The 57,671-nt window shown below is 35.8% G+C and carries 50 protein-coding genes, 1 other RNA gene and 3 pseudogenes (1 of these 54 running past the window's edge); 35 read left to right on the top strand and 19 right to left on the bottom strand.

Translation table 11 applies throughout. From position 1 onward, the window contains the following. From BAR153v2_RS00250 to BAR153v2_RS00235, 4 genes are all read right to left on the bottom strand, one after another. Nucleotides 1-1,252, bottom strand: the 5' portion of a protein-coding gene (locus BAR153v2_RS00250) for an ABC transporter ATP-binding protein (protein WP_078679804.1). Its footprint begins 359 nt before the window's first position; 1,252 of the gene's 1,611 nt are visible here — the first part of the coding sequence; it begins with the start codon at nucleotides 1,250-1,252; its stop codon lies beyond the left edge, outside the window. Beyond that, on the bottom strand, nucleotides 1,252-2,391 hold the full coding sequence (locus BAR153v2_RS00245; protein ID WP_078679803.1) for an ABC transporter permease: 1,140 nt from the start codon (nucleotides 2,389-2,391) through the stop codon (nucleotides 1,252-1,254). The genes BAR153v2_RS00250 and BAR153v2_RS00245 overlap by 1 nt, the downstream gene beginning before the upstream one ends. Then, nucleotides 2,391-3,512, bottom strand: coding sequence for a microcin C ABC transporter permease YejB (locus BAR153v2_RS00240; protein ID WP_078679802.1), 1,122 nt, complete (start codon nucleotides 3,510-3,512; stop codon nucleotides 2,391-2,393). The genes BAR153v2_RS00245 and BAR153v2_RS00240 overlap by 1 nt, the downstream gene beginning before the upstream one ends. Before the next feature lie 124 nt (nucleotides 3,513-3,636). Continuing rightward, nucleotides 3,637-4,179: a cytochrome c family protein gene (locus BAR153v2_RS00235; protein ID WP_078679801.1), complete on the bottom strand. Its 543-nt coding sequence runs from the start codon at nucleotides 4,177-4,179 to the stop codon at nucleotides 3,637-3,639. Nucleotides 4,180-4,290: 111 nt separating this feature from the next. Here BAR153v2_RS00235 and BAR153v2_RS00230 point away from each other — a divergent pair, with 111 nt between their 5' ends. From BAR153v2_RS00230 to recR, 6 genes are all read left to right on the top strand, one after another. Further along, the gene (locus tag BAR153v2_RS00230; RefSeq protein WP_078679800.1) at nucleotides 4,291-5,022 is read left to right on the top strand and encodes a 3-deoxy-manno-octulosonate cytidylyltransferase; all 732 of its coding nucleotides are present in this window, start codon (nucleotides 4,291-4,293) and stop codon (nucleotides 5,020-5,022) included. 676 nt (nucleotides 5,023-5,698) lie between these two features. Next, nucleotides 5,699-5,796, top strand: an RNA gene (gene ffs, locus BAR153v2_RS00225) — signal recognition particle sRNA small type. Between the two features lie 73 nt (nucleotides 5,797-5,869). Further along, nucleotides 5,870-6,274 carry a hypothetical protein gene (locus BAR153v2_RS00220; RefSeq protein ID WP_078679799.1) on the top strand — a complete coding sequence of 135 codons (405 nt, stop codon included), beginning with the start codon at nucleotides 5,870-5,872 and terminating at the stop codon, nucleotides 6,272-6,274. 477 nt (nucleotides 6,275-6,751) lie between these two features. Continuing rightward, the gene (locus tag BAR153v2_RS00215) at nucleotides 6,752-8,641 is read left to right on the top strand and encodes a DNA polymerase III subunit gamma/tau (RefSeq protein ID WP_078680905.1); all 1,890 of its coding nucleotides are present in this window, start codon (nucleotides 6,752-6,754) and stop codon (nucleotides 8,639-8,641) included. Between the two features lie 14 nt (nucleotides 8,642-8,655). Next, a complete protein-coding gene (locus BAR153v2_RS07355) occupies nucleotides 8,656-8,982 on the top strand; it encodes a YbaB/EbfC family nucleoid-associated protein (protein WP_198934308.1) in 327 nt (108 codons plus the stop codon). 33 nt (nucleotides 8,983-9,015) lie between these two features. Continuing rightward, nucleotides 9,016-9,621: a recombination mediator RecR gene (gene recR, locus BAR153v2_RS07350; protein ID WP_198934307.1), complete on the top strand. Its 606-nt coding sequence runs from the start codon at nucleotides 9,016-9,018 to the stop codon at nucleotides 9,619-9,621. Nucleotides 9,622-9,683: 62 nt separating this feature from the next. Here recR and BAR153v2_RS07420 read toward each other — a convergent pair whose 3' ends face one another. Further along, nucleotides 9,684-9,977, bottom strand: coding sequence for a hypothetical protein (locus BAR153v2_RS07420; RefSeq protein WP_244548600.1), 294 nt, complete (start codon nucleotides 9,975-9,977; stop codon nucleotides 9,684-9,686). Between BAR153v2_RS07420 and BAR153v2_RS07415 the strand changes: the two genes are divergently transcribed. From BAR153v2_RS07415 to truB, 18 genes and pseudogenes are all read left to right on the top strand, one after another. Further along, on the top strand, nucleotides 9,977-10,366 hold the full coding sequence (locus BAR153v2_RS07415) for a putative sulfate exporter family transporter (RefSeq protein WP_339373812.1): 390 nt from the start codon (nucleotides 9,977-9,979) through the stop codon (nucleotides 10,364-10,366). The two genes, BAR153v2_RS07420 and BAR153v2_RS07415, sit on opposite strands and share 1 nt — an antisense overlap. Nucleotides 10,367-10,505: 139 nt before the next feature. Continuing rightward, a complete protein-coding gene (locus tag BAR153v2_RS07615) occupies nucleotides 10,506-10,634 on the top strand; it encodes a hypothetical protein (protein WP_256385933.1) in 129 nt (42 codons plus the stop codon). A 337-nt stretch (nucleotides 10,635-10,971) separates the two neighbouring features. After that, a pseudogene (gene tsaB, locus BAR153v2_RS00200) lies at nucleotides 10,972-11,654 on the top strand (tRNA (adenosine(37)-N6)-threonylcarbamoyltransferase complex dimerization subunit type 1 TsaB). Next, nucleotides 11,654-12,136 (top strand): ribosomal protein S18-alanine N-acetyltransferase, encoded by a 483-nt coding sequence (gene rimI / locus BAR153v2_RS00195; protein ID WP_078679798.1) that lies wholly within the window; start codon nucleotides 11,654-11,656, stop codon nucleotides 12,134-12,136. The pseudogene tsaB and the gene rimI overlap by 1 nt, the downstream one beginning before the upstream one ends. A 40-nt stretch (nucleotides 12,137-12,176) precedes the next feature. Beyond that, entirely contained in the window at nucleotides 12,177-13,559 is a 1,383-nt protein-coding gene (gene miaB, locus BAR153v2_RS00190; protein ID WP_078679797.1) for a tRNA (N6-isopentenyl adenosine(37)-C2)-methylthiotransferase MiaB, read from the top strand. Between the two features lie 113 nt (nucleotides 13,560-13,672). After that, complete coding sequence (locus tag BAR153v2_RS00185; RefSeq protein WP_078679796.1) at nucleotides 13,673-14,797, top strand: PhoH family protein; 1,125 nt, start codon at nucleotides 13,673-13,675, stop codon at nucleotides 14,795-14,797. Further along, entirely contained in the window at nucleotides 14,794-15,270 is a 477-nt protein-coding gene (ybeY, locus tag BAR153v2_RS00180) for an rRNA maturation RNase YbeY (protein WP_078679795.1), read from the top strand. Before BAR153v2_RS00185 ends, ybeY begins: the two co-directional genes overlap by 4 nt. Before the next feature lie 101 nt (nucleotides 15,271-15,371). Beyond that, nucleotides 15,372-16,394 carry a hemolysin family protein gene (locus BAR153v2_RS00175; RefSeq protein ID WP_078679794.1) on the top strand — a complete coding sequence of 341 codons (1,023 nt, stop codon included), beginning with the start codon at nucleotides 15,372-15,374 and terminating at the stop codon, nucleotides 16,392-16,394. Further along, nucleotides 16,395-17,990, top strand: a complete 1,596-nt coding sequence (gene lnt, locus BAR153v2_RS00170) for an apolipoprotein N-acyltransferase (RefSeq protein ID WP_078679793.1) — start codon at nucleotides 16,395-16,397, stop codon at nucleotides 17,988-17,990. Nucleotides 17,991-18,134: 144 nt separating this feature from the next. Beyond that, nucleotides 18,135-18,548 carry a helix-turn-helix domain-containing protein gene (locus BAR153v2_RS00165; RefSeq protein ID WP_078679792.1) on the top strand — a complete coding sequence of 138 codons (414 nt, stop codon included), beginning with the start codon at nucleotides 18,135-18,137 and terminating at the stop codon, nucleotides 18,546-18,548. Nucleotides 18,549-18,663: 115 nt separating this feature from the next. After that, entirely contained in the window at nucleotides 18,664-19,932 is a 1,269-nt protein-coding gene (metK, locus tag BAR153v2_RS00160; RefSeq protein ID WP_078679791.1) for a methionine adenosyltransferase, read from the top strand. After that, on the top strand, nucleotides 19,929-20,630 hold the full coding sequence (locus tag BAR153v2_RS00155) for a tRNA (guanine(46)-N(7))-methyltransferase TrmB (protein ID WP_078679790.1): 702 nt from the start codon (nucleotides 19,929-19,931) through the stop codon (nucleotides 20,628-20,630). Before metK ends, BAR153v2_RS00155 begins: the two co-directional genes overlap by 4 nt. A 145-nt stretch (nucleotides 20,631-20,775) precedes the next feature. After that, nucleotides 20,776-21,401, top strand: a pseudogene (gene rimP, locus BAR153v2_RS00150) (ribosome maturation factor RimP). Between the two features lie 47 nt (nucleotides 21,402-21,448). Next, entirely contained in the window at nucleotides 21,449-23,062 is a 1,614-nt protein-coding gene (gene nusA / locus BAR153v2_RS00145; RefSeq protein WP_078679789.1) for a transcription termination factor NusA, read from the top strand. Then, on the top strand, nucleotides 23,063-23,695 hold the full coding sequence (locus tag BAR153v2_RS00140; RefSeq protein WP_078679788.1) for an RNA-binding protein: 633 nt from the start codon (nucleotides 23,063-23,065) through the stop codon (nucleotides 23,693-23,695). Beyond that, on the top strand, nucleotides 23,695-26,232 hold the full coding sequence (infB, locus tag BAR153v2_RS00135; RefSeq protein WP_078679787.1) for a translation initiation factor IF-2: 2,538 nt from the start codon (nucleotides 23,695-23,697) through the stop codon (nucleotides 26,230-26,232). Before BAR153v2_RS00140 ends, infB begins: the two co-directional genes overlap by 1 nt. Nucleotides 26,233-26,355: 123 nt before the next feature. Next, a complete protein-coding gene (gene rbfA, locus BAR153v2_RS00130) occupies nucleotides 26,356-26,772 on the top strand; it encodes a 30S ribosome-binding factor RbfA (protein WP_078679786.1) in 417 nt (138 codons plus the stop codon). Beyond that, nucleotides 26,769-27,728, top strand: a complete 960-nt coding sequence (gene truB / locus BAR153v2_RS00125) for a tRNA pseudouridine(55) synthase TruB (protein ID WP_078679785.1) — start codon at nucleotides 26,769-26,771, stop codon at nucleotides 27,726-27,728. Before rbfA ends, truB begins: the two co-directional genes overlap by 4 nt. Before the next feature lie 104 nt (nucleotides 27,729-27,832). On the opposite strand, the gene BAR153v2_RS00120 is transcribed toward truB, so the two are convergent. After that, the gene (locus BAR153v2_RS00120) at nucleotides 27,833-29,455 is read right to left on the bottom strand and encodes an MFS transporter (RefSeq protein ID WP_078679784.1); all 1,623 of its coding nucleotides are present in this window, start codon (nucleotides 29,453-29,455) and stop codon (nucleotides 27,833-27,835) included. A 307-nt stretch (nucleotides 29,456-29,762) separates the two neighbouring features. Here BAR153v2_RS00120 and rpsO point away from each other — a divergent pair, with 307 nt between their 5' ends. The 3 genes from rpsO (at nucleotide 29,763) to BAR153v2_RS00105 (ending at nucleotide 33,532) form a co-directional block, all read left to right on the top strand. Then, nucleotides 29,763-30,032, top strand: coding sequence for a 30S ribosomal protein S15 (gene rpsO / locus BAR153v2_RS00115; RefSeq protein WP_078679783.1), 270 nt, complete (start codon nucleotides 29,763-29,765; stop codon nucleotides 30,030-30,032). Nucleotides 30,033-30,259: 227 nt separating this feature from the next. Beyond that, complete coding sequence (gene pnp, locus BAR153v2_RS00110) at nucleotides 30,260-32,461, top strand: polyribonucleotide nucleotidyltransferase (RefSeq protein WP_078679782.1); 2,202 nt, start codon at nucleotides 30,260-30,262, stop codon at nucleotides 32,459-32,461. 72 nt (nucleotides 32,462-32,533) lie between these two features. After that, nucleotides 32,534-33,532 (top strand): class I SAM-dependent methyltransferase, encoded by a 999-nt coding sequence (locus tag BAR153v2_RS00105; protein ID WP_078679781.1) that lies wholly within the window; start codon nucleotides 32,534-32,536, stop codon nucleotides 33,530-33,532. A gap of 20 nt (nucleotides 33,533-33,552) precedes the next feature. Here BAR153v2_RS00105 and hslU read toward each other — a convergent pair whose 3' ends face one another. Both hslU and hslV read right to left on the bottom strand, forming a co-directional pair. Then, entirely contained in the window at nucleotides 33,553-34,860 is a 1,308-nt protein-coding gene (hslU, locus tag BAR153v2_RS00100) for an ATP-dependent protease ATPase subunit HslU (protein ID WP_078679780.1), read from the bottom strand. Further along, entirely contained in the window at nucleotides 34,861-35,442 is a 582-nt protein-coding gene (hslV, locus tag BAR153v2_RS00095) for an ATP-dependent protease subunit HslV (protein ID WP_078679779.1), read from the bottom strand. 202 nt (nucleotides 35,443-35,644) lie between these two features. Between hslV and BAR153v2_RS00090 the strand changes: the two are divergent. The 4 genes and pseudogenes from BAR153v2_RS00090 to BAR153v2_RS00075 all read left to right on the top strand — a co-directional run bounded on the left by BAR153v2_RS00090 (nucleotide 35,645) and on the right by BAR153v2_RS00075 (nucleotide 40,060). After that, nucleotides 35,645-36,633: pseudogene (locus tag BAR153v2_RS00090) on the top strand (asparaginase). Nucleotides 36,634-36,739: 106 nt separating this feature from the next. After that, the gene (coaA, locus tag BAR153v2_RS00085) at nucleotides 36,740-37,738 is read left to right on the top strand and encodes a type I pantothenate kinase (protein ID WP_078679778.1); all 999 of its coding nucleotides are present in this window, start codon (nucleotides 36,740-36,742) and stop codon (nucleotides 37,736-37,738) included. Nucleotides 37,739-37,751: 13 nt separating this feature from the next. Beyond that, complete coding sequence (locus tag BAR153v2_RS00080) at nucleotides 37,752-39,119, top strand: M17 family metallopeptidase (protein ID WP_078679777.1); 1,368 nt, start codon at nucleotides 37,752-37,754, stop codon at nucleotides 39,117-39,119. A gap of 83 nt (nucleotides 39,120-39,202) precedes the next feature. Further along, nucleotides 39,203-40,060 carry an NlpC/P60 family protein gene (locus BAR153v2_RS00075; RefSeq protein WP_078679776.1) on the top strand — a complete coding sequence of 286 codons (858 nt, stop codon included), beginning with the start codon at nucleotides 39,203-39,205 and terminating at the stop codon, nucleotides 40,058-40,060. Between the two features lie 503 nt (nucleotides 40,061-40,563). Here BAR153v2_RS00075 and BAR153v2_RS00070 read toward each other — a convergent pair. Next, nucleotides 40,564-43,425, bottom strand: a complete 2,862-nt coding sequence (locus tag BAR153v2_RS00070) for an autotransporter outer membrane beta-barrel domain-containing protein (RefSeq protein WP_143245196.1) — start codon at nucleotides 43,423-43,425, stop codon at nucleotides 40,564-40,566. A 516-nt stretch (nucleotides 43,426-43,941) separates the two neighbouring features. On the opposite strand from BAR153v2_RS00070, the gene BAR153v2_RS00065 reads away from it, so the two are divergent. Beyond that, on the top strand, nucleotides 43,942-44,499 hold the full coding sequence (locus BAR153v2_RS00065) for an SH3 domain-containing protein (RefSeq protein WP_078679775.1): 558 nt from the start codon (nucleotides 43,942-43,944) through the stop codon (nucleotides 44,497-44,499). Between the two features lie 60 nt (nucleotides 44,500-44,559). On the opposite strand, the gene irr is transcribed toward BAR153v2_RS00065, so the two are convergent. Then, nucleotides 44,560-45,060, bottom strand: coding sequence for a Fur family transcriptional regulator Irr (gene irr / locus BAR153v2_RS00060; protein WP_305764463.1), 501 nt, complete (start codon nucleotides 45,058-45,060; stop codon nucleotides 44,560-44,562). Nucleotides 45,061-45,275: 215 nt separating this feature from the next. On the opposite strand from irr, the gene fabA reads away from it, so the two are divergent. The 3 genes from fabA to fabI are packed head-to-tail and all read left to right on the top strand — an operon-like array spanning nucleotide 45,276 to nucleotide 47,952. Next, the gene (gene fabA, locus BAR153v2_RS00055; protein ID WP_078680903.1) at nucleotides 45,276-45,785 is read left to right on the top strand and encodes a 3-hydroxyacyl-[acyl-carrier-protein] dehydratase FabA; all 510 of its coding nucleotides are present in this window, start codon (nucleotides 45,276-45,278) and stop codon (nucleotides 45,783-45,785) included. 58 nt (nucleotides 45,786-45,843) lie between these two features. Beyond that, a complete protein-coding gene (fabB, locus tag BAR153v2_RS00050) occupies nucleotides 45,844-47,064 on the top strand; it encodes a beta-ketoacyl-ACP synthase I (protein ID WP_078679773.1) in 1,221 nt (406 codons plus the stop codon). Nucleotides 47,065-47,112: 48 nt separating this feature from the next. Beyond that, on the top strand, nucleotides 47,113-47,952 hold the full coding sequence (fabI, locus tag BAR153v2_RS00045) for an enoyl-ACP reductase FabI (protein ID WP_078679772.1): 840 nt from the start codon (nucleotides 47,113-47,115) through the stop codon (nucleotides 47,950-47,952). A 239-nt stretch (nucleotides 47,953-48,191) separates the two neighbouring features. Here the strand turns inward: fabI and cyoD are convergent, their stop codons facing one another. The 9 genes from cyoD to dnaA form a co-directional block, all read right to left on the bottom strand. Further along, nucleotides 48,192-48,599: a cytochrome o ubiquinol oxidase subunit IV gene (cyoD, locus tag BAR153v2_RS00040; RefSeq protein WP_078679771.1), complete on the bottom strand. Its 408-nt coding sequence runs from the start codon at nucleotides 48,597-48,599 to the stop codon at nucleotides 48,192-48,194. Continuing rightward, entirely contained in the window at nucleotides 48,599-49,270 is a 672-nt protein-coding gene (locus BAR153v2_RS00035) for a cytochrome (ubi)quinol oxidase subunit III (protein WP_078679770.1), read from the bottom strand. Before BAR153v2_RS00035 ends, cyoD begins: the two co-directional genes overlap by 1 nt. Continuing rightward, nucleotides 49,267-51,285 (bottom strand): cytochrome o ubiquinol oxidase subunit I, encoded by a 2,019-nt coding sequence (gene cyoB / locus BAR153v2_RS00030; RefSeq protein ID WP_078679769.1) that lies wholly within the window; start codon nucleotides 51,283-51,285, stop codon nucleotides 49,267-49,269. Before cyoB ends, BAR153v2_RS00035 begins: the two co-directional genes overlap by 4 nt. A 71-nt stretch (nucleotides 51,286-51,356) precedes the next feature. Continuing rightward, complete coding sequence (cyoA, locus tag BAR153v2_RS00025; RefSeq protein WP_078679768.1) at nucleotides 51,357-52,334, bottom strand: ubiquinol oxidase subunit II; 978 nt, start codon at nucleotides 52,332-52,334, stop codon at nucleotides 51,357-51,359. 164 nt (nucleotides 52,335-52,498) lie between these two features. Continuing rightward, nucleotides 52,499-52,609 carry a hypothetical protein gene (locus BAR153v2_RS07410; RefSeq protein WP_305764462.1) on the bottom strand — a complete coding sequence of 37 codons (111 nt, stop codon included), beginning with the start codon at nucleotides 52,607-52,609 and terminating at the stop codon, nucleotides 52,499-52,501. A gap of 203 nt (nucleotides 52,610-52,812) precedes the next feature. Continuing rightward, nucleotides 52,813-52,923 (bottom strand): type II 3-dehydroquinate dehydratase, encoded by a 111-nt coding sequence (locus BAR153v2_RS07665; RefSeq protein WP_339373797.1) that lies wholly within the window; start codon nucleotides 52,921-52,923, stop codon nucleotides 52,813-52,815. 43 nt (nucleotides 52,924-52,966) lie between these two features. Further along, nucleotides 52,967-54,109, bottom strand: a complete 1,143-nt coding sequence (gene recF / locus BAR153v2_RS00015) for a DNA replication/repair protein RecF (RefSeq protein WP_078679767.1) — start codon at nucleotides 54,107-54,109, stop codon at nucleotides 52,967-52,969. Between the two features lie 12 nt (nucleotides 54,110-54,121). Then, a complete protein-coding gene (dnaN, locus tag BAR153v2_RS00010; protein ID WP_078679766.1) occupies nucleotides 54,122-55,243 on the bottom strand; it encodes a DNA polymerase III subunit beta in 1,122 nt (373 codons plus the stop codon). A gap of 197 nt (nucleotides 55,244-55,440) precedes the next feature. Continuing rightward, nucleotides 55,441-57,006: a chromosomal replication initiator protein DnaA gene (dnaA, locus tag BAR153v2_RS00005; protein WP_078679765.1), complete on the bottom strand. Its 1,566-nt coding sequence runs from the start codon at nucleotides 57,004-57,006 to the stop codon at nucleotides 55,441-55,443. Nucleotides 57,007-57,671: the final 665 nt, after the last annotated feature.

Genomic DNA, 57,671 nt, shown 5'->3' with positions numbered 1-57,671 from the left:
GAGTCGTAGGATCGAGATCAACTTCACACAAAACTTCAATTACACGATCATTACACTCAGAATAAGAAAGCTTAGGTTCATGAATTGATAATCCCTCAGCAATAATTTCACTGATAGACATACGTGGAGAAAGTGAACTAAAAGGGTCTTGAAAAACAATTTGGATATGATGACGCAAAGAACGCATCTGCTTAAAATTAAAATTGCTTATATCAACACCATCAAAAATGATTTGACCTTTAGAAGAAAGCATTCGTGTCAATGCGAATCCTAATGTTGTTTTTCCTGATCCCGATTCTCCTACAACACCAAGCGTTTGGCCAGAACGAATTATAACATCAATATCCTGAACAGCTTTTACATAATCAACCGTTCGTCGAAACAATCCTTTTTTTATTGGAAACCAAACTCGTATTTTTTGACCTTGCATCAAAACAGGTGCGTTATCATCAGCTTGAAGAGAATGATTTTTAGGCTCTGCCGCTAATAATTGCTTGGTATAAGGATGTTGAGGATTTTTAAAAATTTGGTTTGTTGAACCACTTTCAACAATTTTTCCTTCCTTCATAACATAGACACGATCTGCAATACGACGCACAATAGCCAAATTATGCGTAATAAAAAGCATTGACATTTTGTGATGTTTTTTAAGCTGTATTAATAACTCAAGAATTTGTGCTTGAACAGTTATATCAAGTGCAGTTGTTGGCTCATCAGCAATCAATAATTTTGGATTATTCGCAAGTGCCATTGCAATCATTACACGTTGTCGTTGACCACCTGATAATTGATGAGGAAATGAACCTAAACGTTTTTGTGGTTCACAAATACCTACTTTTTTCAGTAAATCAATAATATGCATGCGCAACAATTTATCAGAAATAACTGCATGCATCTTAAGGACTTCACCTATTTGACGTTCTACAGTATGTAAAGGATTAAGAGAGATCATCGGCTCTTGAAAAATCATGGCAATATCTTTGCCACGAATTTTACGCAGGTCTTCTTCTTTCAACTTCATTAAGTCTTTATTATTAAAGAGAATTTCACCCGATTGATCAAGCCTTTTTAAAAAAGACAATAATTGCAAAATAGATAGTGCTGTTATTGATTTTCCTGAACCTGATTCTCCAACAAAAGCGACTGTTTCTCCTTCCTGAATATCAAAAGAAATCTGTTTAAGAATATATTTTTTTGTCTCTGCCTGACGAAATATAACCGAAAGATCACGTACTGAAAGCAATTTTGTCATTATTGTATTTTTCTCGGATCAAAAGCATCGCGAGCTGCTTCGCCAATAAATGCTAGCAATGACAATATCACAGCAATAACAATAAAACCTGTAATACCAATCCAAGGAGCATTTAAATTAGAAGTAGCTTGCCGCATCACTTCTCCTAGAGAAGCATAACCAGGAGGAAGACCAAAGCCTAAATAATCAAGCGATGTTAATAGTGAAATCCCTGATGTCAACAAAAACGGCAAATAAGTTAAAACAGCAACCATAGCATTAGGCAATAAATGACGCATCATAATGATCCTATTAGGAACACCTAGTGCACGTGCAGCACTAATATAGGTAAAATTTCTTGCTCGCAAAAATTCTGCACGTACCACACCAACCAATACTACCCATTGAAAAAGCAACATAACACCTAATAGCATCCAAAAGCCCTGCGCTAAAACTGCAGCCATAATAATCACTAAATAAAGTGATGGTACAGAAGACCATATTTCAATCAAACGCTGACAAATTAAATCGATCCAACCACCAAAATAACCCTGAACTGCACCAACTATGATACCGATAATTGCAGAAACAGCTGTTAAAAGAATACTAAAAGTTATTGATATACGAAAACCATATAAAACCCGCGCAAAAACATCACGTGTCAACTCATCCGTTCCAAGCCAATTCCAATGATTAATGCTATATTCTAGATGAGCATTTCCCTGTGCATAACCAACACGACGCTCTTCTTTATTTTGGAGCCAAGAAGGAGGAGATAATGCTAAGGCTTTGTTCCCCATTATCGTATTATAGGAATAACGAACCGGTGGCCAAAATGCCCAACCATGTTGTGCTATTTCATTTTGAATTAAAGGATCACGAAAATCTGCCTTAGCTAAATTGCCACCAAATTTTTCATCAGGATAATCAAAAAAAATAGGGAAAAGAAGCTCTTTTTTATAAGACACAATAATCGGACGATCATTAGCAATAAATTCTGCTGCAAAAGAACAAATACATAAAAATAAAAAAAGCCACAACGACCACCAACCACGACGATTCTGTTTGAAATTATGCCAACGCCGCATATTTAATGGAGAAAAGAAAGCCCACCGTTTCAATTTATCATCATACAATCTATTGCCTCTTTCCTTTTCCATTATAAATCCTTTTTATCAAAGTCAATACGTGGATCCACCATCATATAAACAACATCAGAAATAAGGTTTATAATAAGACCAATTAACGAAAAAATATAAAGAGAAGCAAATACAACAGCATAATCGCGATTAACAATAGATGTATAACTTAAAAGTCCTATACCATTTAATGAATAGAGCATTTCAATTAATAAAGATCCACTAAAAAATGCTCCCATAAAAGTCGCAGGGAAACAAGCTATGACAGCTAAAATCGCATTACGAAATACGTGGACATAAAGAACTGAATGCTCACTTAAGCCTTTAGCACGAGCTGTAATAACATATTGCTGACGAATTTCTTCCAGAAAACAGTTTTTTGTCAACAATGTCGTTGTCGCAAAAGAAGAAATGACCATCGCTGTCAATGGCAAAACCAAATGATGTAAATAGTCCAATATCTTTGTTCCAAAAGATAATGAATCAAAATTATCAGAAGTTAAATGGTTCAATGGAAACCAATCAAAAAATGATCCCCCAGCAAAAAAAACCATTAAAAAAATTCCAAAAAGAAAACTTGGAATTGCATAGCCAATAACAATAACAGTACTCGTCCATGCATCAAAAAAAGATCCTTCCCTGAGCGCTTTACGGATTCCCAATGGGATAGAAATAGCGTAAGAAATTAATAAATGCCAAAAACCAAGAGAAAGAGACACAGGTAATGCATCTTTAATAAGGTCAATAACTAAACGCCCCTGTATATAAGACTCTCCAAAATCAAAACGCATATAACGACTAAGCATTGTTAAATAACGTTCCAAAGGAGGCTTATCAAAACCAAATTGTTTTTCAAGTTTGGCAATAAATTCTGGGTCCAGTCCCTGTGCACCACGATATTGAGAAGACCCAGACGACAATAGTCTAACATGAATATTATCAGCAATAACATCAGAAGATAAATTAAAATCTCCACTACCAGCTATGCGTCCTATAGCGTCCCCCCCTGTTCCCTGTAATTGAGCAATAATATTTTCAATAGGCCCACCTGGAGTGAATTGAACAATGATAAATGTCATTGTTAAAATACCAATAAGTGTCGGTATAATTAGAAGAAAACGCCGTATAATATAGGCTGCCATTTATTTGTTTTTCCCTTTCAATAACGACATATAATATCATTTGAATGACGCATCAATAATAATTTTGAAAATTCAAAAAACAAAATTACAAATAAAATTTAGTCATATATTTTTAAAATATAAACTAATCTTGCTCATCATCCTCTGGTAGAGGAATAGAATAATCAGATAAACTACGCAAATAAAGCAAAAGATCAGCACGATCTTGATCATTTTTAATCCCACGAAAAGACATAATTGTTCCTGGAAATGCTTGACGTGGTGATTGAATATAACGATCCAAAGTAAAAAAATCCCATTTTTTATCAGAATTCGCACGCAACACTTTTGAATAAGAAAAATTTTTTACACTTGCTAAAGGACGGTCAACAATCTCCCAGAGTGACGGACCAACACGATTAGATCCACCACGTTTAGAAGTATGGCAGATTGCACACTGATGAAAAATCTTCCGTCCGTTCTCAAGATTACCTTGTTTAAGAAGATCACTCAACAATAAAGATTTACCAGACATACTTTGTGTTTCTTTAAATGTGTCATTATCGGTTTTATAAGAATGTTGAACCGAATCATCATAAATCATATCGCTGATAGTGAAAACGCCCACTAAAATAATCAACAAAAATAAACACGCACAAATTAAATAAACGAAGGTTGATCGATTCATAAAATTTAAACTTTCATATTTTTATATTATTTTCAGTATAGTTCTTTGCAGTTCCTTCCCTTATTAAGGTATAAGATTATAAATTAAGTACACATGCTTTGGAACTCTACAATGTCTCTTCAACCACTCATTCTCATTCCCGCCCGCATGGGTTCAACGCGTCTACCAGGTAAAGCCTTAGCTGATATTGCTGGGAAACCCATGATCATTCATGTTGCTGAACGAGCAAAAGAAACTGGATTAGAGCGTATTATTGTTGCAACAGATCATGACAAAATTGCTCAAACTGTCACAGCTTATGGCTATGAATGTATCATAACCTGTACAAATCATCAATCGGGATCTGATCGTATTTATGAGGCCTTAACTAAAGTTGATCCTGCACAGCGCTATAATGTCATTGTGAATGTACAAGGTGACTTGCCAACAATAACGCCGAATGCCATCGTAAGTGCCTTACGGCCCTTAGAAAATAATTTAACTGATATCGCAACATTAGGAACAAAACTTATTGAAGACAATGAAAAAATAAACCCCAATATTGTTAAAATCATTGGCACACCAATTGCTAAAAATCGACTTCGCGCCCTTTATTTTACCCGTGCAACTGCACCTTATGGAGATGGACCTTTATACCATCATATTGGATTATATGTCTATCGACGCAAAGCCCTTGAAAAATTTATAACACTTAAATCATCAACACTTGAACAACGTGAAAAACTTGAACAATTACGCGCATTAGAAAACAATATGCGTATTGATGTAGAGATAATCGATACAACTTTTTTAAGCGTCGACACACAAAATGATCTCGAAAGAGTCCGTAAAATTCTAGTATAAAACTAGTTTTTATATTTTTTTAGTGTGTCATAAAATCAAACAATATTGTATTATTAATTAAACATAATCATTCTGCCTAATTTAAAAGGGGAATATATAAATGAAAAAACTTCTGTCTCAAGGGCTGACTTTTGTAAGTATTTTGATCTGCAATGATGCTTTTGCTGGCTTTGCGAAAGGAAGTAGGAATTTGCACCTCATAAGACGGTTGTAATTAATAAACACGTGTCAATTAAAGATGGGGTGCAATATAGTTGTAAAAACCTCGACCCTATAACTACACTTCGTTTAACATATACAAACCCTCGTGGTTTAGAATATCTGAAAATTATTACTGAAAATCCATATCAGACAACTCACTTTAGAGACAAAAAATTATTTATAGTAATATTACTTCCCTTAATGTGAAGTTCCCTTGACTAGGAGGACCTTACATTTTTGAGAATATAACCAACAATAAAGTTGTAGGAACAAATTGTGATACAGGAATATATGATGTAGGAGTGTATGGAGAAGAATAATCTTACTTTAAAATTAAGAAAGATTTATTTCTATGTGAGTATGCTTTTATAGTGCATCCTGAAAGCTCATCAAATTTAAATACAAATTTAATCATCTATATCATTTTTGGGTTATTTCTTGATTTTTTATTTTAAATTGATAATATTAAATGAGAGGAGATTGGTAATGGACGAACTGCTCGCCAATCGGGTCAGGTCTGGAAAGAAGCAGCCCTAACGAGTTTTTGTACGGGTCATCGTACCAATCTCCTTATTTTAAAAAAATGCGCCCTGTATTTCTTTACAGTGGAGTATTTTTATCCAATAATTATAAGGGGAATGTATAAATGAAAAAAATATTATCTCAAATATTAATAGTTGCAAGTATCCTAATATATACCGATGCTTTTGCTGGCTTCGGCGAAAATAAATGGGAATTTGACGCCAATACAGAAGCGAAAGTTGGAAAAAGTGAAAGTCAAAAAGTGGGAGTAATATATTCTTGTAACCAACTTGAACCTGCAGCTACATTCCATTTGGAATATAATAATGATGATGCATTGGACCGTATAAAGATTGTTACTCAAAATCCAAACCAAGTGGTTCATAATAAAGAGACTAAAACATTCATTATCAGTAATGCTACATCCCTTGAGGTAAGATTTCCTTGGGCATCAGGACCTTATACCTTTAGGAATATGACTGGAACAAAAGTTATAGGTTCAGATTGTGATATAGGGGAGTACAACTGAATCAAAGGACATACCAAGCCCACTTATTTTGTTACGTGAATATGCTTTTGATAGATAAAATATCTGATCTTTGAATTAAAGAATGACTTCAGATCACAAATTTTAGTTATTTTTATCATACTTTCGGTTATTTCTTATTGTTTACTTTGAAACAGATAATATATAATGAAGCGAGGTTGGCGATACACGAACTGCTCGCCAACCCGATCGAATCTGAAAAGGAGCGGCTCTAACGAATTTTTGTACGGATCATCGTACTAATCTTCCTATATTTAAACTTTAAAGTTAGAGTATGTTATTTTACGGTAGTATTTCCATCTCAAAAGAAGAAAAATTTGAGCTCTCTTCAATTCAAAAAATCTTACCCTTACAATAAGCTTATTAAAAACTCTCTTAATATTTAAAGAGATTTCTGCTAATCTAGCTCCCTATATTATTGAATAGATATCAAAAAGAGTTTTAAAATTGGAACAATTAATAAAAAGTACGCCAGAAACAACGGTCTATCGCGTTCTTGCTCGCAAATATCGACCTAAAAGCTTCTCCGACCTAATTGGCCAAGAAGCAATGGTATGTACCCTTAATAATGCTTTTAAAACAGGACGTATTGCACAAGCATGGATGTTAACAGGAATTCGTGGGGTAGGAAAAACAACAACAGCGCGTATTTTAGCCCGAGCTCTTAACTACAAAACAAAAGATATTGATCAACCAACTACTCTATTCGATACACTTGGGGAGCATTGCACACAAATCATTGAAGGTCGCCATATAGATGTTATTGAAATGGATGCTGCTTCGCATACTGGTATTGATGATATTCGTGAAATTATTGAACAAATTCGTTATCGCCCTGTTGCTGCACGTTATAAAGTATATATTATTGACGAAGTACACATGCTCTCAACACAAGCATTTAATGGTTTATTAAAAACTCTTGAAGAGCCTCCTCCGCACGTGAAATTTATTTTTGCAACGACAGAAATTCGTAAAGTTCCTATTACAATTCTTTCACGCTGTCAGCGTTTTAATTTACGACGTATTGAAGCAACTGTTTTGCTCACTCATTTACGCCAAATTGCTCAACTGGAAAAAGTTGAAGCACAAGATCAAGCATTATTCATGATTGCCCATGCAGCAGAAGGATCTGTCCGTGATGCATTATCTATTCTTGACCAAGCAATTGCTTATGGTAACGGCAAAGTTGATGCCATTGCGGTACGGGTAATGTTAGGATTAACTGATCAATCTCGCATCATTGATCTCTTCGAATCTATTATGAAAGGAAATATTGTTAATGCATTATACGAATTACGCAATCAGTACAATGCAGGTGCAGATCCCTTTGCTATACTAACAGAATTAGCTGATTTTAATCATCTAATCACACGATTACGTTTGACACCAGAAATAATAGAAAGTTTATCACTTACAGAAGAGGAACGCTCAAGAAGCTTAAATTTTTCACAGAAACTTTCTATTCGTGTTCTTTCACGTAGCTGGCAAATGCTCCTCAAAGGCCTACAGGAAGTTAGCCAAGCCTCCCATCCTATTCAAGCTGCCGAAATGTTATTGATTCGTCTTGCTCATGTTGCTGATTTACCAACTCTTGATGAAGCTTTAACAAAACTCACACAAAACAAAAAGATATCTCCACTTGTTGAAAACCATTCCTCTCAAGAAAAAATAAATGAAAGCAACATTACAAAAACAGAAGTTGCACACAGCTACGCTTCCTCCCCAATTTCAGATTCACTACAAAACCAATCTAGTCGCTCCCCTAAATATATAAAACAATTAAAGATTACAGCTTCTGAAAAGACAGACTTTTGTAATAAAATTGAATCAATCGAAAATGTTCAAACTAATCAACTTGATAGCAATATAACCAATCTATCTCACGTTATCCCTCAATCAGAAATGGAAGCTACAGAACAAAAAATCATCATAAATTCTTTAAAGGATATTGTTGATCTAGCTGAGCAGCATAATGAAATACATTTCAAATTGTTGATCAAAGAATTCGTTCATCCTGTTTCTTTTGAACCGCAGCATATTACGTTAAGATTTGCGGAAGAAGCTCCTCATTCCCTTGAACGTGATATCAAAAAAATGCTATATCAATGGACTGGAAAGCACTGGACTATAACTCTTGTGAATGAAGGAGGAGAACCAACTTTACAAGAAGAAAGTATCGCTATACAAAAATCTCTTTTTTCCGATGCACAAACAGATCCCAATATTGCAAAAATTCTCAATAATTTTCCAGGAGCAAAAATCATTGATATCCGCTTCAATAAAAAAGAAAATGATCTTGATTTAATCACTAATATCCTTGACACTGATAGTAATACAAATGATGAATAAGGAAGCCAATCCCTATGCGTGACATGATGAATATAATGAAAAAAGCCAAAGAAATGCAAACAAAAATGCAGCAAATGCAAAGTGAATTGGCTAATTTGACAGCAACAGGTATAGCAGGTGGAGGTCTTGTCAAGATCACTATTAATGGTCAAAATACCATATCAGCTATAAAAATTGATACTTCATTGATGAATCCTAAAGACGTGGAAATTCTTGAAGATCTTGTCATAGCGGCCTATAAAGACGCTAAAAGTAAACTAGATGTAATTATTAAAGAAAAAACTAAAAGTGTGACTGCAGGAATGCCAATCCCACCTGGTTTTCAATTTCCGTTTTTATAAATAAACTGTATTTTCATCCCTTGGTATAATAGCATGTCTAAACACATTGCAGGCCCTGAAATTGAACGCCTTATTCAGTTTTTAGCACGGATACCAGGTCTTGGGCCACGTTCAGCGCGTCGTGCCGCTCTCTATCTAATCAAGAAAAAAGAAACCCTGCTAGAACCTCTAGGATCTGCAATGCTAGAAACTGCAAATAAAGTTCGAATTTGTTCTGTTTGTGGTAATGTAGATACAACAGATCCCTGTTCAATTTGCACAGATCCTCGCCGTGATGAATCAATAATCATTGTTGTTGAAGATATTTCTGATCTCTGGGCTCTTGAACGCGCAAAATTTTTATCAGCACGTTATCATGTTTTAGGTGGACGATTATCTCCTTTAGATGGAATAGGACCTGATGAACTGAACATCATCTCCTTAATCAATCGCGTTACCAATAATTCCATTACAGAAATCATCTTAGCTGTTAATGCTACAGTTGAAGGACAAACAACAGCTCACTATATTACCGATCAACTTTCTCAGTTTTCCATTAAAATCACTCGCCTTGCCCATGGAGTACCAGTAGGTGGTGAACTAGATTATCTCGATGATGGGACTTTAGCTGCTGCCTTACAAGCAAGAACTAATTTTTGAAATTATTTATCTGTTATTTATTTGATAGTCTCTAAATTTATAATAAAAATGGGCGCTCAATGTTATGAGAATGGGAGAGAAATCTCTGAAATGCCGAGTAAAGATTTATCTTCATTCATCAATTGAGAACCGAGAATTTTAATTTGCGTGCTTATATTCAGCGTTTGCGTACGTTTAGAATTTATAGAAAAGAAATTTCTTGCAGAGGCGTGGATTAAAACTCTTGTTTTAGCGATTTTATTAGGCTCTATTCTATTGTTGCAGTTGTTCTTTTCTTCCAGAATATTTTGATAAAGGTATAAATTTTGTGCAAAAATATTTCTCAAAATCGCTATTGTTCTTCTAGGAACAAGCAATAGCGTTCCATACAGTACTTTCAATCGATTGGACTTTACTTGCCGGTATTATAGTTATTATATTTCTTACTATTTTCATCAGTTTTGTCATTAAACGTTTTTATGGATCTTGCAAAAATTCAATAATACTTGTCGCCTGTGGTAATGCTATCTGTGGTAATTCAATTATTGCAGCCACTGCACCTGTTATTAATGTGAAAAATGAAGAAGTAGCTGCATCAATGGCACTCACCACTCTCTTAGAAGCTATTATCATTTTCATTCTACCTTCTTTACAACCATTCTTCAATTTCTCATTTAGCCAATATGGCATATTAGCAAGGATGACCGTTTATGCTATTCCGCAGATTTTAGCAGCAACAGCCTTTATATCTCTCGTAAGTGTTTAAATAGCAACTTTCGTTAAATTAGTGCGAGTTTTAATGCTAGAGGCCCGATTTTTTTATTCTAGCAATCATCTATCCTCGGCCAGGACATCATTAACGCTTATATAGTTTCATTCCATGATTTATCATAGGATTTATTATCATGATGCTTATACGCTCAGCAGAACTTATTCCTACAACTGCTCTTATCTTTATCAACTTTATTACCCAACTTTTCACTATCATTTCAATGACAGGATTGGAACTAAGTATTTATATTCGTTCATTTTAAAAACCGAATGACGTGTCATATGTACTTCAATCAGCTCTATATTTATCCTCAGCGTCTTCAGTATTCTTATGATAAAGCTCTTTAACTTTGAGCACATAACATTTAAAAGTATATTTAATACCTCACTCTTTTAAATATGGTTTTCAGAAAAATCTAAGATACTGAATTTATTTTACATATGTTTTTTTTCTATGCTAACAGACATGCCATGCTTAAAACACATCTCAAAAACTATTCCTACTGATCTGAAAATTTTTTAATATTTTATAGATAAATAAAATTTCTAAAAAATAAAACTGACCTTTTATTTATCACTATATTCGGCTAAAAAGCGTTTATGCTTATTCTTGCCATAGATACTGCTTCAATTTATTGTGCCGTCGCACTTGTTCAGCATAAATCTGTTATCGCACGTATCAGCCAACGTATTGGCAAAGGTCATGCTGAGAAACTTATCGGTCAAATCGAACAGCTAACCCATCAAGCAAATATCAAGCTTGACCAGATTAATCGCATTGCCGTCAATATTGGACCAGGATCGTTTACAGGTATACGTATAGGTATTGCTACAGCAAAAGCTTTGGCCTTAGCGTTAGAAATTCCAGCCATTGGAGTAAGCTCACTTGAAGCATTAGCTGCACAAGTAGCTAATGAAAATATCACATCAACCATCACTGTTGTCATTGAAGCCGGCAGAGAGATGTTCTATCATCAAAATTTCAATAACAACCTTATAGCTTTAAGCAAGCCCAGCTTAAAAACACCTGAAAATATTGTAGCAGATCTACTCCGACACACCATACTTACTGGTCCAGCTGCTGAAATTATTGCTCTCTATATTAGAAACAATACAATAAGCAAAGGAATTATACCGGTTTCCATTCCATGTGATGCGGCGGACATTTTAACTTATGCACGCCTAGCTGCAAATAAACAGCCACAAACACCACCACGTCCCTCTACTTACGCGATGCTGATGCAAAACAACAAACTGATTTTGCTTTACCACGAAAACAATAATGACTAAATCTTCATTGACAAAAAAAAATTTTGTAATTGCGCCCTTAAACTCTGAGGACAGTATTTTTCTTCATCAAATTCATAAAAATTGTTTCGCCCTAGCGTGGACAAAACAAACATTTGAGATTTTTTTAAAAGATCATTCTATTTTTGGCTATAAAGCCCATCTCATTGGAGAATCTCATCAAATTTTAGGATTTTGTCTCTGCCGTCTTATTCTCAGTGAAGCAGAAATTATAACGATTGCAGTTCATTCTAACAATCGTCAACAAAAAATTGGTTATTTTCTTATTGATCACATATTTCACCATCTGCGTCGTGAACACGCAACGAAACTTTTTTTAGAAGTAGAAGAAACCAATCTTCCTGCTTTAGCCCTTTATAAACGATTTAAATTTCAAAAGATTGCTAAACGCCCAGCCTACTATCAATCACACAATGGATCCACAGATGCAATCATCATGCAAAAAACTTTCAAGTAAATAGATTGAGATTTAAAAAAAAAACGTTTAGAAATGCAATATGGATCATCGTAAAAACTCTAGAAGCATACTTTCCAATAGTCCCAAAAAAGTTTTTATCAAAACTTATGGATGCCAAATGAATGTTTATGACAGCCAACGAATGAATGATAGTTTAAGCACTCAAGGTTATATCGCTACACAAACACCAAATGATGCTGACCTTATTCTGATCAATACCTGCCATATTCGCGAAAAAGCAGCAGAAAAACTTTACTCTGACCTCGGTCGCTTGCAAATAATACGTCAAGGACGTACACACGATAAACCTTTGATGATCGGTGTTACAGGTTGTGTTGCACAAGCTGAAGGAAATGAAATCTTGCGACGTGCACCAACCGTAGATTTTATCATTGGACCACAAATGTATCACCGCCTACCGGAACTATTAAAACAAGTCAAACAAGGAAAAAAAGTTGTTGAAACAGATTATGCCGTTGAAGATAAATTTACCCAATTACCACCTCATAACAAACGAGCTGTGCAACAACGAGGTATTAGTGCATTTTTAACAGTACAAGAAGGTTGTGATAAATTTTGTACCTTTTGCGTTGTTCCCTACACACGGGGCGCAGAAATATCCCGATCCGTTAAGCAAATCACTGATGAAGCGCGCCAGCTTATTGAAGCAGGTGTAAAAGAAATTACACTTCTTGGGCAAAATGTAAATGCATGGCGTGGACAGAGTATCGATGGGAAAACTTGGCGCCTTGGAGATCTTCTCCATCATCTGGCTAAAATTGATGGTTTAAAACGATTACGCTATACAACGAGTCATCCACGCGATATGGATGATAGTCTTATTGCTGCACATCGAGATCTTGATATACTTATGCCTTATCTGCATCTTCCTGTTCAATCAGGTTCAGACCGTATCTTGAAAGCAATGAACAGACAACACAAAAGTATTCATTATCTTCATCTCATCGATAAGATCCGTGCTGCAAAACCTGATATTGCTTTTTCAGGCGATTTCATTGTAGGATTTCCAGGCGAAACTGATGAAGATTTTGAGGAAACTATCAAGCTTATTAAACAAGTAGGCTATAGTTCGGCTTATTCTTTTAAATATTCACCTCGGCCTGGCACAGTCGGTGCAACAATGAAGAATCACGTTGATGAAACAGTTAAAAATACTCGCCTCCAGCATTTACAAACCATTCTTCTTGACCAACAACATACATTTTTACACTCTAAAATTGGTCAAACAACCGATGTTCTTATTGAAAAAATTGGTCGTTACTCGGGACAAATGGTAGGGCGTTCCCCTTGGCTTTTACCTGTTGTCATAAATACACAAACTTCTGTTGGAACTATTATGAAAATCCGTATTAAAGATGCAAGTTCTAATAGTTTTGTCGGTGAAAAAATCGACATATATTAAATATTAAAAAAATTTTATAGTTCTATTCAAAAATATAATATTAAAGAGCTATTTCACTTTTAAAGGCAAGTGATTATATTAAAGCTGTAATATAAACAGATAAGGAGTATGGGTTGAAAGCATCAACCAAAAAATCGAAACAAACTCTAAAGATAAAAAGTATCCCCTCTCAAAATAAAAGCATCTTTAAAAAAACTAACACAGTCAATATTAACCATGTTGTTTTAACTTTTGAAAACAACAATACTGCAAAAATAGTTTTTGGTAAATTTGATGAAAATCTTGTTTATCTTGAAAAGAAACTCAAGCTTGATATTCGCCCACACGGTAACAAAATTTTAATCTATGGAACAGCTATTGCTATACAACAGGTGCACTATGTATTAGACCAACTTTATCGAAAAGCAAAAACACATCCAGAACTTACTCTATCAGATATAGAAAGTGCAATTGCTATGGCAAATTTGCCCGATGAGCAACAAGAAAAACTTCAAATAACCCAGCCTTCTGTACAACGTACATTAGCACAATTTAATACCCATAAAAAAACAATCTATGCCCGTACTCTAACACAAGACGTTTATATGCGTGCTATGGAACATGCTGAACTTATTTTTGGAATAGGTCCAGCAGGCACTGGAAAAACATATCTTGCCGTTGCTCACGCTGTAATGCTTCTTAAATATGGTATTATTGAACGAATTATTCTTTCACGTCCAGCTATTGAGGCTGGAGAACATCTTGGCTTCCTTCCCGGTAATCTTAAAGAAAAAGTTGATCCCTATTTACGCCCCCTTTACGATGCTCTGTATGATATGATACCTGTTGCAAAAGTAGAACGCATCTTAGCCTCCGGAGTTATAGAAATAGCTCCTCTAGCCTTCATGCGTGGTCGAACACTTGCTCATTCAGCAATAATTCTTGATGAAGCACAAAATACTACACCCATGCAGATGAAAATGTTTCTTACACGCATTGGAGAAGGATCACGGATGATTATAACAGGTGATTTAAGTCAAATTGACTTGCCCGCAGGACAAAAATCAGGTTTAGTGGAAGCAATTCGTATCCTTGCAGATATAGAAAATATTACAATTATTCATTTTAATGAAAAAGATGTTGTGCGACACTCTCTTGTTTCCACCATCATTCAAGCTTATGATCGTGATTCTATTGAACAGAAAAAGCAATACCACTCACACGCTTTTCATCAAAAAAATGAGTGCAATTTCCCATGATTGCTATTGATATAACTATTGAAAGTGCTAAATGGAATGATGAGGAAATGCTTTATAACATTACTGACAAAGCTCTAGTTACCACATTACAGCATTTATCATTAAATGAGATAACAAGCGAACTTAGCCTGCTTTTTACAGATGATACGCGTATGGCACAAATTAACGCACAATGGCGTCATCACAATAAACCCACAAATGTTTTATCCTTTCCTGCCTTTCCTCTTAAAGCTGGACAAAATCCTAGACTTATGCTTGGTGATATTGTTATTGCACAAGAAACTGTTATGCGAGAAGCAGAAGAAGAAAGAAAATCATTTCAGGATCATTTAACGCATATAATCATTCATGGTATTCTTCATCTTCTTGGTTATGATCATGAAACAAATAATGAAGCTAACCAAATGGAAAAATTAGAAAAAGAAATACTTCAAAAACTATCTATAAAAGATCCCTATACTAAATTGTTGTAAAATGATAAAAGTGAAACTTAAAATTTGTGTTACAAATAATAAAATTTAAAATAATTAAAGCAACTATTATAATTGAGAAAGTTTAGAAAATTTTTAAAGCCATGGCGGATAAAATTAATAGACAAAATGGTACTCAAATATCTTCTAATTCTGAAGAATATTCTCTACAACAAACAAACTATACAAAGAAAAACTCATTGCTAAGCTATCTATTTTCATTTTTACGTGGACGCAGCCACACATCACTACGTGATGGTCTTACTGATGTATTTGCTGCTGATAATGAGAAGGGAACAACACTTTTTTCGCCTGAAGAACGTACTATGCTTCACAATATTTTATGCCTACGCGAAGCACGTGTTGATAATATTATGATTCCTCGTTCCGAAATAGAAGCATTGGAAATTAATACTCCTCTTGGCGAAGCTCTTAGATTTTTTGCAAAGATTGGACATTCACGTATACCTGTGTACGCTGAAACATTAGATGATCCGCGAGGTATGATTCATATCCATGATATCCTCAATTATATAACCTCTTTTATTACCGATTCTACTCGAAATGCACAAAAATATGACTCTCTACAATTGGATGATAAAGATTTACAACACCCTATCGGTGAACTAGACCTAATTAGAACAGTTCTATTTGTGCCTCGTTCTATGCTTGCAAGCAAATTATTAACGCGGATGCAAACCACACGAACACAAATGGCTTTAGTTATCGATGAATATGGTGGTACAGATGGTTTAGTGTCTATAGAAGATATCGTCGAATTAGTGGTTGGTGATATTGAAGATGAACATGATAATATTGATAACGCTATCGTGCGCGAACCTGATAATAAATGGTTGGTTGATGCAAAAACTGAATTAAAAGATGTAGAAAAAGCTCTTGGTCCTGATTTTATTGTGGGAGAGTATGGAGATGAAGTGGATACCATTGGTGGTTTAATTGTTTCTATTCTTGATCGCATTCCTTCAAAAGGTGAAATCATTGAAACTGTACCAGGTTATCGTTTCCGTATTCTAGAAGCTGATAAACGTCGAATTAAACGATTACGCATTTTTCGTATCTCAGAAAATGAAAATCTTAAGGAACAACAGCCTTATAAGGATAGCTAATTGTTATTAAAGAGGCTAAATCTTCTCTTGCTTTCTATTACTGGTTGGAAACGGCAAATATGCGTTTTTTTATGTGGTGCACTAACGTCTTTTACACTCCCGCCCTTTTATTTAACACCCATTTGCTTTTTAACATTTCCCATCTTCATTATTTTTCTCGATGAAATCAATACTATCCAAAACAATAAAAAACGCCTTTTAACAAATGCACTAGTCTTTGGAAACTTTGGCTTTGGTTACTTTATTTGTAGCCTTTGGTGGTTAAGTAATGCATTATTAGTAGATCCAATCTCTTTTGCTTGGGCATTACCATTCTCTATTTTTTGTCTTCCTGCTTATCTTTCTCTTTATTGGTTTTTTGCTGGTATCATTGTTTTCTTTTTATGGACAAAAAATATAGCACGCTTCTTTGTTTTAGCCTTCTCACTCGGATTAGCAGAGTGGTTGCGCGCGATCCTATTGACGGGTTTTCCATGGAATGCTCTCGGTTATACAGCTATGCCAACCCCCATGCTTATGCAATCAACTATGATTGTAGGACTCTATGGAATGAACATTCTTGCTGTTTTATGCTATAGTTTACCAACTGTCTTATTAACAAATGAAAAAAAATTCTCAGCGCTTTTACTCTTTTTTCTTCTTATATTAACCCATAGCGGATTTGGATTTTATCGTTTAAACACAGCACCCAATATAGCAGAGTACCGCAATAATAACCATTGGGTGCGTATTGTTCAACCCTCTATCCAACAAACCACTAAATTAAGCAATACAAAAAGAAAAGATATATTTGCAGCTCATCTAAACTTAAGTATCAAAACAGCCATTAGCCAGAATCCGGAGCCTGATTTTATCATATGGCCAGAAGCATCCCTTCCTTATATTCTCGGTAATACGTCTTCTATTCTTACAAAGCATATTGGCTCTTTTCTAAAACCCCAACAATGGGCCATTATAGGTGCCATCCGAACCGATAATGCGTTCCCTCATACCGAAACACAGTATTTTAATACAATCGCAGTCATTGATGCCAAAGGTGATATTCTTCACACATCTGATAAACTTCATCTCGTCCCTTTTGGTGAATATCTTCCATATCAAAATTTACTGAAAAAGTTAGGGTTGCATATTCTCGCTGATAACATTGGTGGATATACCGCTGCAAATGTGCGGAGAACCATTACAATGCCAAACGGTTTTTCTTATCTTCCACTTATTTGTTATGAAGCTATATTTCCTAATACAACAGTTTTTAAAGGTCCTCCCCCTCAAGCAATTATTAATATAACAAATGATGCATGGTTTGGTAGAACACCTGGCCCATATCAACATTTTCAACAAGCACAACTCCGTGCCATTGAGTTGGGAATACCTCTTATTCGAGCAGCAAATAATGGGATATCAGCTGTTATTGATTCTTATGGAAGAATCGTTTCTTCTCTTGAGCATAATATTATTGGCTCTTTTGATGCACCAATCCCACAACCAATTACCACTATTTGGAACAATAAATACAGAACATTCTCTACTTTCATCTTATTCATTCTTATGCTATTGTACCGTATTAGTTTTGGTTCTACAAAACAGCTTGAATGATTGAGTGCTTATGTACAATATCATGTTATGTGTACCAGTAACGTCAAGAAAAGTATTACATATCATCTTCATTTATAATAAACTAACCTCACATGCACCTAATGTTTGTTTGGAAACAAAGCGCTGAAAATAAAGAGTTGCATTATGACCAAAACTAGAAAAAAACCCGATCCAATAGATATTTATGTTGGAGCCCGTATTCGTTTGCGTCGTAATATATTAGGTCTTACTCAAGAAAAACTCGGTGAAAAATTAGGTATTACTTTTCAGCAAATTCAAAAATATGAAAAAGGAACAAACCGTGTTGGAGCAAGCCGCCTCCAAGCAATTGCAGAAATTATGGATGTTCCAGTCTCCTATTTTTTTGATAAAGGAATTGCTATACAATCTATAGATGGTTTTACGGAAAGTGATAATAATTTTATAGATTTTTGTTCCAGCAGTGAAGGTATTCAATTAATGCGCGCTTTTACCAATATATCTGATGCTAAAGTGCGTCGAAAAATCATTGATTTAGCAAAAGCTCTTTCTGAAGAAGATCATGACAACAAACTATAAAATTATATTCTTTTTTATATTATTATTGACGATTTGCCATAAGATTGGCAAATAAGGTAAATTTGAATATACGACACATGAAATATCGATTTCTTTTTTGCTTGAGAGAGTTCCCATGCCGCATCAAGATTATCTTTTTACAAGTGAGTCGGTATCGGAAGGACATCCCGATAAAATTTGTGACCGAATTTCTGATGAAATCGTTGATATGATCTACAGGGAAGCTTACAAAACAGGAACTAACCCATGGTTAATACGAGTTGCTTGTGAAGCTTTAGTGAGTGTCAATCGTGTTGTCATAGCTGGTGAAGTACGCGTTCCCGATACACTTTTAAAAAAAGACAAGAACGGTCAATTTATACGTGATAAAGTTGGCTCTCTTATTATTAATCCTACCCCTTTTCGCAAAGTTGTGCGTCATGCCATTCGTGTTATTGGTTACGAACAAGAAGATTTTCATTGGAAAACCGTTAAAATTGATGTCCTTTTACGTCCACAATCAGCTGACATCGCACAAGGAGTTGATAACGCCATTGATCGTCATGGTGAAGAAGGAGCAGGTGATCAAGGCATTATGTTTGGATATGCTTGCCGTGAAACACCAGATCTCATGCCTGCACCAATTTATTATGCACATAAGATTTTAGAACATCTTGCGATAGCGCGTCATAGGAAAGAGGGAGAAACTTGTAAACTAGGACCAGATGCTAAAAACCAAATAACAATACGATACAAAAATGGGAAACCCGCAGAAGTAACATCGATTGTCCTTTCAGTACAGCACCTTGATGAAAGTTGGGATTCAAATAAAGTCCGTACAATTGTTGAGCCCTATATTTTTCAAGCTTTACATGATATCCCAATTTCTAATCAATGCAGATGGTATATTAATCCAACAGGAAAATTTGTTATTGGTGGTCCTAAAAGTGATGCGGGATTAACAGGACGGAAAATTATTGTGGATACTTATGGTGGTGCTGCACCTCATGGTGGTGGTGCTTTTTCAGGTAAAGATACAACAAAAGTTGATCGTTCTGCAACTTATGCTGCACGCTACCTAGCTAAAAATATTGTTGCAGCTAATTTAGCAGATCAATGCACTATTCAACTCTCCTATGCAATTGGCATTGCAGAACCTTTGTCCATTTATCTTAATCTCCATGGAACAGGGAAAGTAGATGAAAGTGTTATTGCAACTACAATTCCCAAAATAATGGATCTATCACCAACAGGTATCCGAAAACATCTTGATCTCAACAAACCTATTTACGCAAAAACCGCTGCTTATGGCCACTTTGGACGCAAACCAGAACATGATGGTTCATTTTCTTGGGAAAAAACTGATCTAGTTGGAAAACTTAAAAAAATGATTAAAATACCATGACTGAGCATAAAACGCGTATGAGTGAAGCATTTTTTGGTCGCCGACAGGGAAAACGGTTACGAAGCAGTCAAATTGCGCTTATAAATACGCTTCTTCCTACTCTTAACATTGACTTAAGCAAACCTGCACCTTTAAAGTTAGTATCTTTATTCACCAATCCAGTAGAAGAAGTCCGACTTGAAATTGGCTTTGGCGGAGGAGAACATTTACTCCATGAAATGAAATGTTTCCCACGTACAGGTTTTATCGGTATAGAACCTTTTATTAATGGAATGGCAAAAATATTGTCATACACTGAAAAGCACAAAGAATATCAAAATCAACTTCGTCTTTATAACGATGATGCTACGCGTTTTCTTGATTGGTTGCCAACAGAATCTCTTGATGGAATAGATTTATTTTATCCTGATCCATGGCCTAAAAAAAAGCATTGGAAACGAAGGTTCATTAATGAAAAAAATCTAAACCGTTTTTCTCGAGTTCTTAAAGTAGGTAAAAAATTACGCTTTGCCAGTGATATAGACACCTACGTCAACTGGACACTTTATCATTGTGCTCAACACAATAGTTTTGAGTGGCTTGCAGAAAATCCTCCAGACTGGAAAATTGCCTATCCACTATGGCCAAGTACCCGATATGAAGCTAAAGCTCTATATGAAGGTAGAACACCCACTTATCTTACTTTTATAAAAAAGTAAGGAATAAAATGCTTTACTATAAACGACTTGTAAAATTTTCTGTTTAAGAGTATAAGAAGACAGATTTTCGGCCTTATGATGAGGAGTGGTCCGTTTGGAGCCACTCTTTTTTGTTGTAAGTTCGATAACAACTTGGGTGAATCATATGAACGCAATTGAAAGAATGGATGATATTAATGAACCACGTTTGTTTGAAGAAGATGGCGTTGCAGCACGTGTTTCTGCTCTTATTATACCATTACTAAAACCTTTAGGTTTTCATTTAATTTGCACAAAACTTTTGAGTTTAAATGGTTTAACACTTCAAATTATGGTTGAACGTACTAATGGCACCATGACAATAAAAGATTGCGAAATAGTGAGTCGAACTGTTGCACCTCTCCTTGACATAGAAAATATTATTGAACGAAAATATCATTTAGAAGTTTCATCTCCTGGTATTGATCGTCCACTCGTAAGAAAATCTGATTTTTTTCATTGGCAAGGACATCTAGCAAAAATTGAAACCAGTACCATTATTGATGGACGCCAAAAATTTCGTGGTAAGCTTACGGATATTACACAAAGTGGATTTACTTTAAATATCGAGAAAACAGCTGATAGAGAAGAAGCAAATATATTTATTCCTTTTTCTAATATTACTAATGCGCGTTTGATCCTTACCGATGAACTTATTCGTGACACATTGAAAAAAAATAAAGATTGTGCCAACAATTAATCCCGAATGATAATCTTAAACATCTCAAGAACGAAAAAAACTATAACAATTAATATTAACGCCCCCCTGCCCTCATGTGGCATAAAAAAGGAGAAAATCAATGGCTATAAGCGCTAACAGGCTTGAACTTCTGCAAATTGCAGATGCTGTTGCACGTGAGAAGTCGATTGACCGTGAAATTGTCATTTCTGCGATGGCTGATGCTATTCAGAAAGCCGCACGTTCTCGTTATGGCCAAGAAACCAATATCCGTGCTGAAATCAATTCTAAGACAGGTGAAATTAAATTACAACGTCTTCTTAAAGTTGTTGATATTGTTGAAGATTATACAACTGAAATCGCTTTATCTGATGCCCTAAAACGCAAAGAAGACGCAAAAGTTGGTGATTTTCTTTCCGATCTTTTACCTCCCATGGATTTTGGACGCATTGCAACACAATCTGCGAAACAAGTTATTGTGCAAAAAGTCCGTGATGCAGAACGTAATCATCAATTCGAAGAATTCAAAAATAAAATTGGTGAGATTATTTCTGGGACAGTCAAACGTGTGGAATATGGCAACGTTATTGTCGATATAGGCCGTGGAGAAGCTATCGTGCGACGTGATGAATTAATTCCGCGGGAATCTTTTCGTTATGGAGATCGCATTCGTGCATTTGTTCATGATGTACACCGTGAACCAAGAGGACCACAAGTTTTCCTTTCACGTACACATCCTCAATTTATGGCAAAACTTTTTACCATGGAAGTCCCAGAAATTTATGATGGTATTATAGAAATTAAATCTGTTGCTCGTGATCCAGGTTCACGTGCAAAAATCGCTGTTGTTTCACGCGATGGCTCAATTGATCCCGTTGGTGCATGTGTCGGAATGCGAGGAAGCCGTGTTCAGGCTGTTGTTGCAGAATTACAAGGTGAAAAAATTGACATTATTCCTTGGTCGCCTGATGCCGCAACATTTATCGTTAATGCACTGCAGCCTGCTGAAGTTTCAAAAGTCGTCCTTGATGAAGATGCAGAACGTATTGAAGTCGTAGTGCCTGATGATCAGCTTAGTCTTGCAATTGGTCGACGTGGACAAAATGTGCGTTTAGCTTCGCAATTAACAGGATGGAATATTGATATTCTAACAGAACAGGAAGAATCCGAAAATCGTCATAAAGAATTTAGCGAACGTAGCAAACTTTTTATGGAAACTTTAGATGTTGATGAAATGGTTGGGCAAGTTATGGCTTCAGAAGGTTTCATCTCAATTGAAGAAATCGCTTACGTTGATCTTGAAGAAATAAAGTCTATTGATGGCTTCGATCATGACACTGCTTCAGAAATCCAAAATCGTGCACGTAAATATTTAGAACGTAAAGAAAAAGAGCTTAATGAAAAGCGTAAAAAGCTTGGTGTTTCAGATGAATTACAATTACTTCCTGGTATAACAAATGCTATGCTAGTCGCTATAGGTGAGGATGGAATAAAAACAATGGAAGATTTTGCAGGCTATGCAGTTGACGATCTCGTTGGATGGCGAGAATTTAAAGAAGGTCAAACACAAAATTTTCCTGGCATCTTGACTCCTTTTGATGTTACGCGCGCTGATGCAGAAGCCATGGTATTAGCAGCACGTGTGCAAGCAGGCTGGATAAATCAAACTGATCTTATTAAACAGCATCCTGTAGAAAATGAAGCAACAGATAATTTGGATGTGGATACGTTTTAAATGAATGAGCGGACCTGTATTGTAACGAAGAAAAGTGCTTCAGCGGCAACGCTGATCCGTTTTGTCATTGGTCCAAATAATCAAATTATCCCTGATCTTAAAGCTAATTTACCCGGACGTGGTCTTTGGGTTTCTGCTCATCACGCTATTATAGAAAAGGCAGTTAAACATAAAGTTTTTAGTAAAAATCTTAAAACAGATGTTGAGGTTTCTGAAAATCTCGCTCATATTGTGGATAAATTATTACTAAAAACTGCCCTTACAAACCTTTCTATGGCTCGAAAAGCCGGGACTATTGTCACAGGATCAGTCAAAGTTATTTCCGCTATCCGCGCAGGTCAAGTTATTCTTGTTCTTCATGCAAAAGAAGCAAAAGAAGATGGAAAACGCAAAATTTCACAAGCCATCCACGCAATACAACAACGAATAAATCAGAATATAAAAGTTATATCTTTATTTACAAGTGATGAAATGAGTATGGCTTTTGGAACTAATCCTGTGATACATGCTGCCTTATTGAATACGAAAGCTGCAGAGGGATTTATCAAAGCGATATACAAACTGACTACCTATCGTGAGAATAAATGCAATAAGCTTAGTACAATAACGGCAAATGCCGTGAAGGAAATATAATGAGTAAAAACGATAATGACACAATAACAGCTAAAAAAACACTGACCTTAAAACGGTCAGGATTAGAAACTAATATAGTTAAACAAAATTTCAGCCATGGTCGTACAAAGGCTGTGGTTGTCGAAACTAAACGGCGCAAAATTACACGCCCCGATGAAAAAACTGAAGCACCACAATCTATTACTAAACCACATGTAGTTCAGCGCTCCAAACCAAAATTTGAAGAAATACCGCCCAGTAAACCTGTAGCCCAATGCAACCTTTCATCAGCAGAAATAGAAGCGAGACGCCGTGCTTTAGAAGAAGCACATGTCCAAGAAAAAATAATACGTAAACAAGCTGAAAAAGAAAAACGCGACAAAGAACGTGAAAAAAGCTCGTATTTACAAACTCATCAAGAAATGGAAATACTCCGAAAAAATAAAAATACTACAGAGAAAATTCCAACTCATACTTCTGCCCTCTCCTCAACAGAACCTATCGCAGCAATAGATGTAAAAGCGTTAGAAGTAGCTATTCCGCTTAAAAATACATCGCCAGCGGAAAAACGTATTACGAATGATAATGAAGAGAGATACAACCGACGTGCTAATTCTTCTAAACCAGAAATACGTTCACCTAAAGTTGTGAAAGGAGCTGATGAACGTCGCCGAGGAAAGCTTACCCTTAATAGTGCTTTGGATGAAGAAGGAAATGGACGTGGCCGTTCAATAGCAGCAATGCGTCGTCGTCAAGAAAAATTCAAACGTGCACAAAACCAAGAACCAAGAGAAAAAATTTCCCGTGAAGTTATTCTTCCTGAAACTATTACCATTCAAGAACTTGCTCAGCGCATGACTGAACGTTCTGTTGATGTTATTAAATTTTTGATGAAACAAGGACAAATGATGAAGCCTGGAGATATCATCGATGCAGATATTGCAGAGCTCATCGCTGTTGAATTTGGTCATACAGTTAAACGTGTTTCAGAATCTGATGTAGAAGATGGCATTTTCAATATCAGTGATAACCCATTAAAGATGCGCCCACGTCCACCTGTTGTAACCATTATGGGTCATGTTGACCATGGAAAGACTTCTCTTCTTGATGCTATTCGTAAAGCCAATGTTGTTTCTGGTGAAGCAGGTGGAATTACACAGCATATCGGTGCTTATCAGGTTGAACAAAACGGTCAAAAGATTACCTTTATCGATACACCTGGACATTCTGCTTTTACAGCTATGCGTGCTCGTGGTGCTGAAGTAACTGATATTGCTGTTTTAGTAGTATCTGCTGATGATAGTGTGATGCCACAAACCGTTGAGTCCATTAATCATGCAAAAGCTGCTAATGTCCCTATTATTGTTGCCATTAACAAAATTGATAAACCAACTGCTGATGCGCAAAAAGTACGTACAGAACTTTTACAACATGAAGTTTTTGTTGAAACTATGGGCGGTGAAATTTTGGAAGTTGAAGTTTCTGCTAAAACTGGACAGAATCTTGATAAACTTTTGGAAGCTATTCTTCTCCAAGCCGAGCTTCTTGATCTTAAGGCAGATTCAGACCGAACCGCAGAAGGTATTGTTATTGAAGCTAAACTTGATCGGGGACGAGGACCTGTTGCAACTGTTCTTGTCCAAAAAGGTACATTACAGCTTTCTGATATTATCGTTGCCGGCAATGAATGGGGACGTGTTCGTGCTTTAATTGACGATTATGGTTGCCATATTAAAAAAGCAGGGCCTTCTACACCAATTGAAATTTTAGGCATACAAGGTACACCACAAGCTGGTGACCGATTTGCTGTAGTATCAAATGAAGCAAAAGCACGAGAAATTGCTGAATACCGTCAACACCTAGCTCGTGAAAAAGCTGTAGCTCGACAAACTAGCTCTCGTGGCTCTCTTGAACAAATGATGACAAAATTACAAACTACCGGTGTAAAAGAATTTCCACTTATAATTAAAGGAGATGTTCAAGGGTCTATTGAAGCAATCACTTTAGCATTAGAAACACTAGGGAATGAAGAAGTGCGCGCACGCGTCGTGCATTCTGGTGCTGGAGGTATTACTGAAAGTGATATTTCTCTCGCTGAAGCTTCTCACTCTGCTATTATTGGCTTTAATGTTCGAGCAAATAAACAAGTACGAGATGCAGCTAAAATTCAAGGAATTGAAATCCGTTATTATAACATCATTTATGATCTTGTTGATGATATAAAAGCAGCCATGTCAGGATTATTATCACCAGAACAGCGTGAAACCTTCCTTGGTAATGCCGAAACTCTAGAAATCTTTAACATTACAAAAATTGGAAAAGTTGCTGGTTGTCGAGTTACAGAAGGAAAAATAGAACGAGGAGCTGGTGTTCGGCTGATTCGAGATAATATTGTTATTCATGAAGGAAAACTTAAAACACTCAAACGCTTCAAAGACGAAGTCAATGAAGTACAAGCCGGTCAAGAATGTGGAATGGCATTTGAAAACTATGATGATATTCGTGCAGGTGACATTATTGAAACTTTCCGAGTCGAGCATATCAATCGTACATTATAAAGTCACTTAAGAACTTTCCTTTCTAATAGTTAAAAAAGGAAAGTATTAAACTTAATGTAATATCTCTATCTTTCTTTATTTTTTAAGAGAACAAAGGAAAAACAGAGTATAAAAGGAATAATTTTGGTAAAAAATATAAGTTCATCACAACGTCAATTAAGAGTAGGAGAACAGGTCCGCCACGCCATAGCTCACATATTGCAGCGGGGTATTTTGCTTGATGATACCTTTAAAAATATTGTTATTTCTGTCTCTGAAGTGCGTATGTCATCAGATTTGAAAGTTGCTACTTGCTTTGTTTCTTTTCTTAATACCGTGGATAAAGCTTCTCATGATACTATCGTTAATGCTTTAAATAAAAATAGCCGTTTTATCCGTGGAGCAATCAGTCATCAGTTACGGCAAATGAAATACATGCCTACACTCCGTTTTCGTTTCGACAACAGTTTTGATAATTTTGCTAAAATTGACGCTTTACTCCGATCCCCTGAAGTTGCGCGTGATCTTCGTAATGATAAACTTAAAGATAAAAAAACGTGACACGACAACGCAAAAAAAAAGGTCGTTCTATTTCCGGCTGGATTATCCTTGATAAACCTAAAGGAATGAGTTCGGCAGCAGCTGTCTCAAAAGTCAAATGGCTTTTTAATGCACAAAAGGCTGGACATGCTGGCACACTTGATCCCCTTGCTTCTGGCATATTACCTATTGCACTAGGAGAAGCAACAAAAACTGTTCCTTATGTTATGGACGGTGCAAAAACTTATCATTTTTGTGTAGCCTGGGGAGAAGAGCGTTCCACAGATGATTTAGAAGGTGAGATTACTAAAATATCTCCGATACGCCCAACACAAGAAAGTATCCTTACTCTTTTACCAAAATATACAGGTATTATTTGGCAAAAACCTCCACAATTTTCAGCAATTAAAATTGCTGGTAACCGTGCCTATAATTTAGCGCGCAAAGGTACAAGTATTGAAATTCCACCTCGTCAAGTGGAAATTAAAACCCTCAAACTCATCGAAATCACTGCTCAAGGACATTCTATTTTTGAAATGACATGTGGAAAAGGAACCTATGTACGTTCCTTAGCACGTGATATGGGACATGATCTCGGTTGTTATGGGTATATTGCTGACCTACGCCGTATAAAAGTCTCACCTTTCAGAGAAAATGATCTCATTACATGGGATGAATTAAAGGCAGCAATATCTCGTAAAGAAACAACAGATCAAAATTGTACTTTGCCGAAGAGAGATTTCTCTACACTTGATCAGTTCTTGATTAAAACAGATACCGCATTACATTGCCTATCACACTATACTCTCAATGAAACTCAAGCACTCCATATAAAGATGGGTAATTCAGTAGCTTTATTTGAAAACAACATCCCTATCGATAAAGAAAATGTCTATGTAACTTACAAAGACCAGCTTCTGGCTATAGGTACAATTGATAAAAATCAATTTAAACCAAAACGGATTTTCACAATTTAATGAGCTGTTATTTCCAATGCTACGCTAAGCAGCCCCCTACAGAAGATTTTTTTCTACACTGACAGCTCTTTTCTATTTTACACTTCAGTTCTACAACACTCAAATTATTGATTATTGGACAGTTTCAAGTGTATCTCATTAATCTTTGGTACTGTTTGCCACTTAATCATGCGATGCACCTTTACACTATTGGAAATGCGGTTTAATTTATCAAGGTTTTTATTAACCTCTACATCTGCTTTTGTGCGACGGCGATTATGGCGCAAATAATCCACCCATGTTGGTATATGATAAGACTCTGTCCAATATTCTGGTCTCTCAAGATCACGTAAAAGAATCCACTGGCGAGCTCCATCACGTAGTCGAATATGGCGACGACGTATCATAACCTCGAGAAACTCTGCAAGATCATTTTCATTAATTTGATAATCAATCATAATCATAATTGGACCACTTTGTGCTTCTAGATCTAATGGAGGCTCTGGCTCTCTGTATTGATCAAGCGGCTCAAAATTAATTTGAGGAATTTCCTGAATCTTGAATTTGATGCCTGCAAGAGCTCCACAAATTAAAAATATTGCACAAACATTCAAAGCAACTGTTAAAGAATAGCCCTCAGCTAATATACCCCAGATTGCACTTCCAACGGCCATACCACCATAAGATGCAGTTTGATAGAAGGCTAAAGCACGTGCAACAACCCAGCGTGGTGTAGAAAGCTGTACAGATGTATTAAAGAGTGATAATGCCAAAACCCAACATAAACCAGCAGGAAATAAAATAAAGTGGCTTATAAACAACGAATGACTCATTGCTAAAACAAAGCAAGAAAAAGAAAGTCCAACAAATGCGCTTGCAACAATTATTTCTGACTTAAAATGACTTCGTACAAACGCATTAATCACGCCAGCGGTAATAGCTCCCAAACCAAAACAACTCAGTAATGTACCATAAAGCAGTGCATTTCCCTCAAAAAATTCATGTACAACGATTGGCAATAGCGCAAAAATAAAAATAGCACCCGCACAAAAAAGGAATGCTCTTACCATAATATTCAAAAGATTAGGAGACATTACTACATAACGGAGACCATCTGCCACAGCCGCTAAAAACCTCTCCCGTGGCAATGTATTACTCTTATAATTTGGTTTCCATAAAAACAAAACGCTAATCAAAGGAATATAACTTAGTGCATTGACAAAAAAAGCTGTAATACTACCAAAAGTAGAAATAATAACTCCTCCAATAGAAGGGCCTACACTGCGCATCAAATTCAAACCAACACTATTCAGACTAACGGCAGTAGAAATATCTTCTCGGCTTACAATATCCCCTATTGTTGCTTGCCAAGAAGGATTATACAAAGCGGTTCCACATCCAATCAAAAATGTAAAGCATAAAAGAAGCCAGGGAGTAATTAATCCCATATAAGATAAAATAACCAAACTAATTGAGAGAATCATCATCATAATTTGTGCGAAAAGCATAATATAACGCCGATTAAAATTATCAGCTAATGCACCTGCCATCAGAGAAAAAACAACAAGTGGCAATGTCGTAGCACTTTGCACAAACCCTACCATAGAATGTGAAGAACTAATCAATGTCATCATCCAGCTTGCTCCAACCGTCTGTACAAGCCCCCCTAAATTAGCTACAAGAGTAGCAACCCATAAATTTCTGAATGTTGAATTATGAAAAATCTTTAATTTTGAAACCCTCTGCATCTTTTGTCTCCAAATCAGCAGTTTATTCTTCCCTTTACTATTAGTACATTATGTAAAGTTATAATCTTATCTATCAATTAGAATAATAATTTTTTAAGAAACTTTCATAAAAAAGTCTCAAAATAAACTCATTTAAAGAAAATCTTCAAGGGCTAGTATTTTAACTTTATTTACTATATAAGTATCAAATATCAGCATCAAAACAAGTAAGATTTTCTCTCTTTTTGTTTTTTGTTCTTTTATAACCTTTGCTGGATGGCATCTCGGCTACAGGTGTTTTTTGCTCATTTCTTGAAAGGATAATACGATGTCAATTACTGCTGAGCGTAAACAAACTCTTATTACAGAATATGCAACTAAAGCCGGTGATACAGGTTCACCAGAAGTTCAGGTTGCTGTTCTTTCTGAGCGTATTTCTAATTTAACTAACCACTTTAAATCTCATAAAAAAGATAATCATTCTCGTCGCGGTCTTTTAAAAATGGTGTCCCAACGCCGTCGACTTCTTGATTACCTAAAAAGCGTTGATCAAGATCGCTATCAGAAGCTTATCGAAAGATTAGGCCTACGCCGCTGAAGATAAAGTGGGGGAGTATTTTTCTATGAAAAATCACTCTTTTCTTTTAATATGTTGCTGGTCAGCAAAAACTAATGAAGAATCGTGAGCAATATTGCTGGATGCTTTCATTTGATCTATCATTTATTTCTCTCTGCACAAAAATAGAAATGTCTTGTCGTATTGCCCATAACTTTAAAACATAATTCAAAACCAAAACGTAAATATTAGGTCATTAAGGATAGAAAATGTTTAAAACCCATAAGGTAGAAATTGAATGGGCCGGCCGGCCATTGATCCTCGAAACAGGAAAGATTGCACGTCAAGCAGATGGTGCAATTATTGCTACATATGGTGAAACTGTTGTTTTGGCAACCGTTGTTTCAGCAAAAACTCCAAAACCAGATCAAAACTTTTTTCCACTCACTGTTAATTATCAAGAAAAAAACTACGCAGTTGGTAAAATACCTGGAGGTTATTTTAAACGTGAAAACCGTCCAAGTGAAAGTGAGACCTTAATTTCACGGTTGATTGACCGTCCAATTCGTCCTCTCTTTGTTGATGGCTATAAAAATGATACACAAGTAATCGTCTCTGTCATCCAGCATGATTTAGAAAACAATCCTGATATTCTTGCTATAATTGCATCTTCTGCTGCGTTAACTCTATCAGGTATTCCTTTTATGGGCCCAATTGCTGCTGCTCGTATTGGTTATTGTAATGGACAATATATTCTCAATCCTAATATTGATGAGATGCCTGAATCAAAACTTGATCTCGTTGTTGCTGGAACAGAAAATGCTGTACTAATGGTCGAATCAGAAGCGCATGAATTACCTGAAGATGTAATGTTGAATGCTGTCATGTTTGGCCAAAAAAGTTTTCAGCCTGTAATTAATGCTATCATAAAACTTGCCGAAGTAGCTGCTAAAGAGCCTCGCGACTTTATTCCAGAGGATCTGTCTATCCTTGAAAACAATATGCTTAAAATGATTGAACAAGATTTAAGAGACACTTATACAATTACCGACAAACAAAAACGCCATGCCGCGATTGATCTTCTTAAAGAAAAAGTTATCAATAACTTCATACCAGAAGCAGAAGAAAACTGTGAATTTAATACAGATCAGATCGCAACTGTTTTCAAAAATTTGCAAGCAAAAATTGTTCGCAAAAACATCCTTGATACGGGAAAACGTATTGATGGACGTAATCTTTCAGACGTTCGTCCAATTCAATCAGAAGTTGGTCTTTTCCCTCGTACACACGGGTCAGCATTATTTACTCGTGGTGAAACACAAGCACTTGTCATAGCAACACTAGGAACCGGAGAAGATGAGCAATATATAGACTCCTTGACAGGTATGTATAAAGAAACATTCCTTCTTCATTACAATTTCCCACCTTTTTCAGTAGGTGAAATAGGCCGTATTGGTTCTCCCGGCCGCCGCGAAATTGGTCATGGTAAATTAGCATGGCGCGCTATTCATCCCATGTTACCGACAAAAGAATCATTTCCTTACACCATTCGTACTGTATCAGAAATTACTGAATCAAATGGCTCTTCTTCAATGGCAACTGTTTGTGGAACCTCACTAGCGCTCATGGATGCAGGTGTTCCTTTAGCTCGACCTGTTGCTGGTATTGCAATGGGTTTGATTAAAGAAGGTGAACAATTTGCTGTTCTATCAGATATTTTAGGAGATGAAGATCACCTTGGCGATATGGATTTTAAGGTAGCAGGTACAGAAAACGGCATTACTTCTTTGCAAATGGATATAAAAATTGATGGCATTACTGAAGAGATTATGAAAATCGCACTTGCACAAGCTAAGGATGGTCGGATCCATATTCTCAATGAAATGGCAAAGGCCTTAGCTCGTGCACGTAGTGAACTCAGCGAATTTTCTCCACGTATTGAAATAATGAACATTCCTGTAGATAAAATTCGTGACGTTATCGGTTCTGGTGGTAAAGTGATACGAGAAATTGTGGAAAAAACTGGAGCTAAAATTAATATTGAAGATGATGGAACAATTAAAATTGCCTCTTCTGATTTAAAAACCATTGAAGCAGCAAAACATTGGATTCTTTCAATTGTTGATGAACCTGAAGTCGGTTCTATTTATCAAGGAACAGTTGTTAAAATTGCAGAATTTGGTGCATTTGTTAATTTTTTTGGTTCTCGCGATGGACTTGTTCATATCTCTCAACTCGCATCAGAACGGGTAGCAAAAACGACTGATATTGTCAAAGAAGGTGATAAAGTTTGGGTTAAATTAATGGGCTTTGATGAACGTGGTAAAATTCGGTTATCAATGAAAGTTGTTGACCAACAAACTGGAAAAGAACATATCCATGATGACTCAATAGAAACAGATAAAGGCAATAATATTCATGAAAGGAATCCATCCGAAAAGAAAAACCGTCGTAAGAAAAAAGAGGATTAGTTTTATTTTCTTATTATAAAATAAAATGCCATTCTAAAATATTGAAGAGGCATTTCCTTGAAAGAATAAAATGTGTCTCTGTTTTTACCTTTTGAAAACTATGATCTCCCTAAGCCTTATTCGAATCAACATTTTTTAGGTTTTGGTTTAACCAAAGTTCCTGATAAACAGTGGATAAAAAATCTTGACATTATAACCCCTTGGCGACAAGACTTTTTAAAATTTACCAATGCTAAATTTCAATGTAGCCCACAAATAAATCAAACTATAATCTATGATGGAGCACTGCTACAACTTAGTAAATATCGTGATCTTAATCAGAATCGTTTTCTTGACCTATTAGAAAAAGTCAAACCTGGAGGCTGGATCATCATCAGTGGAGAAAAAACAGTTGGTTCTGCCTCAATGATGAAATGGATTAACACTCTTGTTCCTATTAGTAAAAAATTATCCAAAAATCATAGTCATGTCTTCTGGCTTCAAGTACCGCGACAAATAGACAAACAAAATATTGCTCATTTTCGCTCATTACCACTCAGTTTTGGAAATAAATTTCAAACTACTTCTGGTATGTTTTCTCACGGTCGTATTGACCCAGGATCTGCTGCACTTGTGCCTTATATGCACAAAATCATTTTTGGAAAAACAGCTGATTTTGGAGCTGGTTGGGGATTTCTTTCCTATACTGCACTTGAAGTAAGCAAAAATTTAACCGCACTCGACCTTTATGAAGCTGACTATAATGCTTTAGAGGCAGCAAAAAAACATCTGAAACATATAACAACCTCTCTTCCAATTGGCTTTTATTGGCATGATCTTGTTTATGAGCCTATAAAAAATCTTTATGATACAATTATTTCAAATCCACCATTCCATACACAACAAACAACAGATATTTCATTAGGACAGCATTTTATTATAAATGCTGCAAAATATCTTAAACCTAAAGGTCGCTTACTGCTCGTTGCCAATCGTCATCTACCTTATGAAACACTATTAAAGAAACTCTTCCACACAGTTTTTATACATGAAGAAGTTCATGGTTTCAAAATCATAGAAGCACGTCGATAGACTAAAATACAAAAAATCTTCTAAAGAACAAAACGTGAAAGATCGATATCAGAAGCAAGCTCTCCTATAGATTTTCTGACATAATCAGCATCAACTTTAAATGAAGTACCGGCTTTATCAGGTGCTGTAAAAGAAATTTCATCCAAAACACGTTCCATAACCGTTTGTAAACGACGTGCTCCAATATTCTCGATCCTCGCATTTAAATCAACAGCGATATCGGCTAAAGCATCAATTGCGTCATCAGTAATTTCTAAATGAACTTCTTCCGTTGCCATTAAAGCAATATATTGTTTAATCAAACTAGCTTCAGGTTCAGTAAGAATACGCCGTAAATCTTCTCTTGTTAAAGCATTTAACTCTACACGGATAGGCAAGCGACCCTGCAGCTCTGGTAATAAATCAGAGGGCTTAGATACATGAAAAGCACCAGAAGCAATGAAAAGAATATGATCTGTTTTTATTTGCCCATATTTAGTCGCAATTGTTGTTCCTTCAACTAAAGGCAAAAGGTCCCTTTGAACTCCTTCGCGTGAAACAGTAGCAGTTGCCCCACCATCGCGAGTTGCAATTTTATCAATTTCATCAATGAAAACAATTCCATCATTTTCAGCAACACGCAGTGCCTCTTGAATAATTTGATCTTGATCCAGAAGTTTCTCGGATTCATCATCAATTAATGGTTTAAAAGCATCCTTTACAGTTGTTTTGCGTATCTTTGTACGAACGCCCATCTTTCCAAAAAGATCTGATAAATTCATAATACCCATTTGTGCACCAGGCATACCAGGAATATCAAAAGTTGGGGCACTATTACTATTATCAGTTACTTCAATCTCAATTTCTTTGTCATCTAATTCTCCTTCGCGCAATTTTTTACGAAAACTATCACGGGTAGCAGGACTTGCGGTTTTTCCTACAAGAGCGTCTAAAACTCGTTCTTCAGCATTAATATGAGCTTTTGCTTTTACTTCATCACGCTTTTTTTCACGTACAAGAGAAATTGCAATTTCAACGAGATCACGAATAATCTGCTCAACATCGCGGCCTACGTAACCTACTTCGGTAAATTTAGTAGCCTCTACTTTAACGAAAGGAGCTCCAGAAAGTTTTGCTAATCGACGAGCTATCCCTGTTTTACCAACACCTGTCGGCCCTATCATCAGGATATTTTTAGGCATAACTTCTTCACGCATCTGCCCTTCAAGCTGTTGTCGACGCCATCGATTACGCAGTGCAATAGCAACAGAACGCTTAGCATCATTTTGTCCAATAATAAAACGATCAAGTTCAGAAACAGTTTCACGAGGGGAAAATACAACACACATTCAAATAGCTTTCTCTAAAGAAGGTAACTCAGCATCCAATGTTTCTATTGTAAAATGATCATTGGTGTAAACACAAATTTTAGCTGCAATACTCATAGCTTTACAAGCAATAGTTTCTGCATCTAAATCCGTGTCCATTAGTACTCGTGCAGCTGACAAAGCAAAATTACCTCCAGAACCAATTGCCATCACTCCATCTTCTGGTTCTAATACATCACCAAGACCTGTTAAAGCCAAAGTAGCTTTTTGATCGGCCACAAGCATCATTGCTTCAAGACGACGTAAATAACGATCAGTACGCCAATCTTTTGCGAGCTCTACACATGCACGCATAAGCTGATCAGGATATTGCTCAAGTTTTGTTTCTAATCTTTCTAATAGTGTGAAAGCATCTGCTGTAGCGCCTGCAAAACCAGCTATCACTGCTCCACCCTTCCCAAGACGACGGACTTTGCGTGCATTGCTTTTCATAATTGTTTGTCCAAGTGAAACTTGACCATCACCCGCCATAACTACTTTATTGCCTTTTCTTACCGTTACGATTGTCGTACCATACATAATATCAGGCTTATGCTCTGTCATAAGAAAACTCCTTAACATTGCTTCCTTTTATCATACATAAAATCAAATCACTAATCCCTTTATTTAGTAATATATATAGCAAAACACAATAATTGAGCACACCTCAATTTTTCTCAATATAAAAAATGATATCATTGTTGTACACTCGAATTATTGTTATATTGTTTTGTATAAGCAATCTGCCTTCTTATAGGGGAAAATTATGAAAAGAATAGCAGTAGGTACACTAGGTGGAACAATTGCAATGACAGCCAATAATTTAGGCCAAATGCAACCAACTTTAACATCAGATATACTCATAAAAAATGTTCCTAATTTAGAAAAAATTGCTGATATTCATAATCACACGTTAACACAACTACCAAGTGGATCTTTATCTTTTAAAATTCTGCTTGAAACAATAGAATGGGCAACAAAACAAATCAAGATCGGCGCAGATGGTATTGTTTTAACGCAAGGAACCGACACATTGGAAGAAACAGCTTTTTTCTTTCCCTCTATTGGAATAAAGCTGAACCGCTTGTCGTAACTGGTGCTATGCGTACACCCTGTGCAGCAGGAGCTGATGGACCTGCTAATTTTTTAGCTGCAACCCGCGTTGCTGCTGATCCACAAAGTCGTAATAGAGGAGTTCTAGTTGTAATGAATGATACTATTCATTCACCCTACTGGGTGCAAAAAAGTCACACTGTTAAAGTCGAAACATTGCAATCAGGTCTGACAGGCATTCTAGGAACAATTTTAGAAGGAAAACTCTTTTATTTTAATGATCGAAATTTTTTCCCTACAACTTTCGCACTACCTAAAAAAAATGATCATCAAGTTGCACTGCTATATTCCTCTTTATCATCTGATACGCACTTGATGCAATTTTGCCTTGAAAGTGGGCATTATTCAGGCCTTGTCATAGCAGGTTTTGGTGCAGGCCACTGCAGTTTTCAAGAAGCAAATATAGTGCGACAATACGCAAAGAAAATACCAATCATCATTGCAAGCCGCTCTTATCATGGCCCAACAATTCGTACAACTTACGGTTATAAAGGTTCAGAAATTGATATGATTTCTTCTGGTGCTTTAATGTCTGGCTATTTATCAGCAGTAAAAGCACGTTTACTTTTATGGGCTTTTTTGGCAGAAGGTTTATCACAAAAACAAATCATTGCATGCTGGAATGATTGGACTATAAGTTAATTCACTATTTTAAAGCAAAACATGATTTAAAAAAAAACAGTCTGTTGTTCTACTCTTAATCATAACAATTTCTAAAAAATAATCTAAAAACTCTTGGCCAATAAAGATGATTGATGCTACTCTATTAAAAACCAATCAAGAAGATAACTTGATCAATTATGTTTCCGATCAATATTCCCCCTATACTTTTTTTACTGTACAAGAATGGTCTCAATTCCGCGCGAATACACCGCTTACCTTAACTTTTGATGAAATTAAGCGCTTACGATCAATCGATGATCCTATCGATTTAGAAGAAGTGCAATGTATTTATCTTTCTTTGGCACGCCTCTTATCATACCATGTTGAAGCAGTACAGGAACTCTTCCGCAAACGTCAAATATTTTTGCATCAAGCAGATACCAAAAAAACACCCTTTATTATTGGAATTTCTGGTTCTGTTGCGGTGGGGAAGTCAACAACCGCACGTATTCTTCAAGAACTTATGAAAAGATGGAAATCTAGTCTTAAAGTTGATCTTGTTACAACCGATGGATTTCTTTATCCTAATACCATTTTACAAGAAAAAAATCGTATGAATCGTAAAGGATTTCCTGATTCCTATGATATTAAAAAATTACTGCGCTTTCTTTCTGACGTAAAAGCAGGCATTGGTAATGTTAGTGCACCGCTTTATTCTCATATGATTTATGATGTTTTAGAAAATCAAAAAATTATTATTGACCGACCCGATATTTTAATTGTTGAGGGTGTTAATGTGCTTCAAGTTAATGATTGTCCTAAAGATGGAAAAATTGTACCTTTTGTTTCAGACTTTTTTGATTTCTCAATTTATGTAGATGCTGCAACAGAAGTGATCCATCAATGGTATTTAGAACGTTTTAAACATTTACGTAAAACAGCTTTTCAAAAACCCGAATCTTATTTTCATCGTTATGCACTGTTAAATGAGGAAGAGGCCTCAAAAATCGCTGAAGACCTTTGGTACACAATTAATCTAAAAAATTTACAAGAAAATATATTACCAACGCGACCACGAGCTGATCTTATTTTACGAAAGGGAAAAAATCATTTGGTTGAATATGTTGCACTTCGAAAACTATAAGGATTATAAATACATGCTTCAACATCAAATTAATTTTACTGCAACACGTTCCGATAAGAGCTGCCCTATCCTCTTAATTGATACAAAAAACTTTGCTAATTTAGCTCTTGATCCGCCAACAACCTCATGGATGAAAGTTAATGGCTTTACTGGAAAAGCAGGACAAATATTATTTATTCCCCACGAAACAGGACAATTAAAACAAGTTTTATTTGGCCTCGGTGATCAGGAAAACGCTTTCATCACTGGCCTCCTTCCTAAAAATCTCCTTACTGGCCATTGGCATTTAGAAGGAACAGCCTCGAATGAAATGAATACCTATCTTGGATTAGCATTTGGAAGCTATCAATTTAACCGCTATCGTCAAAAATCCCCTTCTAAATCATTATCGATCTATGTACATAACGCAATTGATCTGGATGAACTTAAACGAATTTATGAAGCTGTCTTTTTTGTTCGTGATCTTATCAATACTCCAGCTAATGATATGAATCCTAACACTCTCGAAATAATAACGCGCCAACTAGGACAAACTTATAATGCTCATGTAACAAGTATTTGTGGAGATGATCTTTTAGCGCAAAATTTTCCGATGATTCATACCGTAGGACGAGCAAGCAGCATTGCACCACGACTCATTGAACTACAATGGGGACAAGAAAACCATTCTAAAATCACATTGGTTGGCAAAGGAGTAACTTTTGATTCTGGAGGATTAGATATTAAATCTGCCAATAATATGCTATTAATGAAAAAGGATATGGGTGGTAGTGCGCATGTCTTGGGATTAGCAAAACTAATTATGGATGCAAAACTTCCTTTTTGTTTGCGTGTTTTAATTCCCGCCGTTGAAAATTCCATTTCTGCTAATGCTTTTCGGCCAGGTGATATCCTTCAAAGCCGTAAGGGATTAACTGTTGAGGTTGGGAATACAGATGCTGAAGGTCGGCTTATTCTTGCTGATGCCCTAACCTATGGTGATGAAAAAAGCCCGCAATTCATGATCTGCATGGCGACTTTAACCGGAGCAGCTCGCATAGCGTTAGGGCCAGATCTCCCTGCGTTTTATTGCAACGACCCAATATGGGCACAGAAAATTTCTCAATCGGCAAATTCCGTTACTGATCCTCTATGGCAAATGCCGCTTTGGAAACCCTATAGAGAAATGTTATCATCACCAATTGCCGACATTAGTAATACATCCGGAAACAACTTTGCTGGTTCTATAACTGCCGCTTTATTTTTAAATTCTTTTGTTGAAAAAGCTGAAAATTTCGCTCATTTTGATCTTTATGGATGGACTCCAAAAGAAACACCAGGTTATCCTGTCGGTGGAACCGCACAAGCTATTCGTGCTCTTTATAAACTCTTCAAAGATTAAATTTAAAGAAAATTACAATTTTACTCTTTCTGTTGAATAAAAATTCCATTAATCTTCATTGATAGTTCGTTAAAGGTAAAAAAATGCCCTATAAAAATTCAGAGTTCCATACATCTCAGGATATCCTCACAAATCAACAATGTGAAAAAAAAATAGAGACTCCATATTCTATCCAAGGGGAAAAAAGGCGCATTAATACAGCTGTTGCAGGTCTATTTAAAGAGAACAGTAAAAAAAGCGAAAGGCAAACAGAGTGCCTCTTCGGAGAAGAGGTCTTAATTCTTGAGCACGGTGAGACCATGTCAAAGGTAGAAGCGCTTAAAGATGGTTATGTCGGGTACATTGATACACAAATTCTTTGCACGTCAACCATAAAACAAACACATATTGTTTCAGTTCCTCGTACTTTTCAATATTCGCAAGCTGACTTAAAAAAAACCGTAGAACGCGCTTTATCTATGGGAAGCAAAGTAACCGTTATTGATGTAACCGAAACACGGGGTACAATGTATTCTATTCTTGAAAATGGAACAGCTATTGTTTCTTCTCATCTTCGTCCTATTGAGTATACATTCAAAGATTATGTAAATGTTGCTCAGACTTTTATTCGTACACCTTACCTTTGGGGCGGTGTTAGTGGTTTTGGACTTGATTGTTCTGGACTAGTTCAACTTTCTATGATGATGGCAGGAAAAACAGTTTTACGTGATACTAGTATGCAAGAACAAACTATAGGAAAACAACTAACAGACATTGATGTTCTTGAACGGGGTGATTTTATTTTTTGGAAAGGTCATGTTGCAATTATGATTGACTATGAAAATATTATTCATGCAAATGGTTATTCTATGGATGTTATGGTTGAACCTTTAGAAACAGCAATTATAAGAATTGCTAAAAGTGGTAAACATCCTGTAGCAAAGCGTCGCCCACTTCAATAATACCGTACAATCTAATGTTATAATATCTTAAATGCTGTTTCAGAACCTTCTATTTATCGAATTATTTTGATTTTTAATATTTTTAAATAAAATCTATAGCTCTCATTTATTCTTTTAATGACTATTTTTCTATATTTAACCTTTTGATACTATAAATTATTTTTTTAAATAAGAAACATATAAACAAATGAAATCTTTCTAACTTTCAGGAATATTTCTCTATATCTTATAGTCATATAAAAGCTTTTAAAACATACTTAATAGTAGCTTATGTATTTAATTTAAAGATAAATTATGCAAAAAGGTAAAATCATTTGCGTGAAAAAAACTTCATTTACTATTTAAAGAGTCTATAAATATGAAGTTAATGGGTTTTATATATGACTATAAGATATAGAGAAATATTCCTGAAAGTTAGAACCAGGATTCCTGTGAGTTCCGCTAAAAAACTTAACGAAACCCACAAACAGTCATTCAAAACAAAACAGACTAATCTTGAAGGACTAAAATTGATAACGTAATCCACTAGAAACACTAATTCCAGAAAAACCAGCTTTGGTTAACTTATGCTTGTATAACAAATCGCCATGCAGTGCTATAGTATCAGATAATTGGGCATGAACACCCATACCTGTTTCAACTGTAGAACCAAATGCACCTAACTGAAAAGCATCTTTAAAATATACTATCCGCTTATTTTCATAACTATGTGCAAGATGAAGTTTACCATAAAAGGAAATGACACGTGCCTTTTCAGAAGAAGTAACAGCTTTTGTTAAAGAACCACCAACGCGTGTTATCAATTGATCATGCTTCCCTAGCTCAATATCAAACCGATCAATATCACGAGCTTTATCAAACATGATAGACTGATAAATAACTTGAAGCTGCGGCTCAATAATAAAACCATTATAGCCTGTGATAATAGCCTGACCTCCCATCAAAGAGGTACTCAAAAGTCTACCTTTTAATGCGGCTGTTTTACCTCGAGCAAGAGTTACAACATCGCCCTTTAAAAAATCGTAAGAGAAAAATCCATTCACATAAAAACCTGCATCATGCTGTAAATTAGCATAAAGCTTGCCTGACCATTTATTAAAAACACTCTTTTGACTTTGTTTAACGGCAAGAGGCTGAAGAGAGAGCCTACCATAAGTCCCCATCATTCCAAAAGACAAAGCACTCTGTTTATTCTCTAATGTCTTTAAGACAACACCTGCTGTCATACTGTTATAGTCCAGATCGGCTCCATAACCATGTTCAAGAACAGACAAATTTGAAGTATAGCGATGATTACTCCCATAACCGCGTATAAAAAAGCTTGTCTTTCTATTGTCATCAGCTTCATTAGGAGCATTTTGTATGATTTCCAAAAGTTCGTGTTGATTACTCATATCTACCACACCTGCATGAAATAAAGCATGAGGTAAGAGCAAATAACTTGGGAGTTGTGGCACAACTGCTGGCACTCTTGGACCTGGTTCTGGCGCTGATGGTGGTAATGGTTTTGGTTCTGGCGCTGGTGGCGCTGATGGTGGTAATGGCTTGGGTTCTGGAGAAATATATTCACTCTGCAAACGATAATCCCAAAAATTATTTCCATCACCATTAACTAACTTTTGCTCAGGATTAGCCTGACCATGAGAAGAACTTGGACCATAAGCAAAAAGACCATATTTATAAGGTGAGCCATCGATTGTAATATAATCGCCATTCAGTTTGAAGGAATTTTCTTGTGCTGTACCGGAAACCTGAATAAGCGAAATACCCTGAGTATTCCCATTCTTCCCTATATCACCTTTCGAACCTCCATTTTGAGCAGTAACATAAACAGTGGTCGTACCGGACACATTGCCATGGATCAAAACTCTATCAGTTTTTTGATCATTAATGTTATCTTCTTTACTAATAAAAACATTCAAGTGAAGCTTTGCATCATTCGTAGCACTATAAACAACACCCGATCCTTTTCCAACATTAAGTGTTTGATAAACAATATTTTTTGGTGTATCAAACTGAACAATACTATGATCCAGTTTTAAAGATGTTATAGACCATGCGATGTTATTCAAATGCTTTTGATTTGTAAAATTGTTATTTTTTCTTGTGGTTAAAATCCAGGTTGAATTATTCTTCAAACTAAAATTTGCAAGAGCTCCATTAGCAATAGAAACACCCCCTTTTAGGATAGACTGATCAGCTTGAATTTCTATAACGCCTCCCTGAGCTTGTAACAAAAGATCACCAGAGATATTGGAATTTTTTGATAATTTAACAATGGATTTTTTCTTATGGACACCAAAATTTCTCATTAAAGAATTTTGTTTCGTAATATAAATAGCTGGATATGTCTCAGCTGTAATGGTTGAGTTTTCAATATCGACTTTTTCCTCCGCAATACTTTTATCTACAGCCTGATACATTACTATACCATAAGTATTAGAAACAGAAACTTGCCCATCCTTTAAAAAAATAGACCCTCCTGTATCTAGATACAGTCCACCTCTATCATCTGTTTTTTCCTTATCATAGTTGTTTTTTCCAGTAATTATAACACCATATAAATCAGCGTGTCCTTTTTCTCTTACAAGCACCCCAACTCCATTTGTAAAATCAATTGACCCACCAATCATTTTAAGCTTACTGTTATTACTAGCGATGTATATTCCTAATGAATCATAAGGATACTCATTACTTCCACCATTCTTCACCGTAATTTTTACATCAGTTAAAAAAATATTACCCTGAGACTCCTTATCTATTATAGCGCCAGTACCAAAAACATTTATTGCCCCATTCATCATTGTGATTTTGGGATTACATATCCTATTAGAAGAACATCCAGCATATAAACCTATATTAGCACGCTTCTCCTTCCCTTCCTTCAATGTAATCTGCACATCCTCTAACTCTACTCCTTGGCTACTCCACGAGCTTACTCCTATACTCCTTTCATCATAATTCAAATCAATTGTTCCACCCACTATTTTGATTGCGCCACCTTCACTAGCAGAAAGGCCTTCTGCTACTCCCTTAATAACCGAATTCTGCAAAATAACTTTTCCATTTTCTTTTGCAGATACACCTGTTTTAGAGCCAGTAATGGTAATATTCTTCGCATGAATAACTGTACCTGTTTTTTCTGCGAATACCGCTCGAGAAAGTGAAGAACCTTTCTGCTCATTTGATTGATAGGTCTTATGCATAAAAGTATGTGTTTTACCATCAGAACATTTAAGAAAAGAACTATTCTCTGAACAATCTTTCATTTCAGATGTCGCATTAACATCTATATTTTGCAAAAAGAAAAAAGCACTTGTTGTACAAGCACAAACGTAAGTATAAATTTTAAAAACTTTAAGCATAGTTTTGCCTCAATTTTTTCCTTCCAATCACAATTAACGTCTCGAAAGATATATTATAACAACTAAAAAGTGTGTTATTATATTTTTACACGTATATTAATTTAACACATTATGTGTTCTATTTAATACGTTACGTATTTTATGTAAAGCAAGAAACTAAACTTTTTCATGCTCGATATAATCACCTTAGTCCATCTTTCTATGCAAAAATCATTACTCTTTACTTGAAAATGGATTTGTGCCGTATTAGGGTATAACGATACCACGCTTTATTGAAAAAGAATAAAAATCATATACTTTTTACTTTGTAGAAAATTCACATAGAATACATAACTGATCGCACTAAACTGACATAAAAATTTTTGAATCTATATATTATTTTAGCTATTTTTATAATAATATCTCGAGTATTTAGACCTTTTTAACCAACTGTATGCCATGCTTGAATAAAGTTTCGAATGTATCCTCCGTATCTCAAATTGCGAATTACACAAATGAAGAAAAAGAGGTGTAAATATGAAACATTTTATTTGGTTTCGCCTTTTTATACTCTTATCATGCGTATTAATGACAGGAAAGCTTCTATTTGGCTCTCTTGCTTTTTCACATCCACAAACACTCAATCAAAATTTAGGCACTAGTGGCTTACCACTTCCACGATTCGCTTCAATAAAATCCGCTCGTGTTAATATGCGTATTGGACCAGGAAATAATTATTCTATTATCTTTACTTATCAAAAACAGGGACTGCCTATTGAAATTATCCAAGAATATGATCAATGGCGCAAAGTTCGTGATGCAGAAGGAGATGAAGGATGGATTTACCAATCACTATTATCAGGAAAAAGAACTGCAATAACTATTCCGTGGCAAAAGGATAAAGTACACAGACTTATGTTACGTAAAAATCCAGGAGATAATGAGAAAATTGTGGCAGAAATAGAACCTAATATCATTGGTAATATTCGCCAATGTAATGGTATCTGGTGCGAATTAGATATCCGTAATACTCGTGGCTGGCTTCATCAAAACCAATTATGGGGAATTTATCCTGACGAAAAAATTAAAAATTAAAAAAGCTTAAACTATCAGCACTTAATTTTTATTTTTCACACAACCTTTGAAGTCCTAAAATTAAATAGAACTCTTTGGCCTTAAACGGATGATTAAATCGACATGCGAAATTTCCATATCGTTTGGCGGTTGAGGGAGATTTTCAATAATAGGAGAACCTTCTAAATTACAAGGAATATCAAGAATACGATTTTCACCTTCAACATAGAAATGATAGTGATCAGATGTATTCGTATCAAACCAAGTTTTCGAACCTTCTACAGCAATAATTCGTAATAAACCTGCTTCTGTAAACTGATGAAGAGTATTATAAACTGTTGCTAAAGACATAGGTATACCTAATTTAACTGCCTCTTCATATAACTCCTCAGCAGTAACATGGCAATTACCTTGAAAAAAAATCATATTAGCAAGTTCTAATCGTTGACGTGTTGGCCGTAAACCATTTTTACGCAAATGTTCTTTTAGCTCAGATAACGAAAGGCAATTCATAACTTCCTTACGATTTCTTATAAATCGTTCTTTTTTATTCAATCTCAAGTCATCAGCACTCATCAGAATACTATAAATCGTCCTACATGCATATGCAAGTTTGGTTTGGAAATTAAACACAATGAAAAAACAAGATAATAAATATATTAAATGATAATCTTTATGTAACAAGAAACACAAAAAACTTTTTGTCACCCTAAATATACAAAATCATTTCCCTCTCCTGAAAATTTGCTTTAAAAGTAGATTAAGATAGAGGTATAAAAAGAAACATGGAAATAACAATGGCTAAACAAAAGTCTCACTACACTTATGAAGAGCTTTTAAACTGCACTCGCGGCGAAATGTTTGGTAAAGGTAATGCACAATTACCTGCACCTCCAATGTTGATGATTCACCGAATCACTCAAATCAGTGAAAGTGGTGGAGAATATGACAAAGGAGTAGTTTGTGCTGAATTTGACATTACTCCAGACTTATGGTTTTTTGATTGTCATTTTATCAATGATCCTGTCATGCCAGGGTGTCTCGGTTTAGATGGTATGTGGCAATTAACGGGTTTTTTTCTTGGATGGTTAGGTGAACTAGGAAAAGGACGTGCTATTTCAACAGGAGAAGTAAAATTATCAGGCATGGTAACTCCGCAAACCAAATTGCTTCAATATCAAATAAATTTTAAACGTATTCGACGTGGACATTTGGTTTTAGGAATAGCGGATGGATGGTTAAAAGCAGATGGAGAGACAATTTATAAAGCCAATGATTTACGTGTTGCTTTATTTAAAGAAAGTTAGACATTCTTTCAACAAGATAAAGATATTTTGTTACTCTATAGGAAACAAGGAGGTATGAATGCGTCGAGTTGTTGTAACCGGAATGGGTATTATCTCCTCAATTGGAAATGAGCTTCAAACTGTTTTAACGAGCTTATATGAAGCGAAATCAGGAATTTCCTATGCACCCAAGCATGCTGAATTAGGTTTCCGGAGTAGAGTACATGCTAAACCAGATATTAATGTAGAAGAATTTGTTGATCGGCGAGCCATGCGTTTCCATGGCTATGGAACAGCATGGAATCAGATTGCTATGGATAGAGCAATTGCTGATGCGGGTTTAGAACCTAATGAAGTATCAAATGAACATACGGGTATCATTATGGGCTCTGGAGGACCATCAACTCGATCAATTGTTGAAGCTGCTGATCTTACACGTCAAAAAGGTCCAAAGCGCGTTGGACCTTTTGTTGTGCCCAAAGCAATGAGTTCTACAGCTTCAGCAACTCTCGCAACCTTTTTTAAAATTAAAGGGATCAATTATTCGATTTCCTCAGCTTGTGCTACATCCAATCATTGTATTGGAAATGCTTATGAGATGATACAATACGGCAAGCAAAAGCGCATCTTTGCAGGTGGGTGCGAAGATTTGGACTGGACATTATCTGTTTTATTTGATGCTATGGGTGCTATGTCCAGCAAATATAATAATACACCAGAAACAGCTTCACGTGCTTATGATATTAATCGTGATGGATTTGTCATTGCTGGTGGGGCCGGTGTTTTGGTTCTTGAAGAACTGGAATTAGCTAAAGCACGCAGTGCAAAAATTTACGGAGAAATTGTTGGTTATGGTGCTACATCCGATGGTTATGATATGGTCTCTCCATCTGGTGAAGGAGCAGAAAGATGTATGCGTATGGCTCTTGCAACCATAAAAAATAAAATTGATTATATTAATCCTCATGCAACAGCAACAATTGTTGGTGATTCCTCTGAAATAGATGCAATTCGTCGTGTTTTTGGAGTAGGAGATCAGTGTCCACCCATCTCTGCCACAAAGTCTTTAACTGGACATTCCTTAGGTGCAGCAGGTGTTCAAGAAGCAATTTATACACTGTTAATGATGAATCATAATTTTATTTGTGAGAGTGCTCATATTGAAGAAATTGACCCAGCTTTTGCCGATATGCCAATTATTCGCAAACGTCTCGATAACCAAAAACTTAATACCGTATTATCAAACACTTTTGGCTTTGGTGGTACCAATGCAACGCTTGTTTTCCAACGCTATACATAAGCAGGAACTCTTAGTGGATTGAAACTACATAGTCTTACGGAGAATAATATGAAAGGTTTGATGAAAGGCAAACGTGGTCTTATTATGGGGATTGCAAATGACCATTCGATTGCTTGGGGTATTGCATGTCAATTAGCAAATGCAGGAGCTGAACTAGCTCTTACATATCAAGGAGAAGCTTTTGGAAAACGCGTCCAACCACTAGCAAAAAAACTTGGTTGTAAATTATTATTAGAATGTGACGTTGAAAAAATTGAAAATATCAATCGCACTTTTCAATATCTTGAAAAAGAATGGAAAACTATTGATTTCGTTGTTCATGCTATTGGTTTCTCAGATAAAACACAATTAAAGGGACGTTATGTTGACGTGACAACACGTGAAAATTTTAATCGTACAATGGTTATTTCAGCCTATTCCTTTACTGAAATTGCCCAACGTGCCGAGAAACTTATGCCTAATGGCGGTGCATTAATAGCACTTACTTATGGAGCTTCACAGAGAGTCGTTCCTAATTACAATGTCATGGGTATAGCTAAAGCAGCTTTAGAAGCTATGGTGCGTTATTTAGCTACAGATTTTGGGCCCCAAAATATTCGTGTCAATGCAATTTCAGCTGGACCTATTCGGACTTTAGCTGGTAATGGCATTGCATCTGCGCGAGCAATTTTTTCATATCAACGCCGTAATGCACCTCTACGCCGTACTGTAAATATTAATGAAATTGGAAATGCGGCTCTTTACTTGCTCTCTGATTTATCATCAGGTGTTACAGGTGAAATTCATTATGTTGATTCAGGCTATAATATCTTGTCTATGCCAACACTTGAAGAACTAAAACAAAGCGAAGAAACTCAAGAAAATAAAAACTCACACAACGAAAAATAGTAGAAGTGTCTATTGTAAAAAAAACTATAAAGTTGGAAAAATATTTTAAACTTCAAAGATGTATTTAATAACATATACTAACACTAAAAAGCAAAATTATAAGCTTTAAAATTAAAGCGCTTTAATTTTAAAAGATAGCAGTTTTTATAATTGATTTACTAGATTCCTCCGCTTAAAAAGTTGCTTTATTGATCTGATATCTTAGGAAGTTTTTCTATTGTTTCTAAAGCTTTAGAAGGCTATTCGATTGATTGTGGTACAGCAATGAATCTTTCTTCTGAAATAGTTGCATTTATATCCGGTTCAACAATACGCCCTGAGCTGCCCATCATATTATAATTCAAATGAGAGATAGCCCACCAAGTACCACCAATGATAATAAAAACACACATAGCTGCAAACAATAAAGCTGCTAGATTCCACTTGGCATCTGGACCAGAACTCAAATGCAAAAAGAAAACAATTTGTATAATAATTTGTATAAGTGCCATCCCAATAAGATAAATAACTTTCGTACTAATAGCCCAACTATCTAATAATCCATACATTACAGGAATAAAAGAGCCTAAAGTAAAAAGAACAGATAAAATAAAGCCAACTAAATAAGAACCAATACCTGGATCATGATTTTTGTCATACATACTCATTACAGTGCCCCCAACAAATAAACCATAGTGAAGACACCAATCCAAACAATATCAAGTAAATGCCAAAAAATTGAGAGACATGTTAAACGCGTCTTATTATCCTGATCCAAACCACTGCGATGCAGATGAAAAAACATTACAACCATCCACAGTAAACCAACACTCACATGAAGGCCATGAGTACCAACCAACGCAAAAAATGCTGACCAATAAGCGGATAGAACATTTTTCCCAAAAGATTTTATGCCTGTCGCAGGATCAACACCAGCATAAGCATTAGGATCGTAATAGAACACTTCATTGAGCAATTCATAAAATTCATAAATTTCCATTCCAATAAAGCATAATCCAAGCACGAAGGTAATTGCCATCCAGACACGTAACTTAGAAAGACATCCCTTATGAGCATAAACCATAGCAAACCCATAAGTAATTGATGAAAATAATAAAACTACCGTTTCAACCAAAACAAAATTTAAATTAATAAACTCATTACCGGCTTTACCTCCGCCATAAGAAGCAGAGAATACAGCAAAACTCGAAAACAATGTTGAGAACAAAATTAAATCTGAAAGAATGTAAACCCAAAACCCAAATATCATTATCGAACTATTGTGATGATCGTGGTGATATTCGTCCGTGCATACATGATTCATTATCGTCGCACTCATACTTTTACCCCTTGTTTTTCTAAAACAGCTGTGAAGATATCTTCTGTTTTCTGCACCTCTTCAGCTGAAATATAATAACCATGATGATCACCCATTAATGAATGATAAATAATCGTCGCAATAAAGCCAACCAACCCAAGGATAGCTAGCCACCAAATATGCCAAACAAGAGCAAAACCAATAATTAATGAGAAAAAGCTTGCGACAATTCCAGCTAATGTATTTGAAGGCATATGAATTTTTACAAACCCACTTGTTGGGCGCTGATAACCTTTCTTTTTCATATTCCAATAGGCATCCTCACTCCATACCTCTGGAATAATTGCAAAATTATAAGAAGGAGGAGGAGAAGAAATAGACCACTCAAGTGTTCGTGTATCTCCCCAAGGATCATTGGATGTTACCGGCAAACGCCCTTTATGCTTAATACCATACCAAATTGCTAAAACCATTTGTAATACAAAACAAAGTATACCAAGAAGAATAATAAAAGCACCTATTGCAGCAACCATAAACATCGGCTGCCAACTTGGCTCAATATAATGCTGAAGACGACGCGTAGCACCCATTAATCCAAGTATATAAACTGGAAAGAAAGCAAAGTAAAAACCAATAAACCAGCACCAGAAAGATGCAATACCTAATATACGATTTGGTTTAATGCCAAAAACTTTTGGAAACCAAAAGGCTAATCCAGCTAAATAGGCAAAAACAACGCCTCCAATAATCGTATGATGAAAGTGAGCAACTAAAAATAAAGAATTATGAAACTGCCAATCGGCAGGAACAATCGACATCAAAACACCCGTTAATCCACCACCAACAAACGTAAAAATCATCCCCATGCACCAAAGCATTGGGGGTTCAAAACGAATCCGACCCTTATACATAGTTAGTAACCAATTAAAGACTTTAACACCCGTTGGAACTGCAATGATCATTGTAGCAATACCAAAGAAGGTATTCACAGCTTCACCACCTCCCATTGTAAAGAAATGATGTCCCCAAACAAGCAATGAAAGAACCAAGATCACTACAATTGCCCATATCATTGAGGCATAACCAAAAAGGCGTTTTGAAGAAAATGTTGAGACAATTTCCGAAATAATTCCAAAGGCAGGAACAACTAAAACATAAACCTCTGGGTGACCAAAAACCCAAACATAATTAATCCACACCATTGGGTTTCCACCAGCAACATTAGTAAAAAAATTCATGCCTAAATAACGGTCAGCTGCCAAAAGTAGAAATGCAACAGCTAAAACAGGATAAATAACTAAAATAAGAATATTACTAACAAAAGCCGACCAACAAAAAATAGGCATTTTCATCATCGTCATTCCAGGAGCACGCATTTTAATAATGGTTGCCACAAAATTGACTGATCCCATAGTTGTTGCAATGCCAGAAAGCTGAAGAGACCACAAATAATAATCCACTCCTGTATCTGGACTATTTTGTAATTCTGAGAAAGGCGGATACATTAACCAACCACCACGACCAAAATTACCAATCCCAAGTGATATATTAATTAATACTGCTGCCGCAACTGTGATCCAAAATCCTAGATTATTTGCAAATGGAAATGCAACATCACGGGCCCCAATCTGAAGTGGTACAAGATAATTAAAAAGACCAAATAAAATTGGTGTAGCCATGAAGAAAATCATAATCACACCATGTGCTGAAAAAATCTGATCAAAATGCTCAGGAGGTAAATAACCTGCGGCTTCACTCCCAAACGCTAAAGCCTGATGCGTTCGCATCATAATCGCATCAGCAAAACCACGAACAAGCATAATAATGCCAAGAATGATGTACATAATACCAATTCGTTTATGGTCAACAGTCGTAATCCAATTTTGCCAAAGAACTTTCCACCAACCAAGTATTGTTAAAGCAACAGCAACAGTTAAACCGCCCAAAACAATTGCAATACATGTATAAAAAACGATTGGCTCATGTACAAGTGCATGAAAAGCAGCCGCTGTAGGATCTGTAAGTCTTCCAAACATTTTCTACCCTATATAAAATGAATTCTAATTGAAAAGAATCCTTATTTAAAAATAGTTTCTTTTTCGATTAACTATTTCCTAAATAGCACTTGATCAAAAACTGAACAGAGTGCGCCCCAAAGCGTCTGAGCAGCAGCCCGCTTCATTAAATCTTCATTACAGATGACATTTCCATCAACACATCGATTGACAATACGATAATAAAGCTGTTTTTCAACAGGTGCAAAATAACGCACTTCAGCATCTTTTTCTTTCGCAACAATATCACCCATAAGAGGAGAAACAGACAGTTGATGATAAGACAGACGATCAAGCTTTTGACCATTCGCCCGAACTTTAGCAACCCAATTATCGAAATCACTCAATGATACAGAATGCCATTGAAAACGCATATTTGCAAAACCATCGCCACTATAATTTGCTGATCTTCCATTGAAGATACCTTGCTTATCAGCCATTAAATGTAATTTAGCATTCATCTGCGGCATAGCATAAAGAACTGTACCAAGTCTTGGAACCCAGAATGCATTAACAGAGCTCTCTGATGTTATCTGCAATAACACTTGACGACCTTGCGGTGCATAAATTTCATTAACCGCTGCAATACCATATTCAGGATAAATAAATAACCACTTCCAGTCTAGTGCTACAACGTTCACTTGCAAAGGCTTTTCTTCACCGACAACATCCATAGGAAGAGCATTTGAGGGCTCAAGCTTATAAGTGTAATAAGCCGTTAACAGTCCCAAAACTGTCACAATAATAACTGGAATACCCCACATAAAAGCTTCAATTTTATTTGAGTGTCCCCAATCCGGTAAATAATCCTCCGTCGTTTTTGAAGCACGATATTTTATAGCTAAAAAAACCACTGCAACCATTACTGGAATTACAACGCACAACATAATAAGAACACATAAGGTAATCAAAATAAGCTGTTGGCGCGCAACATATCCCGCAGGCTGAAGAACATCAATTTTACAACCAGATAAAAGTAATACTATCCATAAAAACCTGAGTATCTTTATTTGCCGAATAAAGTCTCTCATTCCTATCTTCCCCGTGCACGTACGTACCTAGCAATTGCCATAATATACAGTAACAACATTCCTTAAATACGTCTTACTTACTCAAACAAAAATTATCAAGTAAATTTTAAGATAAGCATATTGATATTAACCAATTTTAGCGTTTTAAATTATATTTAAACTACTTAGCAATATATTAAGTGCAAGCTAATACCCTTCCAACCGCATCTGACAATAAGCGCATTTATTTCTATAAAAATATAAGAATAATAACCAAAAGATTCACGTTGATAAATATTTGATAAATGGACTTCTTCTATTGGTTACTTGGTCATAGAAATATTTTAATGCATCAAAAATCGTAAAAGATATACCACTATAAGCAATTGGCTTGATAATCAATCTGGTACTTACTCCAATGCCTGTTTATCTCCAATCTACTAATTAATCTTCACAATTACTTTGATAAAAAATGTAATGTTATTACAAATCCTACTACTTAATTTTTACATAATCTTTCAATATCTTCTAAAGTCGCAGTGCTATAAATTTCTAGCTTATGTTTACCAAGAAAATTCAAATTAGGATCACACAAAACCGTTATAATCATAAACATGATGCGGTGTGTTTTATTTCAATTATTTATACATTGTTTATTGTAATAAAATGCCATTTTCAATTTCAAAAAACTCTGCCCGCCCTTTTAAAGAGTCAAACAAAATATGATCTGTTCCTGTCATAAACGCTTGCCCACCTAAATCATCAAGAATATCAAATAAAGCAGCACGCCGATGGGAATCAAAATGAGCAGCTATTTCATCAAGAAGGAGAATAGGTGTCATCTTAGATATCGTACTTGTTAAACGTGCATGACACAAAACTAAGCCTGTTAATAAAGCTTTTTGTTCACCAGTTGAACAGAATGTCGCGTCCATATTTTTATCTGCATAAAAAACTTGCAAATCTGTACGGTGTGGACCTTCTAATGCTCGACCAGCAGCACAGTCTATCGCACGGTTGTTACGCAACCGATACAAAAATTGTTCTTCAACTTCAATAGCGGATGTTTCGCTAAGCGCTTTTTCCAAAAAACCATCAACTTGTAAAAAAGCTCTTGGAAAAGGTATCCAAGCAGAAACTTGCGCAAACATATCATTCAAAAGCTGAATAATATCAACCCGTGCTGCTGCAATGGCCGTTGCAAGTTCAGCCATTTGCAGCTCCAAAGCATCTAACCAAGCACGATCGTCATTTCTATCTAAAAATAAACGATTGCGCGCACGCATAACTCTGTCATAATCTGCTATACGACGGCCATGCAAAGAATCAATGGATAAAACCATACGATCTAAAAAACGGCGCCGATCAAGTGCAGGTCCTGTAAAAAGTCCATCCATAGAAGGTGTCAATATACTAATATGGCAATAGTCCATTAAGCAATCGCTTGCCTCATTTACACCATTAATATGTACTTTCCTACCACCATCATTAGCTTCTAAAGCTGTACCAATATTTGCTTCACCATAAAGCGCACACTGCAGACGAGCAAATACAACAAACCCTGTACCACTTCCCTCAGAACAACTGATATCAGAATAAGGTGCACGTCGCAAACCACGACCAGGAGAAAGAAAAGATAGTGCTTCTAAAAGATTAGTCTTGCCAACACCGTTACGACCTGTCAAAACAACATGTTGACCTAATAAATGAAGAGCTAAAGAACAATAATTACGATAATTTTCCAATTTCAGTTGTCTGACAGCCACTTTATGTATATGGCTAGTACTGCATCGCAAAACACATCATCCTTAAACACGAATAGGCATCAGCACATAAAGCGAATCTGTATCACTATTTCCACGAATCAACGTTGGCGCTCCAGAATCAGCAAACGTAAAAATCATTTCATCACTTGAAAGTTGTGCTGCAATATCCAAAAGATATCGCGAATTGAAACCTATCTCAAGCGGATCAAATGCATAATCTGCAACCAACTGATCCTTCGCACTTCCTGAATCAGGATTATTCACTACAAATCTTACAAGTCCTTTCTCGATCATCAATTTTACTGCACGCCCACGATCGCTTGAAATTGTTGAGACACGATCAACCGCAGAAGAAAAATCTCGTCGATTGATAATCAATTTTTTATCATTTTTTAATGGAATAACACGTTGATATTCTGGAAATACCCCATCAATTAGTTTTGATGTTAAAATTACAGACCCAACAGAAAAACGAATCTTTGTATCTGAAAGCTCTATACACACATCATTATCAGCTTCTTCCCCAAGAAGTTTTTGCAACTCTCCCACGGTTTTACGAGGAATGATAACACCTGGCATACCATCAGACCCCAAAGGTGCTTCTATATCGACCTGTGCTAAACGATGACCATCAGTCGAAACTAAACGCAACTTCGAAATATCATCAGAAATGATATGAAAATAAATACCATTCAGATAATAACGTGTCTCTTCAGTAGACATAGCAAACTGCGTACAATCAATTAAATATTTCAATTTTGACGCTAACAAAGAAAAACGACAACTAAACTGGCCTGGAAGCGATTCTGGAAAATCTACCTTAGGAAGACATTGAAGCTGAAAATTAGTACAACCAGAGGTAATAGACATAGTACTTGCCTGACTTTCATCAACGTCTAAAATAACCTCACTATCGTCAAGAAGTTTGCGAACAATATCGTAGAGCAAATGCGCTGGAACAGTTATCGCCCCGCTTTGTTCAATATTGACTGAAGAAGATTCTGTAATTTCTAGATCGAGATCTGTTGCTTTTAATTGCATCCTTCCATCACTCGCATCTATCAATACATTTGACAAAATAGGGATAGTATTACGACGCTCCACAATACGATGAACACGACCAAGAGATTTAAGTAGCTGACTACGACTAATTGTAACGCGCATAAAAATCCCTGTTTATAATTTTCACCCAAATAACTATAGGAATTCGATAAACCAAAAGCAATCAATTGACTTACAATTGCTATATACTTAAATTTTAATAAACTTCTCTAAAAATAGCAAGATTTTAATACAAACCAAACTATTATTTTGGTCAATCTTCTCTGATATTCTTCATAATAAGAAAAAGACTATAAATATTATGCAGCATGTTCTCCTATTAATCGCTTAAGCAGCTCAAGCTCTTTAGCCAAAGTCTGATCATCACAAACTAAATCTTCAATTTTACGTACAGCATGTAAAACAGTCGTATGATCACGCCCCCCAAAACGGCGTCCAATTTCAGGTAATGAACGAGGTGTCAAAACTTTTGCCAAATACATCGCAACTTGCCGCGGTTTAACAATTGTACGCGTTCGACGATTAGACAATAAATCCTGCCTAGAAACATTATAATGACGTGCAACAGTACGCTGAATTTCCTCTATCCGTATGCGTTTCGATTCACCTGAACGTGTCAAATGACTTAATAATTCATCAATCCGCTCTAAAGATAAATCAATTTCAAAAGATTGGCGAAATAACAACTGGTTAAAAGCTCCCTCAATATCACGACCTGATCCTAAAACCGTTTTAGCAATATATGCCAAAATCTCATCAGAAATCATAACCATATTATCATCTTGCTGTGCAATTTTTAACCGTTGACGCAACATTTCCAAACGCATCTCATAATCCGGTGTTTCAATTTCAAGGGCCACACCTCCTTGAAGACGAGAACGCACACGAAGATCAAGCGATTCTAATTCTGCCGGCGGACGATCAGCAGCCACAATAACTTGTTTTGCACTATCGAGTAGCATATTAAGCAAATGGCAAAATTCACGTTGAATTGATTTCCCCTGTAAAAATTGCATATCATCAATAATTAAAAGATCAATGTCACGTAGCTGCTCTTTAAATGAAAGAGCATCATTATCACGAATGGCCATAGCAAAACGCCACATAAAATATTCAGCAGTCAAATAAATAACCCGCGCAGATGTCAAGCGCTTGAGTGCACCTGCTGCGATAGCCTGAAGCAAATGTGTCTTTCCTAAACCAACAGACGCGTAAATAAAAAGGGGATTAAAGCGTAAAGAACTTTTATGTCCTTCTGCAATCGAACGCGCTGCAGCCAAAGCAACACGATTCGAAGCGCCTTCAACAAAATTCTCAAAAGTATAGCGAGAATCAAGCGGAGAACCAAAAACACCAGCTTGAGTATTCTTCATTGATTGCTCAGCATAACTATCAACTAAAGGAGAAAAAGACTGCTCTTCAGGAACAATAACAACTGAGCTTTTATTAGACCTACATACAGGATCTTTTGAAACACGTTCCATACTTCTAACAATAACTTCAACACGAAGAATTGCTGAATTTTCCTGCTGCCATAAAGTGGTTAAAAGAGCACTATAATGGTTATTGATCCACGAACGTAAAAATGCTGTAGGAACAGAAAGTTTTACAAGATTACGATTATATTCAGCAAGTTTTAAACGGCCAAACCAACTCGTATAAGCCTCAACGCCAATGTTGGCTTTTAACTGTGCCATTACACGCGCAAAAGCAGCAGCACCTTCTTCCTCTGAAAAAACCAGAGGCTCTAAAGAGTTAACTGCCTCTTTTATCTTCATCATTTCATTTATCATACTCTCTGCCGATAGGATATCCACTGAAACCTTTTTAAAGGAACTAGCTTTAGAATTCAATTTATTCACCATTTTTCATCCCAAAAAAACTATAATCTTGCCCTACCAAACGGCCAAAACCTGCTCAGCGAAGGTAGAGACATTCCCTTCCCCAAATAAGATTATTCATCCTCCCCTTAGGATAGCTCTAATACAATCCTACTAACAAAGATGATCAATAAGATTTATCTTGTTTGATTGCATGATATGCTTTCCGAAAGCGAAAACATATCAATAATGAAAACTAAAAAACCTCGCTAAAAGACTGCTCAACATGCGCTTACGTACAAGGCATAAGATAAATCACTCTATAATATAGAATACTTACCTGACGTAAACCTTATGTATTTTCAATTTTCATAAGAAACATACAAAACAGCATAGGTAAAATGCAAGAGGCTAAAATGAAATCAAAAGGTCATAAAAAACAGCTATAAATTTGTATTTGCAAAAAGAAAATGAAAAAGACTATTGATTCAAATAACTTTTTTTTTGTAAAATTTACAAATAATTAAAGATTTCATGTATTAAAAATAAAAAATAAAAAAAGCTTGACAAAAAACGACTCTATCGAAATCCACAACACTTGTGGATAACTATCCAAATCTAAAAAAATAATAGTACTTTTTTGGAAGTAATCACTAAATTACCCTCCTGAAAAAATGAATGTTAAAAAAAACCAGCACCGATTTATATGC

The organism is Bartonella sp. AR 15-3, from assembly GCF_002022445.1.
GTDB lineage: Bacteria > Pseudomonadota > Alphaproteobacteria > Rhizobiales > Rhizobiaceae > Bartonella.
This window is presented reverse-complemented; position numbering and strand designations above follow the sequence as displayed.

What these genes read in the sequence shown, in the direction of transcription:
- cyoD (WP_078679771.1), bottom strand. Translation starts at nt 48,599, where the DNA reads ATGAGTATGTATGACAAAAATCATGATCCAGGTATTGGTTCTTATTTA.
- BAR153v2_RS00230 (WP_078679800.1), top strand. Translation starts at nt 4,291, where the DNA reads ATGTCTCTTCAACCACTCATTCTCATTCCCGCCCGCATGGGTTCAACG.
- BAR153v2_RS00220 (WP_078679799.1), top strand. Translation starts at nt 5,870, where the DNA reads ATGAAAAAAATATTATCTCAAATATTAATAGTTGCAAGTATCCTAATA.
- BAR153v2_RS07355 (WP_198934308.1), top strand. Translation starts at nt 8,656, where the DNA reads ATGCGTGACATGATGAATATAATGAAAAAAGCCAAAGAAATGCAAACA.
- cyoB (WP_078679769.1), bottom strand. Translation starts at nt 51,285, where the DNA reads ATGTTTGGAAGACTTACAGATCCTACAGCGGCTGCTTTTCATGCACTT.
- BAR153v2_RS00165 (WP_078679792.1), top strand. Translation starts at nt 18,135, where the DNA reads ATGACCAAAACTAGAAAAAAACCCGATCCAATAGATATTTATGTTGGA.
- rpsO (WP_078679783.1), top strand. Translation starts at nt 29,763, where the DNA reads ATGTCAATTACTGCTGAGCGTAAACAAACTCTTATTACAGAATATGCA.
- fabB (WP_078679773.1), top strand. Translation starts at nt 45,844, where the DNA reads ATGCGTCGAGTTGTTGTAACCGGAATGGGTATTATCTCCTCAATTGGA.
- BAR153v2_RS00155 (WP_078679790.1), top strand. Translation starts at nt 19,929, where the DNA reads ATGACTGAGCATAAAACGCGTATGAGTGAAGCATTTTTTGGTCGCCGA.
- BAR153v2_RS00065 (WP_078679775.1), top strand. Translation starts at nt 43,942, where the DNA reads ATGAAACATTTTATTTGGTTTCGCCTTTTTATACTCTTATCATGCGTA.
- dnaA (WP_078679765.1), bottom strand. Translation starts at nt 57,006, where the DNA reads ATGGTGAATAAATTGAATTCTAAAGCTAGTTCCTTTAAAAAGGTTTCA.
- hslV (WP_078679779.1), bottom strand. Translation starts at nt 35,442, where the DNA reads ATGACAGAGCATAAGCCTGATATTATGTATGGTACGACAATCGTAACG.
- infB (WP_078679787.1), top strand. Translation starts at nt 23,695, where the DNA reads ATGAGTAAAAACGATAATGACACAATAACAGCTAAAAAAACACTGACC.
- BAR153v2_RS00075 (WP_078679776.1), top strand. Translation starts at nt 39,203, where the DNA reads ATGCCCTATAAAAATTCAGAGTTCCATACATCTCAGGATATCCTCACA.
- nusA (WP_078679789.1), top strand. Translation starts at nt 21,449, where the DNA reads ATGGCTATAAGCGCTAACAGGCTTGAACTTCTGCAAATTGCAGATGCT.
- BAR153v2_RS00080 (WP_078679777.1), top strand. Translation starts at nt 37,752, where the DNA reads ATGCTTCAACATCAAATTAATTTTACTGCAACACGTTCCGATAAGAGC.
- ybeY (WP_078679795.1), top strand. Translation starts at nt 14,794, where the DNA reads ATGATTGCTATTGATATAACTATTGAAAGTGCTAAATGGAATGATGAG.
- fabI (WP_078679772.1), top strand. Translation starts at nt 47,113, where the DNA reads ATGAAAGGTTTGATGAAAGGCAAACGTGGTCTTATTATGGGGATTGCA.
- metK (WP_078679791.1), top strand. Translation starts at nt 18,664, where the DNA reads ATGCCGCATCAAGATTATCTTTTTACAAGTGAGTCGGTATCGGAAGGA.
- BAR153v2_RS00235 (WP_078679801.1), bottom strand. Translation starts at nt 4,179, where the DNA reads ATGAATCGATCAACCTTCGTTTATTTAATTTGTGCGTGTTTATTTTTG.
- coaA (WP_078679778.1), top strand. Translation starts at nt 36,740, where the DNA reads ATGATTGATGCTACTCTATTAAAAACCAATCAAGAAGATAACTTGATC.
- BAR153v2_RS00120 (WP_078679784.1), bottom strand. Translation starts at nt 29,455, where the DNA reads ATGCAGAGGGTTTCAAAATTAAAGATTTTTCATAATTCAACATTCAGA.
- BAR153v2_RS00035 (WP_078679770.1), bottom strand. Translation starts at nt 49,270, where the DNA reads ATGAGTGCGACGATAATGAATCATGTATGCACGGACGAATATCACCAC.
- recR (WP_198934307.1), top strand. Translation starts at nt 9,016, where the DNA reads ATGTCTAAACACATTGCAGGCCCTGAAATTGAACGCCTTATTCAGTTT.
- BAR153v2_RS00070 (WP_143245196.1), bottom strand. Translation starts at nt 43,425, where the DNA reads ATGCTTAAAGTTTTTAAAATTTATACTTACGTTTGTGCTTGTACAACA.
- rimI (WP_078679798.1), top strand. Translation starts at nt 11,654, where the DNA reads ATGACTAAATCTTCATTGACAAAAAAAAATTTTGTAATTGCGCCCTTA.
- dnaN (WP_078679766.1), bottom strand. Translation starts at nt 55,243, where the DNA reads ATGCGCGTTACAATTAGTCGTAGTCAGCTACTTAAATCTCTTGGTCGT.
- fabA (WP_078680903.1), top strand. Translation starts at nt 45,276, where the DNA reads ATGGCTAAACAAAAGTCTCACTACACTTATGAAGAGCTTTTAAACTGC.
- pnp (WP_078679782.1), top strand. Translation starts at nt 30,260, where the DNA reads ATGTTTAAAACCCATAAGGTAGAAATTGAATGGGCCGGCCGGCCATTG.
- BAR153v2_RS00175 (WP_078679794.1), top strand. Translation starts at nt 15,372, where the DNA reads ATGGCGGATAAAATTAATAGACAAAATGGTACTCAAATATCTTCTAAT.
- BAR153v2_RS00245 (WP_078679803.1), bottom strand. Translation starts at nt 2,391, where the DNA reads ATGGAAAAGGAAAGAGGCAATAGATTGTATGATGATAAATTGAAACGG.
- hslU (WP_078679780.1), bottom strand. Translation starts at nt 34,860, where the DNA reads ATGTGTGTTGTATTTTCCCCTCGTGAAACTGTTTCTGAACTTGATCGT.
- BAR153v2_RS00240 (WP_078679802.1), bottom strand. Translation starts at nt 3,512, where the DNA reads ATGGCAGCCTATATTATACGGCGTTTTCTTCTAATTATACCGACACTT.
- BAR153v2_RS07615 (WP_256385933.1), top strand. Translation starts at nt 10,506, where the DNA reads ATGATGCTTATACGCTCAGCAGAACTTATTCCTACAACTGCTCTTATC.
- BAR153v2_RS07665 (WP_339373797.1), bottom strand. Translation starts at nt 52,923, where the DNA reads ATGATTATAACGGTTTTGTGTGATCCTAATTTGAATTTTCTTGGTAAA.
- cyoA (WP_078679768.1), bottom strand. Translation starts at nt 52,334, where the DNA reads ATGAGAGACTTTATTCGGCAAATAAAGATACTCAGGTTTTTATGGATA.
- miaB (WP_078679797.1), top strand. Translation starts at nt 12,177, where the DNA reads ATGGATCATCGTAAAAACTCTAGAAGCATACTTTCCAATAGTCCCAAA.
- BAR153v2_RS00140 (WP_078679788.1), top strand. Translation starts at nt 23,063, where the DNA reads ATGAATGAGCGGACCTGTATTGTAACGAAGAAAAGTGCTTCAGCGGCA.